This is a genomic window from Kitasatospora sp. NPDC048545, from assembly GCF_040651155.1.
GTDB lineage: Bacteria > Actinomycetota > Actinomycetes > Streptomycetales > Streptomycetaceae > Kitasatospora.
The window spans coordinates 1-56,991 of the sequence record NZ_JBEZIQ010000012.1 but is presented as its reverse complement, the minus strand read 5'-3'; the positions used below and the strand labels follow the sequence as shown (position 1 = coordinate 56,991).

52 protein-coding genes and 2 pseudogenes (1 of these 54 only partly in view) are annotated in these 56,991 nt (G+C 74.6%); 32 read left to right on the top strand and 22 right to left on the bottom strand.

Going from position 1 to position 56,991, the window contains the following annotated elements; genetic code table 11:
- The 12 genes from AB0D10_RS14145 to AB0D10_RS14090 form a co-directional block, all read left to right on the top strand.
- Positions 1-136 carry the end of a thioredoxin gene (locus AB0D10_RS14145; RefSeq protein WP_360255389.1) on the top strand. Its footprint begins 332 nt before the window's first position, so the window shows 136 of its 468 coding nt (coding positions 333-468); its start codon lies off the left edge, out of view; it ends in the stop codon at positions 134-136.
- On the top strand, positions 133-780 hold the full coding sequence (locus AB0D10_RS14140) for a DUF5947 family protein (RefSeq protein ID WP_360255386.1): 648 nt from the start codon (positions 133-135) through the stop codon (positions 778-780). The genes AB0D10_RS14145 and AB0D10_RS14140 overlap by 4 nt, the downstream gene beginning before the upstream one ends.
- Positions 777-1,421: a DUF6084 family protein gene (locus AB0D10_RS14135; protein WP_360255383.1), complete on the top strand. Its 645-nt coding sequence runs from the start codon at positions 777-779 to the stop codon at positions 1,419-1,421. The genes AB0D10_RS14140 and AB0D10_RS14135 overlap by 4 nt, the downstream gene beginning before the upstream one ends.
- On the top strand, positions 1,418-2,803 hold the full coding sequence (locus AB0D10_RS14130) for a hypothetical protein (protein WP_360255381.1): 1,386 nt from the start codon (positions 1,418-1,420) through the stop codon (positions 2,801-2,803). Before AB0D10_RS14135 ends, AB0D10_RS14130 begins: the two co-directional genes overlap by 4 nt.
- On the top strand, positions 2,800-3,306 hold the full coding sequence (locus AB0D10_RS14125) for a hydrogenase maturation protease (RefSeq protein ID WP_360255378.1): 507 nt from the start codon (positions 2,800-2,802) through the stop codon (positions 3,304-3,306). Before AB0D10_RS14130 ends, AB0D10_RS14125 begins: the two co-directional genes overlap by 4 nt.
- Positions 3,307-3,538: 232 nt before the next feature.
- Positions 3,539-3,916: a hydrogenase maturation nickel metallochaperone HypA gene (gene hypA / locus AB0D10_RS14120; RefSeq protein WP_360255376.1), complete on the top strand. Its 378-nt coding sequence runs from the start codon at positions 3,539-3,541 to the stop codon at positions 3,914-3,916.
- A 5-nt stretch (positions 3,917-3,921) separates the two neighbouring features.
- The gene (hypB, locus tag AB0D10_RS14115; protein ID WP_360255374.1) at positions 3,922-4,710 is read left to right on the top strand and encodes a hydrogenase nickel incorporation protein HypB; all 789 of its coding nucleotides are present in this window, start codon (positions 3,922-3,924) and stop codon (positions 4,708-4,710) included.
- Entirely contained in the window at positions 4,707-7,025 is a 2,319-nt protein-coding gene (gene hypF / locus AB0D10_RS14110) for a carbamoyltransferase HypF (protein ID WP_360255371.1), read from the top strand. The genes hypB and hypF overlap by 4 nt, the downstream gene beginning before the upstream one ends.
- Positions 7,026-7,031: 6 nt before the next feature.
- On the top strand, positions 7,032-7,376 hold the full coding sequence (locus AB0D10_RS14105) for a HypC/HybG/HupF family hydrogenase formation chaperone (protein WP_360255369.1): 345 nt from the start codon (positions 7,032-7,034) through the stop codon (positions 7,374-7,376).
- Positions 7,373-8,506, top strand: coding sequence for a hydrogenase formation protein HypD (gene hypD / locus AB0D10_RS14100; protein ID WP_360255366.1), 1,134 nt, complete (start codon positions 7,373-7,375; stop codon positions 8,504-8,506). The genes AB0D10_RS14105 and hypD overlap by 4 nt, the downstream gene beginning before the upstream one ends.
- Positions 8,507-8,606: 100 nt before the next feature.
- On the top strand, positions 8,607-9,596 hold the full coding sequence (gene hypE / locus AB0D10_RS14095) for a hydrogenase expression/formation protein HypE (protein WP_360255668.1): 990 nt from the start codon (positions 8,607-8,609) through the stop codon (positions 9,594-9,596).
- A gap of 583 nt (positions 9,597-10,179) precedes the next feature.
- On the top strand, positions 10,180-10,908 hold the full coding sequence (locus AB0D10_RS14090) for a hypothetical protein (protein ID WP_360255364.1): 729 nt from the start codon (positions 10,180-10,182) through the stop codon (positions 10,906-10,908).
- A 71-nt stretch (positions 10,909-10,979) separates the two neighbouring features.
- Here AB0D10_RS14090 and AB0D10_RS14085 read toward each other — a convergent pair whose 3' ends face one another.
- Positions 10,980-11,801, bottom strand: coding sequence for a hypothetical protein (locus AB0D10_RS14085; RefSeq protein WP_360255361.1), 822 nt, complete (start codon positions 11,799-11,801; stop codon positions 10,980-10,982).
- 84 nt (positions 11,802-11,885) lie between these two features.
- Positions 11,886-12,188, bottom strand: a complete 303-nt coding sequence (locus AB0D10_RS14080) for a hypothetical protein (protein ID WP_360255359.1) — start codon at positions 12,186-12,188, stop codon at positions 11,886-11,888.
- A gap of 288 nt (positions 12,189-12,476) precedes the next feature.
- On the opposite strand from AB0D10_RS14080, the gene AB0D10_RS14075 reads away from it, so the two are divergent.
- A complete protein-coding gene (locus AB0D10_RS14075) occupies positions 12,477-12,968 on the top strand; it encodes a signal peptide protein (RefSeq protein ID WP_360255357.1) in 492 nt (163 codons plus the stop codon).
- Positions 12,969-13,017: 49 nt separating this feature from the next.
- On the opposite strand, the gene AB0D10_RS14070 is transcribed toward AB0D10_RS14075, so the two are convergent.
- The 7 genes from AB0D10_RS14070 to AB0D10_RS14040 form a co-directional block, all read right to left on the bottom strand.
- Positions 13,018-14,112 (bottom strand): LLM class flavin-dependent oxidoreductase, encoded by a 1,095-nt coding sequence (locus AB0D10_RS14070; RefSeq protein WP_360255355.1) that lies wholly within the window; start codon positions 14,110-14,112, stop codon positions 13,018-13,020.
- Positions 14,113-14,187: 75 nt separating this feature from the next.
- Positions 14,188-15,213 (bottom strand): LLM class F420-dependent oxidoreductase, encoded by a 1,026-nt coding sequence (locus AB0D10_RS14065; RefSeq protein ID WP_360255353.1) that lies wholly within the window; start codon positions 15,211-15,213, stop codon positions 14,188-14,190.
- Positions 15,214-15,299: 86 nt separating this feature from the next.
- Positions 15,300-16,916: an ABC transporter substrate-binding protein gene (locus tag AB0D10_RS14060; protein ID WP_360255350.1), complete on the bottom strand. Its 1,617-nt coding sequence runs from the start codon at positions 16,914-16,916 to the stop codon at positions 15,300-15,302.
- Between the two features lie 80 nt (positions 16,917-16,996).
- Entirely contained in the window at positions 16,997-17,860 is an 864-nt protein-coding gene (locus tag AB0D10_RS14055) for an ABC transporter ATP-binding protein (RefSeq protein WP_360255347.1), read from the bottom strand.
- Positions 17,857-18,663, bottom strand: coding sequence for an ABC transporter ATP-binding protein (locus AB0D10_RS14050; RefSeq protein WP_360255344.1), 807 nt, complete (start codon positions 18,661-18,663; stop codon positions 17,857-17,859). Before AB0D10_RS14050 ends, AB0D10_RS14055 begins: the two co-directional genes overlap by 4 nt.
- Complete coding sequence (locus AB0D10_RS14045) at positions 18,660-19,544, bottom strand: ABC transporter permease (protein WP_360255342.1); 885 nt, start codon at positions 19,542-19,544, stop codon at positions 18,660-18,662. Before AB0D10_RS14045 ends, AB0D10_RS14050 begins: the two co-directional genes overlap by 4 nt.
- Position 19,545: 1 nt before the next feature.
- Entirely contained in the window at positions 19,546-20,475 is a 930-nt protein-coding gene (locus AB0D10_RS14040; protein ID WP_360255666.1) for an ABC transporter permease, read from the bottom strand.
- A gap of 773 nt (positions 20,476-21,248) precedes the next feature.
- On the opposite strand from AB0D10_RS14040, the gene AB0D10_RS14035 reads away from it, so the two are divergent.
- The 7 genes from AB0D10_RS14035 (at position 21,249) to AB0D10_RS14005 (ending at position 29,151) form a co-directional block, all read left to right on the top strand.
- Complete coding sequence (locus AB0D10_RS14035) at positions 21,249-22,166, top strand: response regulator transcription factor (protein ID WP_360255339.1); 918 nt, start codon at positions 21,249-21,251, stop codon at positions 22,164-22,166.
- A 277-nt stretch (positions 22,167-22,443) separates the two neighbouring features.
- On the top strand, positions 22,444-23,325 hold the full coding sequence (locus AB0D10_RS14030; protein ID WP_360255337.1) for a hypothetical protein: 882 nt from the start codon (positions 22,444-22,446) through the stop codon (positions 23,323-23,325).
- 1 nt (position 23,326) lies between these two features.
- Positions 23,327-25,162, top strand: coding sequence for an asparagine synthase (glutamine-hydrolyzing) (gene asnB / locus AB0D10_RS14025; RefSeq protein WP_360255335.1), 1,836 nt, complete (start codon positions 23,327-23,329; stop codon positions 25,160-25,162).
- A complete protein-coding gene (locus tag AB0D10_RS14020) occupies positions 25,159-25,791 on the top strand; it encodes a flavin reductase family protein (RefSeq protein ID WP_360255333.1) in 633 nt (210 codons plus the stop codon). Before asnB ends, AB0D10_RS14020 begins: the two co-directional genes overlap by 4 nt.
- Positions 25,788-27,287: a 4-hydroxyphenylacetate 3-hydroxylase N-terminal domain-containing protein gene (locus AB0D10_RS14015; RefSeq protein ID WP_360255331.1), complete on the top strand. Its 1,500-nt coding sequence runs from the start codon at positions 25,788-25,790 to the stop codon at positions 27,285-27,287. The genes AB0D10_RS14020 and AB0D10_RS14015 overlap by 4 nt, the downstream gene beginning before the upstream one ends.
- On the top strand, positions 27,284-28,126 hold the full coding sequence (locus tag AB0D10_RS14010; RefSeq protein WP_360255329.1) for a class I SAM-dependent methyltransferase: 843 nt from the start codon (positions 27,284-27,286) through the stop codon (positions 28,124-28,126). Before AB0D10_RS14015 ends, AB0D10_RS14010 begins: the two co-directional genes overlap by 4 nt.
- A 149-nt stretch (positions 28,127-28,275) precedes the next feature.
- Positions 28,276-29,151 (top strand): helix-turn-helix transcriptional regulator, encoded by an 876-nt coding sequence (locus tag AB0D10_RS14005; RefSeq protein ID WP_360255326.1) that lies wholly within the window; start codon positions 28,276-28,278, stop codon positions 29,149-29,151.
- 7 nt (positions 29,152-29,158) lie between these two features.
- Here the strand turns inward: AB0D10_RS14005 and AB0D10_RS14000 are convergent, their stop codons facing one another.
- Positions 29,159-30,448, bottom strand: a complete 1,290-nt coding sequence (locus tag AB0D10_RS14000; protein ID WP_360255323.1) for an MFS transporter — start codon at positions 30,446-30,448, stop codon at positions 29,159-29,161.
- Positions 30,449-30,873: 425 nt separating this feature from the next.
- On the opposite strand from AB0D10_RS14000, the gene AB0D10_RS13995 reads away from it, so the two are divergent.
- The 3 genes from AB0D10_RS13995 (at position 30,874) to AB0D10_RS13985 (ending at position 33,139) form a co-directional block, all read left to right on the top strand.
- Positions 30,874-31,473 carry a DNA starvation/stationary phase protection protein gene (locus AB0D10_RS13995; protein WP_360255321.1) on the top strand — a complete coding sequence of 200 codons (600 nt, stop codon included), beginning with the start codon at positions 30,874-30,876 and terminating at the stop codon, positions 31,471-31,473.
- Entirely contained in the window at positions 31,473-32,210 is a 738-nt protein-coding gene (locus AB0D10_RS13990) for a GPR1/FUN34/YaaH family transporter (RefSeq protein WP_360255318.1), read from the top strand. Before AB0D10_RS13995 ends, AB0D10_RS13990 begins: the two co-directional genes overlap by 1 nt.
- A gap of 203 nt (positions 32,211-32,413) precedes the next feature.
- Positions 32,414-33,139: an alpha/beta fold hydrolase gene (locus AB0D10_RS13985; RefSeq protein ID WP_360255316.1), complete on the top strand. Its 726-nt coding sequence runs from the start codon at positions 32,414-32,416 to the stop codon at positions 33,137-33,139.
- A gap of 116 nt (positions 33,140-33,255) precedes the next feature.
- Here the strand turns inward: AB0D10_RS13985 and AB0D10_RS13980 are convergent, their stop codons facing one another.
- Positions 33,256-34,200, bottom strand: coding sequence for a hypothetical protein (locus AB0D10_RS13980; protein WP_360255314.1), 945 nt, complete (start codon positions 34,198-34,200; stop codon positions 33,256-33,258).
- A 914-nt stretch (positions 34,201-35,114) separates the two neighbouring features.
- Here AB0D10_RS13980 and AB0D10_RS13975 point away from each other — a divergent pair.
- Positions 35,115-36,137 carry a LacI family DNA-binding transcriptional regulator gene (locus tag AB0D10_RS13975; protein ID WP_360255312.1) on the top strand — a complete coding sequence of 341 codons (1,023 nt, stop codon included), beginning with the start codon at positions 35,115-35,117 and terminating at the stop codon, positions 36,135-36,137.
- Between the two features lie 157 nt (positions 36,138-36,294).
- On the opposite strand, the gene AB0D10_RS13970 is transcribed toward AB0D10_RS13975, so the two are convergent.
- On the bottom strand, positions 36,295-37,602 hold the full coding sequence (locus AB0D10_RS13970; RefSeq protein ID WP_360255309.1) for an aldehyde dehydrogenase family protein: 1,308 nt from the start codon (positions 37,600-37,602) through the stop codon (positions 36,295-36,297).
- Between the two features lie 355 nt (positions 37,603-37,957).
- Here AB0D10_RS13970 and AB0D10_RS13965 point away from each other — a divergent pair, with 355 nt between their 5' ends.
- Entirely contained in the window at positions 37,958-38,605 is a 648-nt protein-coding gene (locus tag AB0D10_RS13965) for a DUF4360 domain-containing protein (protein WP_360255307.1), read from the top strand.
- Between the two features lie 89 nt (positions 38,606-38,694).
- Here AB0D10_RS13965 and dacB read toward each other — a convergent pair whose 3' ends face one another.
- Together dacB and AB0D10_RS13955 are read right to left on the bottom strand one after the other, a co-directional pair.
- A complete protein-coding gene (gene dacB / locus AB0D10_RS13960) occupies positions 38,695-40,308 on the bottom strand; it encodes a D-alanyl-D-alanine carboxypeptidase/D-alanyl-D-alanine-endopeptidase (RefSeq protein ID WP_360255305.1) in 1,614 nt (537 codons plus the stop codon).
- A gap of 571 nt (positions 40,309-40,879) precedes the next feature.
- Positions 40,880-41,311, bottom strand: coding sequence for an SRPBCC family protein (locus tag AB0D10_RS13955; protein WP_360255302.1), 432 nt, complete (start codon positions 41,309-41,311; stop codon positions 40,880-40,882).
- Positions 41,312-41,538: 227 nt separating this feature from the next.
- Between AB0D10_RS13955 and AB0D10_RS13950 the strand changes: the two genes are divergently transcribed.
- From AB0D10_RS13950 to AB0D10_RS13925, 6 genes are all read left to right on the top strand, one after another.
- Positions 41,539-42,780, top strand: a complete 1,242-nt coding sequence (locus tag AB0D10_RS13950; RefSeq protein ID WP_360255300.1) for an NAD(P)/FAD-dependent oxidoreductase — start codon at positions 41,539-41,541, stop codon at positions 42,778-42,780.
- 225 nt (positions 42,781-43,005) lie between these two features.
- The gene (locus AB0D10_RS13945; RefSeq protein WP_360255299.1) at positions 43,006-43,704 is read left to right on the top strand and encodes a sigma-70 family RNA polymerase sigma factor; all 699 of its coding nucleotides are present in this window, start codon (positions 43,006-43,008) and stop codon (positions 43,702-43,704) included.
- A gap of 141 nt (positions 43,705-43,845) precedes the next feature.
- Positions 43,846-45,174, top strand: coding sequence for an FAD-dependent oxidoreductase (locus tag AB0D10_RS13940; protein ID WP_360255664.1), 1,329 nt, complete (start codon positions 43,846-43,848; stop codon positions 45,172-45,174).
- On the top strand, positions 45,171-46,031 hold the full coding sequence (locus AB0D10_RS13935; RefSeq protein WP_360255296.1) for a DUF1365 domain-containing protein: 861 nt from the start codon (positions 45,171-45,173) through the stop codon (positions 46,029-46,031). Before AB0D10_RS13940 ends, AB0D10_RS13935 begins: the two co-directional genes overlap by 4 nt.
- A complete protein-coding gene (locus AB0D10_RS13930) occupies positions 46,028-47,314 on the top strand; it encodes a class I SAM-dependent methyltransferase (protein ID WP_360255294.1) in 1,287 nt (428 codons plus the stop codon). Before AB0D10_RS13935 ends, AB0D10_RS13930 begins: the two co-directional genes overlap by 4 nt.
- Positions 47,315-47,432: 118 nt before the next feature.
- The gene (locus AB0D10_RS13925; RefSeq protein WP_360255662.1) at positions 47,433-48,212 is read left to right on the top strand and encodes a DUF1295 domain-containing protein; all 780 of its coding nucleotides are present in this window, start codon (positions 47,433-47,435) and stop codon (positions 48,210-48,212) included.
- Positions 48,213-48,600: 388 nt separating this feature from the next.
- Here AB0D10_RS13925 and AB0D10_RS13920 read toward each other — a convergent pair whose 3' ends face one another.
- The 7 genes and pseudogenes from AB0D10_RS13920 to AB0D10_RS13890 form a co-directional block, all read right to left on the bottom strand.
- Entirely contained in the window at positions 48,601-49,455 is an 855-nt protein-coding gene (locus AB0D10_RS13920) for a hypothetical protein (RefSeq protein ID WP_360255291.1), read from the bottom strand.
- A gap of 8 nt (positions 49,456-49,463) precedes the next feature.
- On the bottom strand, positions 49,464-50,960 hold the full coding sequence (locus AB0D10_RS13915) for a DUF4157 domain-containing protein (protein ID WP_360255660.1): 1,497 nt from the start codon (positions 50,958-50,960) through the stop codon (positions 49,464-49,466).
- Between the two features lie 426 nt (positions 50,961-51,386).
- Positions 51,387-51,707, bottom strand: a pseudogene (locus AB0D10_RS13910) (DUF4872 domain-containing protein); the annotation flags it as partial.
- Between the two features lie 14 nt (positions 51,708-51,721).
- Positions 51,722-52,414: pseudogene (locus AB0D10_RS13905) on the bottom strand (MerR family transcriptional regulator); the annotation flags it as partial.
- A gap of 142 nt (positions 52,415-52,556) precedes the next feature.
- On the bottom strand, positions 52,557-53,870 hold the full coding sequence (locus AB0D10_RS13900) for a TIM44-like domain-containing protein (protein WP_360255289.1): 1,314 nt from the start codon (positions 53,868-53,870) through the stop codon (positions 52,557-52,559).
- Between the two features lie 327 nt (positions 53,871-54,197).
- Entirely contained in the window at positions 54,198-54,674 is a 477-nt protein-coding gene (locus tag AB0D10_RS13895; RefSeq protein WP_360255287.1) for a hypothetical protein, read from the bottom strand.
- A 20-nt stretch (positions 54,675-54,694) separates the two neighbouring features.
- Positions 54,695-55,141, bottom strand: a complete 447-nt coding sequence (locus AB0D10_RS13890) for a hypothetical protein (protein ID WP_360255285.1) — start codon at positions 55,139-55,141, stop codon at positions 54,695-54,697.
- A 326-nt stretch (positions 55,142-55,467) separates the two neighbouring features.
- On the opposite strand from AB0D10_RS13890, the gene AB0D10_RS13885 reads away from it, so the two are divergent.
- The gene (locus AB0D10_RS13885; RefSeq protein ID WP_360255282.1) at positions 55,468-55,764 is read left to right on the top strand and encodes an integrase core domain-containing protein; all 297 of its coding nucleotides are present in this window, start codon (positions 55,468-55,470) and stop codon (positions 55,762-55,764) included.
- Positions 55,765-56,038: 274 nt separating this feature from the next.
- Here AB0D10_RS13885 and AB0D10_RS13880 read toward each other — a convergent pair whose 3' ends face one another.
- Positions 56,039-56,899, bottom strand: a complete 861-nt coding sequence (locus tag AB0D10_RS13880; RefSeq protein WP_360255279.1) for an SDR family oxidoreductase — start codon at positions 56,897-56,899, stop codon at positions 56,039-56,041.
- Positions 56,900-56,991 lie beyond the last annotated feature (92 nt).

Genomic DNA, 56,991 nt, shown 5'->3' with positions numbered 1-56,991 from the left:
CTGCGGCTGCGCGGAGGGGGACGTCGAAGCCGTCCTCGCCTGCCACGCACCCGAGGTGACGGCCTTGGTGCTGGAGCGCTCCCCGCAGCTGCTGCAGATCGGCACCCACCCGCCGCAGACCGCGGAGGTGCGATGAACACCCGCCGGATCTCCCGCGACGGGACCGCCCTGCTGCGCCGGCTGCGCGAGCCCGCGCCACCGCGACCCGAGCAGTGCGGCTTCTGCGGCCGCGACCTGCCCGCCGGCCACCGCCACCTGGTGGACGTCGAGGAACGCGCCCTGGCCTGCACCTGCACCGCCTGCGGCCTGCTGTTCCAGCAGCCCGGCGCGGCCGGCGGCCGCTTCCGCACCGTGCCGGACCGCTACCTCGCCGACCCCGACGGCGGGCTGGACGAGCGGGCCTGGTCGGTGCTGGGCATCCCGGTCGGCACCGCGTTCCTGTTCCGCAACGCGCTGCTGGACCGGCTGCTCGCGTTCTACCCCGGGCCGGCCGGCGCCACCGAGAGCGAGGTGGACGAGGACGCCTGGGACCGCGTCCTCGGCGACAGCCGGCTGGCCGCCGCCCTGGAACCGGACGTGGAGGCGTTGCTGCTGCGCCGCACCGACGGGCAGGTCGCATGCTTCCTGGTGCCGATCGACGTCTGCTACGAGCTGGTCGGCCGACTGCGGCGGTGCTGGCACGGCTTCGACGGCGGCGCCGAGGCGCGGGCCGAACTCGACGCGTTCTTCGAGCGGTTGGCCGACCGGGCCCGCCCGCTGCCCGCGGCGGTGACGGCGTGACCGCACTCGCCTTCGCCTGCACCGGCGTGCGGTCCGACCCGTACGCGGCCGCGCCGACCCTGGTCTTCCGGCTGCGGATCACCGCGCCGGCCGGGACCCGGGTGCACGCCCTCGCCCTACGGTGCCAGCTGCGGATCGAACCTGGCCGCCGGTCCTACGCCGAGCCGGAGGGCGAGCGGCTGGCCGACCTGTTCGGCGAACGGGAGCGCTGGTCGAACACGCTCAACCCGATCCAGTTCGCCACCGTGCCGCTGCTGGTGCCCGGCTTCACCGGCGAGACCGAGACCGACCTGGTAGTGCCGTGCAGCTACGACCTGGAGGTCGCCTCCGCCCGCTACTTCCGGGCGCTCGACGGCGGGGACGTGCCGCTGCTGCTGCTCTTCTCCGGCACCGCCTTCGCCGGCCCCGGCGGCTTCCAGGTCACCCCGGTGCCCTGGGACAAGGAGGCCGCGGTGCGGATGCCGGTGCGGGTCTGGCGGGAGGCGATCGACCAGCACTTCCCCGGCTGCGGCTGGCTGCGCCTGCCCGACGACGTGATGGACGAGCTGCTGGCCTACCGCTCCCGGCGGGCCCTGCCCTCCTGGGAGGCGACGGTGCGTGAACTGCTCGCGGCGGTCGCGGTCGAGGAGGTGGCCCGGTGAGCGGCTTCCCGGCCGGGATCGAGCGCGGCTTCGCGGAGGCCCGGCAGATCGCCGACGCGGTGCTGCTGGAGGGCTACGTGCTCTACCCGTACCGCGCCTCGGCGGCCAAGAACCGGCTGCGCTGGCAGTTCGGCGTCCTGGTGCCGCCCGAGTACACCGCGCAGGGCGGCGAGCACTCGCACCAGCGCACCGAGTGCGTCATGGAGGCGCGCGGCGAGGACCGGCTGGCGGTCGAGCTGCGCTTCCTCCGAGTGCAGCGGCGCACCGTCGAACAGGCCACGCCCACCGGCGGGTTCGAGCCGGTGGAGCGGCTCGAACTCGCCGACCGGGTGCTCGTGGAATGGGACGAGGGCGTCGAGGAGCGGGTCGAGGTCCTGGTGTCCGTGGAGGAGCTGGCCGGCGCCGGGGTGCAGCGGGCGTTCCGGCTGCCGGGCGTCGGCGAGACCGAGCTGCTGCGGGAGCACGGCACCGCCGTCGGACGGCTGGTGCGGCGCCGCGAACAGGTCGACGGCCTGGTGCGGCTCATCGTCGAGGACCTGCCCGGCCCGTACCGGGCGCAGCGGCTCACGGCGGTGGTGGAGAACGTCTCCGCCTGGCTGCCGCCGCGGCGGGCGAGCCGGGAGGAGGCGCTGCCGCGCTCCCTGGTCTCCGCCCACCTGCTGCTCGGCCTGGAACACGGCCGGTTCGTCTCGGCCACCGACCCGCCCGAGTGGGCCCGCCCGGCCGTCGAGCGCTGCCGCAGTCGGCACACCTGGCCCGTGCTGGCCGGGCCGGAGGGCGAACGCGGAGTCGTGCTGTCCTCGCCGATCATCCTGGAGGACCACCCGAAGGTCGCCCCGGAGAGCCTCGGCACCCTGTACGACGCCACCGAGATCGACGAGATCCTGGCCCTGCGTACCGCGGCCCTGACCGAGGAGGAGAAGCGGGAGGCCCGGGGCACCGACGAGCGGGCCGCGGCCGTGATCGACCTCGCGGACTCCATGCCGCCCGAGGTGCTGGAACGCCTGCACGGCGCGATCCGCGGGCTGCGCGACCTCACCGGCGGCGCCGACGCGGACCAGCCCTGGTGGGACCCGGGCAACGACCCGGAGGTCGACCCCGAGCGGGACCGGGTCCTGGTCGGCGGCCACGCCGTCGGCGCCGGCAGCCGGGTCGTGCTGCGGCCCGGCCGGCGGCGCACCGACGCCCAGGACCTCTTCCTGGACGGACGCACCGGCGTGGTGGAGGCGGTGCTGCACGACGTCGACGGCTCGGTGCACCTGGCCGTCACGGTGGAGGACGACCCGGGCGCCGACCTGTGGCGGGCGCAGGGGCGGTTCCGCTACTTCCAGCCGGACGAGGTCACCCCGCTGGACGCCGACGACCGGGTGGAGGAGTCGTGAAGAGCGCATCGGTGCTGGTCGCCGGGGTGGGCAACATCTTCCTCGGCGACGACGGGTTCGGCGTGGAGACCGTGCGGCGGCTGGCGGCGCACCCGCTGCCGGACGGCGTCGAGGTGGTCGACGTCGGCGTGCGCGGCGTTGACCTGGCGTACCGGCTGCTCGACGGCCACCGGACCGCCGTCCTGGTGGACGCCACCTGCCGCGGCGGCGCGCCCGGCACCGTCTACCTCATCGAGGCGGACGGCGAGCAGCCGGAGGCTCCGCTGCTGGACGGCCACCGGATGGGGCCGGACGCCGTGCTCGCGCTGCTCGCCACGCTCGCGGCCGGAACCGGTGGCGAGCCGCCCGGACGGGTGCTGGTGGTCGGCTGCGAGCCGGCCTCGCTGGAGGAGGGCATCGGGCTGAGCGCCCCCGTCGCCGCCGCGGTCGAGGAGGCGGTCCAAGTGGTCCTGCGGGTCGTGGACGAGGCCACGCAACCGGAGAAGGAGACAACACCATGCTGAGGAAACTGTTCTGCACGGCCCTGCTGGTGGGGATCGGCGCACTGGTCTGGCAGAGCCTGCCGGACCTCAAGCGGTACCTGCGGATCTCGCGGATGTGAGCCGCGCATTGCTGCGAACGGTGCAGCCCAGGGCGCGGTGGCGGCGCGGCTTCGGGCCGTCGCCGCCACCGCGCCTTGTAATGGGGCGCGCCTCGCAACGCCACCCGTCGCCGACCGTCGTGGGAAGGGAACCGATGCACGAGATGTCGATCGCCGCCGCCGTCGTCGAACAGGTGGACGCGGCCGCGCGCGACCACGGCGCCCCCGGGGTGGCGCGGGTGCGCCTGCAGGTGGGCGAGCTGGCGGGCGTCGTCCCGCAGGCCCTCGACTTCTGCTTCGAACTGGCCTGCGCCGGAACGCTGGTGGAGGGTGCGGTGCTGCACACCGAGGCCGTCGAAGCCCGGGCCCGGTGCACGCCCTGCGACACCGAGTGGGCCGTCGGCATGCCGCCGGACCTCGGCTGCCCGAGCTGCTCCGGCGGCGGCGTGGAGCTGCTGTCCGGACGCGAGCTCCAGATCCTCGACGTCGAGTGGGCCGAGCGCCCGGACGTCCCGGCCGAACAGAAAGGCTGATGCCGATGTGCCGCACGGTCGACCTCCGGCAGGCGGTCCTCGCCCGCAACGACGACAGCGCCCGCGAGCTGCGGGCGGCCCTGGCCGCCCGGGGGACGGTCGCGGTCAACCTGCTCTCCAGCCCCGGCAGCGGCAAGACCGCCCTGCTGGAGGCCGAGTTGGGGCTGGCCCGGCAGCGCGGGGTGCCGGTCGCCGCGCTGACCGCCGACCTCGCCACCGAGAACGACGCGCTGCGGCTGGCCCGTTCGGGCGTGCCGGTCAAGCAGGTGCTCACCGACGGGCTCTGCCACCTGGAGGCGCGGATGCTCGCCGGGCACCTGGACGGCTGGCTGCCGCAGGACTGCCGGCTGCTCTTCGTGGAGAACGTCGGCAACCTGGTCTGCCCGGCCTCGTACGACCTCGGGGAGTCCCTGCGGGTCGTGCTGGCCTCGGTGACCGAGGGCGAGGACAAGCCGCTCAAGTACCCGACCGCGTTCGGGCTGGCGAACCTGGTGCTGGTGACCAAGACGGACCTCGCCGCGGCGGCCGAGTTCGACGAGGCCGCGTTCACCGCGAACGTCCGGCGGGTCAACCCCGGGGTTGAGGTGGTGCACACCTCCGCCCGCACCGGTGACGGCGTCGGGTCGCTGCTGGAGCGGGCGCTGGCCGTGCTGGACGGCGCCGAGCCGCACCGGCCGGTGATGGCCGCCACGGCGCCCGGGCACGGGCACGGGCACGGGCCCGGGCACGGGCCCGGGCACGACGGGAACGACGGCCACGACCACGGGCACGCGGTGGTCGGGGAGGCCCCGTGACGGTCGGGCGTCCCGAACCCGTCCGGGAACGACGGCGGGTCGCCGTCCGCGGCCTCGTCCAGGGCGTCGGCTTCCGGCCCTTCGTCTTCACCCTGGCCGACGAACTCGGCCTGGCCGGCAGCGTCACCAACACCGGCGAGGGCGTGCTGGCCGAGGTCGAGGGCAGCCGCGAGGCCGTAGAGGCGTTCTGCCGCCGGGTGGCCAGCGACGCGCCGCCGCTCGCCCAGGTGGCCTCCGTCGAGCACGCGCCGCTCGCCGCCACCGGCGCCACCGGCTTCGCCATCACCGCGTCCCGGACCGACGGACCCCGGGCCACCCTGATCCCGCCCGACGTCGCCGTCTGCGCCGACTGCCTCGCCGAACTCGCCGACCCGACCGACCGCCGCCACCGGCACCCGTTCATCAGCTGCACCAACTGCGGCCCCCGGCACACCATCGTCACCGGCCTGCCGTACGACCGCGCCAACACCACCATGGCCGGCTTCCCGATGTGCGCGGACTGCGCCCGGGAGTACACCGACCCGCGCGACCGCCGCTTCCACGCCCAGCCGGTCGCCTGCCACGCCTGCGGGCCGCGGCTCGCGCTGACCGTGCCCGGGCGCACCCGCCTCGCCGACGAGGCCCCACTCACCGGAGCCCGCCGACTGCTCGCCGCCGGCGCGGTCCTCGCCGTCAAGGGCATCGGCGGCTACCACCTGGCCTGCGACGCCCGCGACAGCGGAGCCGTCGCCCTGCTGCGCCGCCGCAAGCGGCGCGGGGACAAGCCGTTCGCATTGATGGCCCGTGACCTCGCCACGGTCGAGGCGCTGCTGCCGCTCGGCCCGGTCGAACGGGAACTGCTCACCGGACCGGTCCGGCCGATCGTCCTGCTGCGCCGCACGGGTACGCCCTCGCCCGCGTTCGCGGCGGTCGCCCCGCGCAGCCCCGACCTCGGGGTGATGCTCCCGTACACACCGCTGCACCACCTGCTGCTCGCCGCGCCCGGGCCCGACCTGCTGGTGATGACCAGCGCCAACCTCTCCGGCGAACCGATCGTCACCGACGACCGGGAGGCGCTGGACACGCTCGCCCCGCTGGTCGACGGCTGGCTCACCCACGACCGGCCGATCCACGTGCCTTGCGAGGACTCGGTGGTGCGGGTGGTGGACGGCGAGCAGTTGCCGCTGCGCCGCTCGCGCGGGTACGCCCCGCTGCCGCTTCCCCTGCCGGTGCCCGTCCGCCCGGTGCTGGCGGTCGGCGGCGACCTGAAGAACACCTTCGCACTGGCCCGCGACGGCTACGCCTGGCTGTCCGGCCACATCGGGGACATGGACGACCTGGCCACGCTGCGCGCCTTCGACCGGGCGGTGGACCAGCTCGGCACGGTCAGCGGGGTGCGGCCCGAACTGCTGGTCACGGACCGGCACCCCGGCTACCGCTCGGTCCGGCACGCCGAGCGCGCCGCCGCCGGCCGGCCGGTGTGCCGGGTGCAGCACCACCACGCGCACATCGCCGCGGTGATGGCCGAGCACGGCCTCGACGGCGGCCGGCCGGTGCTCGGCCTGGCCTTCGACGGGACCGGCTACGGCGAGGACGGCGCGATCTGGGGCAGCGAGGTGCTGCTGGCGGACTACGACGGGTTCCGCCGGCTCGCCCACCTCGCCTACGTCCCGCTGCCCGGCGGGGACGCGGCGGTCGAGCGCCCGTACCGGACGGCGCTGGCGCACCTGCGCGCCGCCGGTCTGCCCTGGACCGCCGGACTGCCGCCGGTCCAGGCTTGCCCGGCGGATGAACTCCGACTGCTGGAACGGCAGTTGGAGCGCAGTCTGAACACCGTGCCGACCTCCAGCATGGGCCGCCTCTTCGACGCCGTCTCCTCGCTCGCCGGGATCTGCCAGCGGGCCGGGTACGAGGCCCAGGCGGCGATCGAACTGGAGGCGGCCGCAGTCGGGTCGCGGGCGGCGGAGGGCTACCGGTTCGGGCTGCTGGTGCGCGACGGCGGCTGGATCGCCGACCCGGCGCCGGTGCTCGCGGCGGTGGTCGCCGACGTGACCGCGGGCACGCCCGTCGGACTGGTCGCCGCACGCTTCCACACCGCGGTGGCCGAGCTGGTCCGGCGGGTCTGCGCGGCCGTCCGGGAGCGGTACGGCACCACCGCGGTGGCGCTCAGCGGCGGAGTCTTCGCCAACGCCCTGCTCTCCTCGGCCTGTGCGCGCGGCCTCGGGGAGGACGGCTTCACCGTGCTGCGGCACCGCCGGGTGCCGCCCAACGACGGAGGGCTGGCACTCGGCCAGCTGATGGTGGCCGCCCGTGCGGCGGCCGCCCGGGAGGAGTGAGAGCGGATGTGCCTGGCGGTGCCCGGCAGGGTAACGGAGATCGGGGAGCGCGACGGGACCCGGATGGCGGTCATGGACTTCGGCGGGGTGGTCAAGGACGTGTGCCTGGAGTACCTGCCCGACCTGGCGGTGGGCGACTACGCCATCGTCCACGTCGGCTTCGCGCTGCAACGGCTGGACGAGGAGTCGGCCCGGCGCACCCTCGCCCTGTTCGAGGAACTCGGACTGCTGCAGGAGGAGTTCGGCGACCCGTGGGAAGCGGCGGGGGAATGGCGGGACCCGGGGGAGCGGGACCGGGAGGCGTCGGGGGAACCAGGCGCGGGGCGAGCGGCTGAGGAGGCCGGACGGTGAAGTACCTGGAGGAGTTCCGCAACCCGGAGCTGGCGGAGGGCCTGCTCGCCGACATCAGGGCCACGGTCACCCGGCCGTGGGCGCTGATGGAGGTGTGCGGCGGCCAGACGCACAGCATCATCCGGCACGCCATCGACCAACTCCTGCCGGAGGAAGTCGAGTTGATCCACGGCCCGGGGTGCCCGGTGTGCGTCACCCCGCTGGAGATGATCGACCGCGCGCTGGCGATCGCCGCCCGGCCCGGCGTGATCTTCTGCTCCTTCGGGGACATGCTGCGGGTGCCCGGCACCGACCGGGACCTGTTCCGGGTCCGCAGTGAGGGCGGCGACGTCCGGGTGGTCTACTCGCCGCTCGACGCGCTGCGGATCGCGCGCGAGAACCCGGACCGGGAGGTCGTCTTCTTCGGTATCGGCTTCGAGACCACCGCGCCGCCGAACGCGATGGCCGTCCACCTGGCCCGCAAGGAGGGCCTGCGGAACTTCAGCATGCTGGTCTCGCACGTCCGGGTGCCGCCGGCGATCGACGCGATCATGGAGTCACCGGACTGCCGGGTCCAGGGCTTCCTCGCCGCCGGGCACGTGTGCAGCGTGATGGGCACCGACGAGTACCCGGCGCTCGCCGACCGCCACCGGGTGCCGATCGTGGTCACCGGCTTCGAACCGCTGGACATCCTGGAGGGGATCCGGCGCACCGTACGGCAGTTGGAGCGCGGCGAGCACACCGTCGACAACGCCTACCCGCGGGCCGTCCGGCCCGAAGGCAACCCGGCGGCCCGCGCCATGCTGGAGGACGTCTTCGAGGTGGCCGACCGCGCCTGGCGCGGCATCGGCGTCATCCCGCTCAGCGGCTGGCGGCTCGCGCCGCACTACCGGGACCACGACGCCGAACACCGCTTCGACGTCGCCGGGATCACCACCCGCGAACCCGCCGCCTGCCGGGCCGGCGAGGTGCTGCAGGGCCTGCTCAAGCCCCACCAGTGCGAGGCCTTCGGCACCGCGTGCACCCCGCGCACCCCGCTCGGGGCCACCATGGTCTCCAGCGAGGGGGCCTGCGCCGCCTACTACCTCTACCGGCGGCTGGGCGCGCCGGCCGCATCCGCCCCGGCCCAGGAGGCGACCCCCGTTGGCTGACACCGAGATCCTCACCGGGACGGCTCCCGACGCCCCGGCCGTCCCCGACTTCTCCGGCTGGAGCTGCCCGCTGCCGCTGCGCGACCACCCCCGGGTGGTGATGGGGCACGGCGGCGGCGGGGCGCTGTCCGCGGAACTGGTGGAGAACCTCTTCGCGCCGGCCTTCGGCGGACCGGCCCTCGCCGGGCTCGGCGACTCCGCCGTCCTGCGGCTCGGCGGGGCCAGGCTCGCCTTCTCCACCGACTCCTACGTCGTACGGCCACTGTTCTTCCCGGGCGGCTGCATCGGGGACCTCGCCGTCAACGGCACGGTCAACGACCTCGCGATGAGCGGGGCGCGGGCGGCGTACCTGTCCTGCGGGTTCATCCTGGAGGAGGGTGTGGAGATGGCCGTGGTGGACCGGGTGGCGCGTGCGCTCGGCGCCGCCGCCCGGACCGCCGGGGTCGAGGTGGTCACCGGGGACACCAAGGTGGTCGAGGCCGGGCGCGGGGACGGGATCTACCTGAACACCGCCGGCATCGGACTCGTCCCCGCCGGGGTCGACATTCGGCCCCAGCGGGCCGTCCCCGGCGACGTGGTGATCGTCAGCGGGCCCATCGGGCTGCACGGGATCGCGATCATGAGCGTCCGGGAGGGCCTGGAGTTCGGGGTCGAGGTGCGCAGCGACTGCGCGGCGCTCGGCGGCCTGGTCGAGACGATGCTGGCCGTCACCCCCGACCTGCACGTCCTGCGCGACCCCACCCGGGGCGGGCTGGCCGCGGCGCTCAACGAGATCGCCACGGCGGCCGGGGTCGGCGTGACGCTGGACGAGCGGGCCGTCCCCGTCCCCGACGCGGTGGCCAACGCCTGCGCCCTGCTGGGCCTGGACCCGATGTACGTCGCCAACGAGGGCAAGCTGGTGGCCTTCGTGCCGCGTGGCGAGGCGGACGCGGTCCTCGCCGCCATGCGCGCCCACCCGCTGGGCGTGGAGGCGATGGTGATCGGCGAGTGCGTCGAGGACCATCCCGGGATGGTCGTCGCGCGCACCGGCTTCGGCGGCACCCGGGTGGTGGACCTGCCGATGGGCGAGCAGCTGCCGCGGATCTGCTGACGACACGGCGCACGGCCGCACGGCCGCCTCGGGAGGCCGCTTCCGGGGCGGCCGTGCGGGTCCGGGAGCGGCCGGAGCCGTGCGGCGTCAGCGGCGGCCGAAGAGCCTGGCGAGCCAGCCCCCGCCCGTCCGCTCCTGCGCGGTGCAGGCGCACCGGGCCGACGTGGGCACGCCCGCCAGGACCTGCTCCACGTGCATCCCGCATCCGGCGTGGGTCGGCTTCCCGCAGCGTCGACAGGCGACTCGTCGGCACATGCCGCTCTCCTTCGTTCTGGCTCCCCGGGTGGGAACGCCCTGCCCAATATACCCCAGGGGGTAATTTTCCCGCAGTGCCCGCCCGCCCGCGGGCTCGCCCGTGTGCCCCCGCGTGCCCGCCCGAGCGGCCGCCGCGGCCCGAGCCCGGCCGGGTCCGCCGAATCCCGATACGCTGAGCGAGGAGGCCCGGCGCGTCCGAGACCGGCGACCGGGCCGTCGCGGCATGGTGCGGAGGTGCGAGGTGCCGGAAGGCGACAGGGGGCGACGGCGCTGGGTCCGGCGCTCCGGAGCGGCTGCCGCGCACGGCGGCTGACGGGACGGCGCGACCGTGAGCTCCGCGGACCCCACGATCGAGGTGAACCTCACCGTGCCCAACCACGGCATCGGCCTGTGGATGGTCGGCGCGTTCGTCCTCACCTTCGTGGGCACCCGCGTGATCACCCGACTGATCCGGGCCGGCCGCGGCCCCTTCCGCAACGTCGAGGTCGGCGGCACCCACGTCCACCACCAGGTGTACGGCATCCTCGCCATGCTGATCGCCGGCGCCATGGAGTTCGCCTACCGGCCGGACACACCCGGCGCGCAGATCCTGGCCGCGCTGTTCGGCGCCGGTGCCGCGCTCACGCTCGACGAGTACGCGCTCTGGCTGCACCTGGAGGACGTCTACTGGACGCACGAGGGGCGCAAGTCCGTCGACGCCGCCTTCCTGGCGGTGGGGGTCGGCCTGCTGCTGGTGGCCGGGTTCAACCCGTTCTCCGACGTCGGCCACGGCGCCGCCGCCCACCTGGCCTTCGCGGTCGTGCTGCTGGTCGACCTGGTCTTCTCCGTCGGGGCGATCCTCAAGGGCAAGACGGCGCTCGGGGTGATCGGGCTGCTGGTGCCCCTGGTCGCGCCGGTCGCCTGCCTGCGCCTGGCCAAGCCCGACTCGCCGTGGGCCCGCTGGCGCTACCGGCCGGGCTCGCGCCGGGCCGAACGGGCGCTGCGCCGCTACCCGGCCGGGCGGCGGACCCGGATGGACGCCCTGAAGGACTTCGTCGGGGGCGTCCCCCGGCAGTGAGGTCCCGGCAGTGAGGGACCGCCGGTGAGGGACCGGCGGTTCGGAACCGGCGAGGTCCCGGCGGTGCGGGGTCAGCCCAGGAACCGGCGCAGCGAATCCGCCAGGGACCGTACGAAGCGCTCCCGGACCTGCTCGGGGACCAGGTCGAGCGACAGGTAGGGGTTGAGGTCCTCCAGCTCGACGAGGAGCAGCCGCCCGTCCGGCGCCCGGCAGGCGTCCACCCGCTGGATCCCGTGGTCGAGCGTGTTCCACGCGACGAAGCGCCGCGCGAAGTCGAGGTCCGCCGCGGTCGGCTCGTACGGCTCCAGCACCCAGCGCCGGTCGGGGTCGGGTGCGTGGAGGGCGTACTGGAACTCGTCGTCCACGAAGTAGAAGGAGACCTCGTAGGCGAAGTCGATCCGCGGCTGGACCAGCAGGCCGCCCCACTCGACGCCGCCCAGCTCGGCGCGGGTGAGGAAGCGCAGACCTATGCTGTCGGCGCCCTCCTCGGGCTTGACCGCGTAGTGGTCGACGACGGGCAGCAGGGGGAGGTCCTGCGGGCGGTCGATGGTCGGGATGACCGGGTGACCGGCCGCGGTGAGGTCCAGGAGGTACCGCTTCCCGGCCATGTCGCCCCGCCCGGTCAACGGGTTGTAGACCCGCACGCCGCCGGACAGGGCCTCGGCGCGGAACCGGTCGTACTCCTCCCGGTGGTGCAGCACCGGCCCGCTGTTGCGCACCACGACCGCGTCGAAGCGCGCCATCAGGGCCCGCGCGTCGAGCGGGTGGCACAGCGCGAGGTCGAACCACCCCCGCAGCCGGGAGGTCAGGAACACGTCCTCGTCGCCGTAGCGCCGCCCGGCGGCCGGGTAGGCGAGGTCGGTCACGTACAGCAGGCTGGGCCGGTCGGGCACGGGGAACTCCGTCGGTCGGTGGCGGGGGAGCGAATCTACCGACCGGCCGGGACGGTCACCGTACCGGCCCGCTATGCCGGGGCCTCAGCCCTCGAAGGACCGCTCCTCCAGCACGTCGAGGTTGCGGAACGACGGCGGGCCCTCGCACAGCGCCGCGACCTGTGAAGCGAACTCGGCGGTCTCCGGCCGGGCGGAGTTCTCCATCGCCACCTCGTGCGAGGGGAACTCCACGATGTTCAGGTACACGTCCTCGCCGTCGCGGTCACGGGTCTGCAGGGCCCGCGTCGCCAGACGGTGGCCCGCGTTCTTCTCGACCCAGCTGTCGAGCAGGGCGTTGAACTCGTCGATGCGACGGGTCCGGTACTCGATGATCTGGATGAACCTCACGGCTCGACCTCCTCGGCCTGGCACGGGACTTCGGCTGCCCCCTCCAGCGTCGCCCCGCAGCGCGGGCGCTGCCACCGAGACCGGGGCCGGCCGGGACCCCCACCGGTCCGGCGAGGGCGCTCGGTTCCGCCACCCGGACACTGTGGGCCGGGCACTGCGGGGCGGGCCGCACGGCGGGGCGGTGGGCCGGCGCGGATGCGCGTTGCGCCGTCGGAGTGCAGGGTGGACGGGTACGCCGCGGCCTCCGGTGGACTCCGGGGCAGCCGAGAACGATCGAAAGAGGCCCCCATGCCGACCACGAAGCTCCTCGGCCGGGCTCTGGCCCTGACCGCCCTCGCCGTCCTGCCGGCCGCCGCGTTCACGCTGCCCTCGTCGGCGGCCGCGGCGGTGGTCTCCGCCCCGCAGGCGCCGGCCGTCGCGGTGCCGGTCTCCTTTGTCGACCTGCCCGGCAGCCCGCTGCCGACCGACCACGCCGCGCACCGGATCACCGTCACCTACCGCAACGGCACCGGGGCGGACCAGACCGTCGCCCCGCAGATCCTGGTCGAGTCGCCGGACCGGGGGCCCTTCCTCAGCCCGTCGGACGTCCGGCTGGAGGTCCTGAGCGGCGGCCACTGGAGGACCGTGCCGCTGGCCAGCCAGACCGGGACCCTGTACACCGGCCTCACCTCGGCGAAGTTGGTCCTCCACAGCCACCACACCCTCACCCAGCAGTACCGGCTCACCGTGCTCCGGACCTCGCCGGGCACGGTCCAGCCCCGGGTGGCGCTGTACGCCTGACGGGCGACGGACCGCGCACTCACGGACCGCGCACTCACGGACCGCGCACTCACCAGCCGCGGCGGTCGGCCGGGGTGCCGTGGCCGGCCCGCAGGTGACGGACGAGGGTGCGGCGCAGCTCCCGGTCGTGGTCGGTCTCCACCGGGAGGTCGAGCTGGACGATGTCCACGCCCGCCGAGCGGAGGAGCCCGATGCGGGCGGCGACCGTGGCCGGGGAGCCGGTGTAGGCGGCGGTGAGGGAGCGGCGCACGTAGGCGGCGACCTGTTCGTCGCCGTGGGCCGGGTCGGAGCGGCCCCGCTCGCGGTCCCGGTCGAGTTGGACGGCCTCCCGCCAGCGACCGCCGGCGCCGCCGGAGGTGAGGCGCAGGGCGTCCCGGCGCAGGCGGCGGACGCGGTCGCGGGCCTCCTCGTCGGTGTCGGCGAGGACGACGGTGATGTGCCGCCAGATCCGCAGGGACCGGCCGTGGGCGGCGGCCGCCGCGCGGGCCTCGGCGATCCGCCGCCGGGTGTCGGGCAGCGGCAGGGGGCTGACGGCGTACACCTGCGCGTAGCGGGCCGCGAGGTCGAGGCCCTGCGGTGAGGACCCGCCGAAGGAGAGCAGCTCGCCGCCCGGCCGCGGGTGCAGGCCGGGGCGGGCATCGGCCACGGTGTAGAACTCGCCCTTGTGGTCGATGTCCCGGTCGGCGGCGAGGTAGCGGGTGAACAGGTCGAGGTACTCCTCGGCGCGGCGGTAGCGCTCGGCCTTGTCGAGGAGGTCGCCGTCGCGGGCCGTGTCGCGGTCGCTGGAGCCGATGACGACGTGCGCCGCCGCCCGTCCGCCGGACAGGCGGTCCAGGGTCGCCAGGGAGCGGGCCGCCACGGTCGGCGCGGTGGTACCGGCCCGGTGGGCGACAACGACGCGCAGCCGGGTGGTGGCGGCCAGCGCCCAGGAGGCCACCAGCCAGGGGTCGGGCCACGAGCTGGACTGCACCACCAGGGCGCTGTCCAGCCCGTCCTCCTCGTTCTCGCGTGCGGTGCGGGTGACGTACGCGGGGTCGGCGGTGCGGTCGCGGCCGTCGGGGGCCCAGCGCAGGGCCTGGCGCTCCTGCGGGGTGCTGCCGGGCACGGGGGCGGCGCGGACCCCGCCGCGGATCTCCAGGGGCACGGACTCTCCTCGGATGGGAATCGGGACGCAACGGCGGCGGGGCGGGTGGTGGTGATGGGGTGGGGCGGTGGTGGGTCAGCGGGCGGCGGGGCCGAGCCGGGCCAGGGTGTCGAGCAGCTTCGCCCGGCTGACGAACACCTCCGGCGGCAGCGACACGTACAGCTGGATGGTGGTGACGCCCGGACGGTGGTAGGCCAGGATGCGCTCGCGGCACTCCTCCGGGGAGCCGCTGACGAACAGCCCGTCGACCACCTCGTCCGGCAGGGCCTTCTGGGCGCCCTCCGGGTCCCCCGAGGTCCACAGGCGGTGCATCTCGGCGAGCAACTCGCCGTGGCCCAGCCACTCGTGGAACTTCCGGTACGGCTCGCGGTTGAGGATCCAGGCCAGGAAGGGCCGGGTGGCGCGGTGCGCGTAGTCGGTGTCCTCGGTGGGGCAGACGAAGACCTTCACCACCAGCTCCTTGCCGGGCGGCTGCGGGCCGACGGTCTCCAGGATCTTCGGCACGTCGTGAGGGAACAGCAGGTTGGTGATGGCGCCGTCCCCCTCGGTGAAGCCGAGCCGGAGCATGTTGGGCCGCAGGGCGCCCAGGATCACCTTGACCGGCTCGGCCGGCGGGTGCGGCAGCCGGTAGCCGGTGATGTCGAAGGTGTCGAACCCGCCGGTGACGTACTCGCCGCGCAGCGCCCGGGTGACGAAGCGCAGCACGTCCCGGGTGCGCTTGAACGGTTCGTCGAACGGAATGCCGTTGATGTCGGTGACGTGGGCGGGGACCGAGGCGCCGATGCCCAGCAGGAGCCGGCCGGGGGCGAGTTGGGCGAGCGTCGCGGCGGTCTGGGCGAGCACCGCCGGGCCGCGGGTGTGCACCGGGACGATGCCGGTGGCGATCCGCAGCGACGGGGACCACGCCGCCGTGGCGGCCAGCGGGGTGAAGGCATCGGTGCCGCCACCCTCTGCGCTCCACACGTCGGTGTAGCCGAGGTCGGGCAGCCGCTCTACCAGGAAGCGGTGCCGGTCGATGGTCAGTCCCGGCAGGGGCAGCGTGATGCCCCACTTGGGTGGCTCGGCCTCGGGGTGGTGGTGTGGCGGGTACGGGGTGGTCATCGGACGGGTGTCCTTCCTGGGCGCTCTGTGCTTCGGTGCTTCGGTGTGGGGGTGGGGGCGGGGTGGGATTTCTTGCGGGGCGGGGCTCAGCCGACCCAGACCGTGGTGAGGTCGAGGAACCAGGACTGCGGCTGCACCAGCCCGTGGACCTTCGGCGAAAGGGCCCGCGGGTTGCGGTCGTTGACGACGAACAGCCAGGGCGCGTCCTGGGTGACCAGCGTGAGGGCCTTGCGGTACCCGGCCTGCCGGGCGGCCTGGTCGGCGTCGGCGGCCGAGGCCGCCAGCAACCCGTCGACCTGCGGGTTCGCGTAGTGGCCCGTCCAGAACGGGCTCCCGGAACCGATGAACAGCGGCAGCAGCGCCTCGGACTGGAACAGCGTGGTGGACTGGGCGACGGCATCGGAGCCGAGTGCCACCTGGCCCTTGGCCTCGGCGCCGATCAGGGTGGTCCAGTCGGTGGTGCGCAGTTCGACCCTGATGCCGACGGCGGCGAGGTCCCGCTGGAGGGCCTCGGCGATCGGCACCGGCAGCAGGTTGCCGCTGCCGCCGGTGGGCACGGTGACGGAGGTGGCGAAGCCGTTCGGGACGCCGGCCTCGACGAGCAACTGCCGGGCCTTGGCGGGGTCGTAGGAGTAGGCGTCGCCGGCGGGGTCGTAGGCGGCGGTGGCCCGCGGCGCGGCCTGGTAGGCGGGGTCGGCGGTGCCGTGCAGCAGCTTGTCGGCGATGGCCTTGCGGTCGATCGCGTAGTTGGCGGCCCGGCGCACCAGCGGGTTGTTCCAAGGCTCCTTGGACGTGTCCAGGATCCAGTACCAGAGGTGGTCGTAGCTGTTGGTGGCGATCGTGACGCCGTCCGATTCCAGGCTCTCGATGTCGTCCGGGTTCGGGTACTCGATCCAGTTGGCGCCGCCGGAGCGCAGCGCCGCGGTGCGGGCGGCGGCGTCCGGCAGCGCCTTGATCACCAGCCGGTCGAGCCTGGGGGCGCCACGCCAGTAGTCCTTGTTGGCGGCGAGCTCGATCTGCTGGCCCTCGGTCTGTGAGACGAAGCTGAACGGGCCGGTGCCGACCGGGTGTTGGGCGAAGTTCGCCGAGCCGGACCTGCGGACGGCGGTGGGGCTGGCGATCAGGACGTGCGCGAGGTCCTCGGGGAAGTGGCCGTTGGGCTCCTTGGTGACCAGTTCGACGTGCTCGGCGTCGGTCTTGCGGTAGGAGGCGATGTCGCCCGCGTACTCCGCGGCGGCGGCGCCCAGGGCGTCGGTGTACTCGGGGCTGCCCTTGTCGAGGTAGCGCGCCAGGTTGAAGACCACGGCGTCGGCGTCGAAGGGGGTGCCGTCCTGGAACTTCACGTCCTTGCGGAGGGTGAACGTCCAGGTCCTGCGGTCGGCCGCGACCTGCCAGTCGGTGGCGAGGGCGCCGGTGACCACCGGCGGCTTGTCGGTGCCCTTGAGCAACTCGTAGCGGGTCAGGCCCTCGTAGAGCTGGAAGGAGACCAGACGCTTGCCCTCGAAACCCGCGCCGCCGATCACGGTGTCGGTGTTGGGCAGCTTGCCGGTGGCGCCGATGACCAGTGTCCCGCCGCGGCCGTCACCGCCGCCCGCCCCGGTCGCGCCGCCGTCGGACCCGGAGCAGCCGGCGGCCGCGGCGAGCAGGGCGACGGCGGCCGGCAGGGCGACGGCTCCGGAGCGGATGCGAGCGGTGCGGTTCATGGTGATTCCTCGTCGGTTCGGTGGTGCGTCTGCGGTTCGGCTGTGGTTCGTCGGGGAGGGCGGTCGCGTGGGCGTGGGCGTCAGGGCGCGGACGGGGCGGCGCCGGTGGCGGCTTCCAGCAGGGCCCGGGTGTACGGGTGCGCGGGGGAGTCCCAGAGACGGTCGGCGGGGCCCTCCTCCACCACCCGGCCCGCCCGCAGCACCAGCACCCGGTGGGCGAGATGACGGACGACGGCGAGGTCGTGGGAGATGAACAGGTAGGCCAGGCCGGTGCGTTCGCGCAGACCGGTGAGCAGGTCGAGCAGCCGGGCCTGCACGCTGCGGTCCAGGGCGGACGTGGGCTCGTCGCAGACCAGCAGCTCCGGCCCGGTGGCCAGCGCCCGGGCGACGGCCACCCGCTGCAGCTGCCCGCCGGACAGCTCCCGCGGGTAGCGGGCGGCGAGTGCGGGCTCCAGACCGACCTGGGCGAAGAGCCGGGCGACTTCCGCGGCACGCTCGGCGCGCGGCGTGCCGTGCAGCCGCAGGGCGAAGGCGACCGCCTCCCCGGCCCGCAGGCTCGGGTTGAGCGAGCCGCGCGGGTGCTGCGGGACGAACTGCAGCCGGCCCCGCAGCGCGCGGTCGGCGCGCCCGCGCAGCCGGTACGGGTCGCGGCCCGCGAAGCGGACGCTGCCGGAGTCGGGGGAGAGCAGGCCGAGGGCGAGGCGGGCCAGGGTGGACTTCCCGGAGCCGGACTCGCCGACCAGGCCGACGGTCTCGCCGGGGGCGACGCGGAGGCTGACCCCTGCCAGGGCCGTCCGGTCGCCGAAGTGCTTGCCGACGGCGTCGAGGGCGAGCAGGGGGGCTGCGGTGGGTGCGGGCCGGTGGTCGGTCGCGGTGTGAGGGCCGGTCGCGCGCTGGTCGGTCGCGGCGTGCCGGCCGGCGGCGGTGCGGGGGTCGGTGCTCATCGGCGGGCTCCCGGTTCGGCGGCCACCAGGGCGGCGGTGAAGGCGTGGTCGGGCTCGCGGAGCACCCGCTCGGCCGGGCCGAGTTCGACGACCCGCCCGGCCCGCATGACCGCCACCGTGCCGCCGATCCGCCGGGCCACTGCGAGGTCGTGGGTGACCAGCAGCAGCGCGATGCCGCAGTCGGCGCGCAGGGTGGTGAACAGGTCCAGGATCCGGCCGCGGACCAGGGCGTCCAGCGCGGTGGTCGGCTCGTCGGCGATCAGCAGCTCCGGCCCGCAGCAGATCGCGAGGGCGATCGCGGCGCGCTGGCGCAGGCCGCCGGAGAGTTCGTGCGGGTACGCCCGGGCGACCCGCTCCGGATCCGGGACGCCGGCGGTGGCGAGCAGCCCGGGGACGGCGGCACGGGCGGCCCGGCGGCCGTCGGCGACCCCGTGCCGGCGCAGCACCTCGGCGAGCTGCGGGCCGATCCGGCGCAGCGGGTCGAGCGAGGAGCTCGGGTCCTGCGGCACGTAGCCGATGCGCCGGCCGCGGACGTCGGAGAGCGCGCGTTCGTCGAGCGTCCGCAGGTCCGTCCCGGCGAGGCGGACGGCGCCGCTCACGGCAGCGCCGCGCCCGGGCAGGCCCAGCACCGTCCGGGCGACGGTGGTCTTGCCGCTGCCGGACTCGCCGAGCAGCACCACGGCGCCGCCGGCCCGCAGCGCGAGGGACACCCCGTCGACAGCCCGGACGCCGCCGGGGTACGCGACGCCCAGACCGTCGATCTCCAGCAGTGCGCCCATCCGGCCACCCTTTTCGTGGCTCATCGGGTCACCTGCTTCGCGGCTCGCCGGGCCGCGGCCGGGGTGGCCCGCGGCAGGTGGGCGGCGGCGTCGCCGATGCGGGTGCGCAGCGCCTCGCCGAGGGTGTTGAACACGACCGAGACCGCGAGGATGACGAGGGCCGGCAGCACCGCCACCCAGGGATGGGTGAGCAGGGCGGGCCGCAGCTCGTCCAGCATCGCGCCCCACTCGGCGGTGGGCGGGGCGACACCGAGCCCGAGGAAGGACAGCCCCGCGGCGTACACGACGGCGAGCCCCACCAGCGACGAGGCGTACACGAGCACCACCGGCGCCACCACGGGGACGACCTGACGGAGCACCAGCGCGCCCCAGCCGGCGCCGCTGACCCGGGCCGCCTCCAGGTACTCGGAGCTGCGGATCCGCCGGGTCTCGGTGAACGCGACCCGGGCGACCGCGGGGGTGAGCACCACGGACAGCGCCAGCACCGTCGCGCCCAGGCCGGGGGTGAGCAGCGAGGCGACGGCGATCGCCAGCAGCACCCCGGGGAACGCGTAGAGCACGTCCAGCGTGCGCAGCAGGGCCTGCTCGGTGAGGCGGCCGCCGAGCCCCGCCGCGATGCCGAGCAGCGTCCCGGCGACGGTGGCGACCGTGACCGGCACGAGCCCGCCGGTGAGCGAGGCGCGCCCGCCCCAGACCAGGCGGCTCAGCAGGTCGCGGCCCTGGCCGTCGGTGCCGAGGAGGTGGCCCGGGCTGCCGGGGTCGAGCAAGCGGTCCGCGAGCCGTCCGGCGGCCGGGTCGTACGGCGCGACCAGCGGTGCGGCGAGGGCGAGCAGGAGCAGCAGTACGGCGAGCGCACCGGAGACGACCAGGCCCGCGTTCCGCCCGGTCCACCGGGTCGGTGTCATGTCAGACCCTCACCCTCGGGTCGATCGCCGCGTGCGCCGCGTCCACCAGGAGGTTGACGCCGACGAACGCGACCGCCACCACCAGCACCCCGCCCTGCACCAGGGGCAGGTCGCGGGCGGTGAGCGCGTCGTACAGCAGCCGGCCGATGCCGGGCCAGGCGAACAGGGTCTCCACGAAGACCACCCCCTCCAGCAGGTAGGCGAGTTGCAGGCCGCCGATGGTCAGCAGCGCGGGCGAGGCGTTGTGCACGCAGTGCCGCAGCACGGCGGCCGGGCGCAGACCGCGGGCGCGCAGCGAGTCGGCCAGCTCGCCGGCCAGGACGGTGCCCAGCGCGGCCCGGAACACCCGGGCGGTGAGGCCGAGCGGCACGAGCGCGGCCGCGACGGCGGGCAGCACCAGGTGCCTGGCCAGGTCGGCCGGGCCGCCGGAACCGAACACGTCGTGCGTGCCGCCGGCCGGCAGCCAGCGCAGCCCGACCGCGAAGACGGCGATCAGCAGCAGCGCCACCGAGTACTGCGGCGCGGACACCGCGAGGGTGGACAACGCGCCGGAGATCCGCCCGCCGGGGCCGCGCGGGCGCACCGCGCCCACCGCGCCGAGCGCCACCCCGCCCGCCAGTACCAGCAGCAAGGCGGCCCCGGTCAGGGTGAGGGTCCGGCCGAGCGCGGGGAGCAGGAGGTCGGCGACCGGGCGCTGTCCGGAGACGGACGTACCGAGGTCGCCGGTGAGCGCGTGGCCGAGCCAGTCGACGTAGCGGACGGGCAACGGCTGGTCCAGGCCCAGCCGTTCGGTGAGTTCCCGCCGCGCGCCGGGCGGCGCGCCCGGGCCGAGGAAGGCGGCGACCGGGTCGCCGGGGACGAGCGCGACGGTCGCGAAGACGACGGCGGTGACGCCGAGCAGCGTGGGGACGGCCAGCAGGAGCCGGCGCAGCAGGAACCGGGTCAGCCGTCGGCCCTCCGGGGCGGGGCGCCGGACGGGCCGGCGGCGGGCCGGTGGGGCGGTGCGGGCATGGTCCTGCTGCTCCTTCGGGAGTCGGGTGTGTCGGGAGTCGGGCGCGTGTCAGGGATCGGGTGTGCCAGGGGTCGGGTGTGCGGAGGGGAGAGGGCCGAGGGTCGGGTGTGCGGGCGGTCCGGTGTGCCGGGCCGTCGGTTCGGCCCCGGGGCGGGGGCGGTCGGCGCCTGTCCGGGGTCGTCAGCGGAACTCGGGGGCCGTCAGCGGGAGTCGGAGCACCGCCGCGGCGGCCGTGGTCGCTTGGAGGAGCGTCGCGGATGCACGGCCCGGACAGCCAGTCAGTTCCTGGTGCTGTTACTTCCGGTCACAGGATCCGTGGGTGGCGGGAGTGCCGCTGCCCGGGCCGCCGGGGCCCGGTCCTGTCCTTGACCTGCACAAGGAACCGGACCTAGGGTTCCCCGCATGGCTATTCGGCGGACCGGCTTCACCTTGGTCGGGATCGGCGGCTCGTGGCACCGAAGGTGTTTCGACGAGTCCTGTCGATCGCGCTCCACGCGCTGACCGCCCCGGTCCACACCCGCCGCGGTCGGCGCCCCCTCCTCACCCGGAATCCATGCCCGACGCCCGTCCGCGTCGCCGGCGGAGCCCTGTCGCAGCACACCGCGTCCACGGGGCCGACCAGCCACCAGCTAGGGGGACCGCATCGCCATGCCACACCACAGACGTCCGACCTCCGTCCCCGGAGGTGCCCGATGGCAGCAGTGAGCACCTTCGCCGCCCCGGCCGGCCCTCGGGGCCGCCGGCTTCCCGCCCGCCGCGGCGCCTGCGGCGGCCCCGGCCCGGGGGACGCCCCCGGTACCGGGCCGGCCCGGCCGCGGGCCGAGATCGACAACCCGCTGGACCTGATCGCCGGTCACCAGCTGCTGGCCGAACCGGCACCGCCCGCCCCCGGCCGGGCCGACGCCGGCTGCGGTTGCGGCCACCCGATGTGCGTGGACGAGGACCGCGACCGCACCGCCCTCGCCCGGGTGTTCCTGGTCGAGCGGCACTCGGTGGCCAGCGCCGGGCTGCGCAGCGTGCTGGCCACCGCACCCGGACTGGCGGTGGTCGGCTCCACCGGTGACCCGCTGCGCGCCGTGGCGGCCGTGCACCGCATCGCCCCCGACGTCGTCCTGCTCGGCCGGGGCGCGAGCCTGGAGGAGGATTTGGCGGCCGTGGTGGCGCTGCGCGGACCCGACGGGGCACCCGACGCCCGGGTCCTGCTGCTGCGCCGGGCCGAGTCGACCGCCGAGGCGAGCCGGATGCTGCTGGCCGGAGCCAGCGGGTGCTTCCCGCTCGACCTCGCGGGGGAACGGATCATCGGCGCGGTCCAACTCGTCGCGGCCGGCGGGTCGGTGTTCATGCCGGCGCCGCCGCCCGCCCGGACCCACGCGGCGGCACCCGCCCGGCACCTCGGCGAACTGCCGCCGCAGCAGGCCGGGCTGACCGAGCGCGAGCGCGAGGTGCTCGTCGAGCTCGGGCACGGGCTGAGCAATGCCGAGATCGGGCGTGAACTCGCCCTGGCCGAGGCCACCGTGAAGAAGCACCTCACCCAGGCCATGCGCAAGATCGGGCAGCCCGACCGGCTGCGCGCCGCGCTCTATGCCCACCGCCACGGGCTCGCCGGATAGGTCCGGCTCCCACGCACGCACCGCCCGAGGGCGGGTCCCGCCGGTACGCGGGGCCCGCCCTTCGTGGTGTCCGGCTTCGGCCGTGCCGCCGTTCGCCGTGCCCGGGCTCCCGGAGGGCGGGGCGCCGGGCGACCTTCGGAGCATCCGCACGGCGACGATCGGCGCCCTGACCGGCGCCGTTCGGGGCTACCGGGCCGGTCGGGCCGCTTCGTAGCGTGGCGGGAACGACGACGACACGACGGTCCGAAGGATCGTTCAGCCGAAGGGAGATGGCCCGATGGGGGGTGTGTCCGACGGGACGGGCGGTGCGACCGGCTCCGGTGGCCGGGCGGGCGGCGAGGCCGGGCCGCGCACGGCGGTCCTGGCCGCCGGCGCGGGCCGACGGCGCCCCGGCGCGGAGCAGCCGAGGTCGCCGTACCGCGCGATGCCGGACGCCGAGCGGTCCGCGCTCTGGCGGCAGCGGCTGCACGAGGCCGAGGCCGGGTTGACGCGGTACCTGGTGTCCCACGGGGACGAACTGCACCTCACCGACTGGTTCGTCCTGCAGTCCGAGCTCTTCGCGGACCTGCCCGAGCGGGACGCGCCGGCCGTCGAGTGGCAGCGGGTGTTCTTCCGCGACCAGGCACTGATGGAACGTTTCCTCGTCCTCCGCTACGGCGAGGCGGTGCTCGGCGACTGGGCCCGCTCCAACGCCGAGGTGCACCGCGACGTCGAGCCCGACCACGGCCGGGGCGCCGCCGACCCGATCCACCGGATCGCCCGGCAGGCCGAACTGTACGGCTCGGACTACGAGTTCGACGATGACGCGGAGCCCGGCCCCGAGCACGCCGCGCTCACCATCACGCACTGCGCGATCTGGGACTACCGCGAGAAGGCCCGCCGCTCGGGCGTCCGACTGACCCTCGCCTCGCCCTGCACCTACTGCACCGAGGCGCTGTCCGCCAACATCCGCGCCAAGGGCTACCGGCCCGCGCACCGGCTGACGCACGGTCCGACCGGCCACGGCTGCCGCTGGGAGTGCACCGCCGCGAGCGCGGACGGCTCGTCGGCCGCGGACGTCCAGCCCGCGGGAGCCGCCCGGCCCGCGGAGCCCGCCGCGCCCGCTCCGCCTTCCGGCCCCGCCGGACCCACCGTCACCGACGAACCCGGGGAGTCCTGACATGTGCGGAATCACCGGCTGGATCGACTGGGACACCGACCTGCTCCACCAGGCCCGGGCGCTCCGGGAGATGACCGCCACCCTCGCCTGCCGGGGCCCGGACGCCGACGGCGTCTGGCTCTCCCGGCACGCGGCCCTCGGCCACCGGCGGCTGTCCGTGATCGACCTCGACGGTGGCGTCCAGCCGCTCGCCGACCGACCCGGACCGGACACCGCGGCCGTCCTCTCCTACAACGGCGAGCTCTACAACCACCGCGAACTGCGCACCGAACTGGAGGCCCTCGGGCACGCCTTCCGGACCCGCTCGGACACCGAGGTGGTCCTGCGCGCCCACCTCCAGTGGGGCCGGTCCGCGCCGACCCGGTTCAACGGCATCTTCGCCTACGCCCTGTGGGACGCCCGGCAGGAGGAACTGCTGCTGGTCCGCGACCACCTGGGCATCAAACCGCTCTTCTGGCACGCCCACCGCAGCGGCGTGCTGTTCGGCTCCGAGCCGAAGGCGGTGCTCGCCAACCCGCTGTTCCGCGCCGAGCTGGACGCGGAGGGCATCGCCGAACTGTTCGCGCTGCCCGCCGCACCGAGCGCCGGCCACGGACTCTTCCGCGGCCTCCACGAGGTCCGGCCCGGCCACCTGGTGGCCGTCACGCGCGCCGCCACCCGCGAGGTCCGCTACTGGCGGCTGGAGTCCGCCGAGCACCGGGACGACGCCGCGACCACCCGGGCGACCGTCCGCGGCCTGCTCGCCGACGCCGTCGGACGGCAGCTGATCAGCGACGTCCCGCTGTGCACCCTGCTCTCCGGCGGCGTCGACTCCAGCGCCGTCACCGCGCTGGCCGCCGCGGCCCGCGAGCGGGCCGGCCAGGGCAAGATCACCAGCTTCTCCGTCGACTTCCCCGGCAGCGCCGACCGCACCCCCGACGCCTGGCGGACCACCCTCGACGCCCCCTACGTGGAGGCCGCCGCCGAGCACATCGGTACCCTGCACACCACCGTCCTGGTGCCCGACGACGACCTGCTGGACGCCCGCGACGCCGTCCTGCGCGCCCGCGACCGCCCCGGGTGGGGCGAGATGGACGCCTCCCTGCACCTGCTCTTCCGCGAGGTGCGGCGGCGCTCCACCGTCGCGCTCTCCGGCGAGGCCGCGGACGAGATCTTCGGCGGCTACCCCTACTTCCACGACGCCGCCGCGGTCGCCGCCCCGACCTTCCCGTGGCTGCACGGCAGGGCCACCCCGGCGGACCTGCTGCGCGCGGACGTCCGGGACGAGGTGCGCCCCGAGGAGTACACCGCCGCCGCCTACCGCCGCTCGCTCGGCGAAGTACCGCGCCTGGACGGGGAGCCGGCCTGTGACGCGCGGATCCGCGAGGTCTTCCACCTCGCGCTGACCCGCTGGCTGCCCCCGCTGCTGGACCGGGTCGACCGGGTGTCGATGTCGGTGGGCCTGGAGGTCCGGGTGCCGTTCTGCGACCACCGCCTGGTGGAGTACCTGTGGAACGTCCCGTGGGCGCTCAAGGCGCCGGACGGGCGGGCCAAGGGCCTGCTCCGGGACGCCGTCCGGGACCTCCTCCCGCCGCAGGTCACCGACCGGCCCAAGAGCGGGTACCCGTCCACGCCCGCCGTCCGCTACACCGAGGTGCTCACGGCCCGGGCGCAGGACCTGCTGGCCGACCCGAACGCGCCGGTGTTCGAGCTGGTGGACCGCGAGCTGGTCCGCCGGCTGCTCGCTGCGGGCCGGCCGCTGCCCAGCCCGCGCACAGCGCCGAACCCGGTCGGCGGCCTCGACCACCTCGTCCAGGTCGACGAGTGGCTGCGCGCCTACCGGGTGGGGCTGCGATGAGCGGCGCCGCCCCGACGGCCGCCCCGACCGCCGCCTCCGACCTGCGGGCGGCCGTCGACGGCCCCGAAGTGCGGGCGGCCGTCGAGGAACCGGACGTACGGACGGCCGCCGAGGACTTCCGGGCCGCCTCCCGCGGCTGGACCAGCGGGGTCGCGGTGATCACCACCCGCACCGGCGAGGAGGTCTTCGCCAAGACGGTCTCCTCCTTCAGCACCCTCTCCCTCGACCCGCTGCTGGTCACCGTCGCGATCGGCCGGCACAGCCCGCTGGTGGCCGCCGTCCGGGCCTCCGGACACTTCGGACTGTCAATCCTGACGCATCGTCAGATGTCCGTCGCCCGGCGGTTCGCCACCCCCGGGGCCGGCCGCGCGCGCGGCGCCTTCACCGCCGTCGGTGCCCATGCCGCCGTACCGATGCGGACGGCCGCCACCGGCGCGCCGCTCGTCGAGGACGCCCTGGCCCGGTTCGACTGCCGGCTGCACGCGGACCTCCCCGGCGGCGACCACACCATCCTGGTCGGCCGGGTCGCCGCCGCTGCCCGCGACGACGGCACACCCCTCCTCTACCACGACGGCCAGTACCGCGTACTGGCCCCGAATCCCCTCACCACCAACGGAGTCGGCGCATGACACTGCTGGACACCCGCACCGGTCGCGGCGCGCCCGCCACCGCCCGAGGCCTCCTCACCGGCGACCGCTACCGGGCCGAACTCGACGACGGCCGTGAGCTCTACCTCGACGGCCGACGGATCGCCAACCCCGCCGAGCACCCCGCGTTCCGCCCGGCCGTGGACGAACTGGCCCGCCTGCTCGACCTCCAGCACGACCCCGACCACCGCGACCTGCTCACCTGGCAGGACCCCGACAGCGGCCTGCGGCTGGCCCGCGCCTACCAGCTCCCGCGCACCCTCGACGACCTCCGGCTCCAGCGCCGCAGCGCCGAGTTCTGGCACGCCGAAGCGCTCGGACAGCAGGGCCGCTCGCCCGCCTTCATGGCCTCCATCGCCGTCGGCGTCCACGACTTCCGGCACCGGCTCGCCGAGGCCGACCCCCGCTTCGGCGCCAACGCCGAAGCCTGGTACCGCCACTGCGCCACCAACGACCTCGTCCTCTCGCACGCCCTCGGCGACCCGCAGATCGACCGCTCCGCCTCCCCGGTCGACGACCCCGACCTCGCCCTGCGCGTCATCGAGGAGAACGACCAGGGCATCGTGGTGCGCGGCGCCAAGCAGCTCACCACCCTCGCCCCGCTCGCCCACGAAGTACTGGTCTACCTCTCGGCCTCCTTCACCGAGGGCCGCGGCGAGCAGTTCGTGAGCTGGTTCGCCCTGCCGCTCGACACCCCCGGCCTGATCACCCTCGCCCGCGAACCGCTCGGCACCGCCGCCTGGGGCCACGCCCACCCGCTCGGCGCGCGGTACGACGAGCAGGACGCGATGCTCTTCTTCGACGACGTCCTGGTGCCCTGGGAGCGCGTCTTCCTGTTGCGCGACCCCACCCTGGCCCGGCTCGGCCTCGCCCGGATCAACGCCTGGAGCGCCTACATCGGCCACGTCCGCTACCGCGAGCGGCTGCGCACCCTGCTCGCCACCGCCACCCTCGTCGCCGAGTCGATCGGCGTGGACGGCTTCCGCAACATCCAGGAGGACCTCGGACGCCTCGCCGGGTACGCCGAGCTGACCGAGTACTTCCTGGACGCCGCCGAAGCCCGCGGCGGCCCCACCGACAGCGGCCTCTTCGCCCCCGGTGACACCGCCGCCTCCCGGGTCTGGTCCGCCGAGGTCGCCGGCAGCGCCGTCGAGATCGTCCGCCGGATCGGCGCCTCGGGACTGCTCATCCAGCCCACCGCCGCCGACCTCGCCCACCCCCGGCTGCGCCCGCACCTGGACCGCTACATGCGCGGGCGCGACATCGACGCCGAGCGCAAGTCCCGGCTGTTCCGGATCGCCTGGGAGCTCACCGGCGACGGCTTCGGCCAGCGCCAGGACCTCTACGAGTACGTGCACCGGGGCGACCTCGCGCGCAACCGGATCAACATCTTCAAGCGGTACGACCAGAGCGGGGCCCGTGAGCGGCTGCTGCAGCTGGTCGACCGGCCCGCCGACGCCGAGGAGAACCAGAAGTGACCGCGTCCGCCATCGAGATCCAGGCCCGCACCCTCGCCGGGTACGCCGACGCCAGCCGACTGCGCCAGGTCCAGGACCGCGACTGGGTGCTCGACCAGGTCACCGGCGCCCCCGAGACCCTGATCGACCTCGGCAGCGGGATCGGCCAACTGCTGCAGGCCGCCCTCGAACGGTTTCCCGCCCTGCGGCGCGCCGTCGGCCTGGAACGCTCCCCGCACCGCATCGCCGAGGCTGCCGAGCGGCTCCGGCCGTACGGCGAGCGGGTCGCCCTGCACCGGGCTGACCTCACCGCGCCCGAGCCGCTGCCCTTCCGGGCCGAGGTGATCACCCAGACCTCGGTGCTGCACTGGCTCCACCCGGACGAGGAACGGATCTTCGCCTGGGCCGGCGCCCACCTCGCCCCCGGCGGCACGTTCCTGCTCACCACCTACCACCCCGCCCGGGACGAACACGGGCTCGGCGGCGAGGACGAACTCGTCCGGGACGCCCTGGTCGCCCTCGGCACCCCGTACGACGAGGTGCCCGGCGCCTTCGCCCGCGGCGGCGTCCTGCCCATCGCCACCCGCACCAGGACCGTCGAGGACCTCGCAGCGCTGATCGGCCCGCACCTGCGGGTGGCCGGCCACCTGGAGCGCGACGCCGTCGTCACCGTCGACGGCGCCGCGCAGTACGAGCACTTCCACGCCGCCACCTTCGGCGACTACTACAGCGGCCTCGTGCCGGAGGACCGGCGGGCTGAGTTCTTCCGCGCCGTCGGCGAGAGCGCCTGGCGCCGGCAGCGGGAGCGCGGACACGTCAGCCACATGGCCGTCCGGCTCTGGGCGTTGACGTCCCGTTGACAGTGTGTGCGGTCGTTAACAGTGTGTGCGGTCGTTAACAGTGTGTGTAGGCCGCCGCTCACCCCTGGGAGGAGCGGCGGGCTCCACCTACGCTGGGGCCGAACCCCGGAACCCCCGACGTCCGCAGCAAGTGTCCGAGGAGCCCACCCGTGTCAACTCCCCCCGCCGGACGGGAACTCGGCGCCTTCCTGCGCGCCCACCGCGAACTCCTCAAGCCCGCCGACGTCGGCCTCACCGCCACCACCCGCCGCCGCACCCCCGGCCTGCGCCGCGAAGAGGTCGCCTCCCTCTCCGGCGTCGGCCTCGCCTGGTACACCTGGGTCGAACAGGGGAGGGTCGCCGCCTCCCGGCAGGTGCTGGAGGCGATCGCCCGCGTGCTGCGGCTGGACGACGCGGGCCTGCGGCACGCCCTGCGCCTGGCCGGCTACCACGAGCCCGCCCCGACCGCCGGGCCCGAGGGCACCGGCCGCGTCGCCGAGGCCATCCAGCCCGTCCTCGACTCCTGGCCCACCAGCCCGGCCGTCCTGCTCGACCGCCACTTCGACCTGCGCGGCTGGAACGCCGCGTGGGCGGCGCTGTGGGGCCCGCCCGAGTTCGTGCCCGCCGACCGGCGCAACCTCATGTGGGTGATGGCCGCGCACCCGAGGGTGCGCGCGGTGCTGCCCGACTGGGAACCGCTCGCGATGAACGTCTTCCAGCACTTCCGCGCGCAGGCGGGCCCCGCCCTCGCCGACCCCCGCACCCGCGAGGTCTACCGGCACCTGGACGAGGACGCGCCGGAGCTCCGCCACTGGTGGGGGTGCCACTCGGTGGCGGAGCTGACCGTGCGCACCGTCACCGTCGCGCCGGCCGGCCTCGGCCCGGTCCGGCTGACCCTGTCGTCCTTCCACCCGGTGGACGACCCGTCCGCGACGGTGCTGCTGTTCACCCCGACCGCCGCCGCCGACCGGGCGCGGATGACCGAACTGGTCGAGCATCCGTTGCGCGCGGTCGGCGGCGGCGAGGGGGAGCGCCGGGTCGGCTGAGCCGGTCTCAGGCCTCCGGCGCGGTGGCGGCCGCGGTGGCGGTGGTGGCGGTGATGGCGTTGTGGCGCAGCCCCGCACTGACCGCCAGCCCGCCGAGCGCGGCCAGCAGCGCCAGCCCGGCGCCGACCAGCAGGGTGCCCTGCGCGACGTCGCCGAACGTCCCCACCGCCCAGGCGCCGACGCCGGTGCCCGCGTACATGGTCGAGGTCAGCCAGGCGCTGGAGGTCGCCCGCAGCTCCGGGGCGATGGTGCCCGCCAGCGTCTGCTGGTCCGTCACGAAGCCCCCCGAGGCGAGGAACCACACCGTCACCCCGGCCAGGGCGAGGACCAGGCCCGGCCCCTCGGCCGTCACCGCGATCCCCACCGCCAGCAGGACGCCCCACAGCGGCAGCAGCGGAAGGTCCGAACGCCCGGCGGTCCTGGCCCGGTCGCCGAGCCGCCCGCCCACCAGCGAACCGGCCATGCTGCCCGCGCCGACCAGTACGCCCACCAGACCGAGCGCCTGCACCGACAGGTCGAAGCGCTGCACCAGCAGCGCGCCGAGGAAGGTGTAGGCGCCCAGGTTGGCCGTGTTGAACACGGTGTTGACCAGCAGGGCGCGGCGCAGTGTCGGGTCGGCCCAGCCCGCCAGGATCGCCCGGACCGCGCCCACCCGTGGCGTGGGCGCCCCGGCCGGTCCGCCCCCGACCTGACGCAGCAGCAGCGGCACCGCGGCGGCCGTGCCGACCGCCAGCGCCCAGAACGCCGAGCGCCAGCCGGCCAGCCCGGCCAGGAACCCGCCGAGCGGCACACCGATCACCTGGCCGCAGGAGAACAGCGCCATGGCGAGGCCCAGTGCCCGCCCGCGCACCGCCTCCGGCGCGGTCTCGGCGATGTGGGCCCAGATCGCCGGCCCGGCCGCGGCCGCCGCCAGCCCCGCCACCGCGCGGGAGACGACCAGCAGGGTCAGCCCGGTGGACAGGGCCGCCGCCGCGTTGGACAGGACGAACAGCAGGGTGCCCACGAGGAGGGTGCGCCGGCGGCCGAACCGGTCGCTCGACAGCCCGAGGAAGGGCGCCGCGACGGCGTACACCAGTACGTACGCCGTGACGCTGGACGCGGCGGCCGCCTCGCTGGTGCGGACCGAGTCCGCGATGGTCGGCAGCAGTGGCGACACCAGGAACGTCTCCGTGCCGAACAGGAACAGCAGGAGGAACACCCCTGCGTAGCGCCACCGGTCGAAGCCCGGTGCCGGTGCGTCCAGCGGCGGGACCTCCTCGGCCCGGTCGGGCAGGGGCGGGTCGGAGATGCTGCTCACGACGGGGTACCACCTTCTGGTACGGGGCGCGGCCGGCCCTCGGACGGCGGGCGGAAGCGGCCGCGCGACGGCTGACAGGACGTCCGATGCGGCCATCCTGCGGACCGGCCCGGCACCCAGCCAGACAGGCGGTGATCCTGTGACCACGGCTCACAGGCTCGGTGCGGCGTCGTGCGGCGTCGTGCGTTGTCATGCGTCGTCGTGCGCTGTGGTGCGCTGTGGTGCCAACTCCGGGGCACGGGGCGCACAGCCGCCCGGCCGGGCCGGCCGTAGCTTCGAGGAGTGCCGAGCCGCCGACCGCGGACTCCGCAGACCGGGCCCGACCGCGCGCACCCCCGACCGGGCGACCGGACCCACTGGACGTCCTTCCGCCCACCGGACCCCTTGCCACCCCCCAGTCCCCCTTCCCCGAACAGGAGCACCCGATGGAAACCGTGCACCGGACCGCTGACGAGACCGCGCACCCGACCGGCGGTGGCCAGCCGCTGCTGCACCAGAAGGGCGCCGAGACCCAGGCGTTCGGCACGCTCAAGCAGCTGCCGATCGGCCTCGGCCACGACACCCGCATGTACGGCTGCCAGCGGCTGAACCGCGTCCTCGCCGACACCCAGATCCTCTACTCGCTCTACAAGAAGCACCACTGGCTCATGCGCGGGGCGACCTTCTACTCGCTCCACCTGATGCTGGACAAGCACGCCGACGCCCAACTGGCCATCGTGGACGCCTTGGCCGAGCGGGTGCAGAGCCTCGGCGGCGTCGCCGTCGGAGACCCGCGTCACGTCGCGGAGCTGACGTCCGTCCCCCGGCCGCCGGACGGCGTCGAGAAGGTCCCCGTCATGCTGTCGCGACTGCTCGACGCGCACGAGCGGATCCTGATCGACGCCCGGGACGCCGCCGCCAGGCTCTCCGCGGAGGGCGACGAGGGCAGCGCCGACCTGCTCGTCTCGGAGGTCGTCCGCACCGGCGAGGCCCAGGTGTGGTTCCTGGCCGAGCACCTGGTCGACACCCCGCTGGTGCGCGGCTGATGGCGGACCCGCACGACGTCGCGGCGGCCGCCGCCGGCCCGGCCGAGCAGCCGGACGCCCGGGCGGAACGCCGCTTCGAACCGGACCTCCGGTCGATGACCCGCATCAACCTGCGGCCCATCGCCTCACCCATGCCGCTGGGCTTCTTCACGGTGGCGATCGCCTCCGTGATGACGGGCTGCCTGCAGCTCGGGCTCCTCGGGCCCCAGGCCCGCGGCGCCGTCGCGCTGTGCGTGCTGCCCGCCTTCGTCCTGCAACTCCTGGTGAGCGGCCTGGCGTTCGGCGCCCGCGACGTGATCGCGGCGACGCTCATGGGCGTGTTCTCCGGCAGCTGGCTGGCCTACGCGCTCGTCATGTTCAGCGGCGCGGCGGACGGCCTGCCGGTGCTGGGCGTGTTCAACCTGGCGTTCCTCTGCTTCGGCGCGCTGATGGCCTCCGTGACCAGGCCCAAGCGCGCGCTCTGGTTCGTGCTGCTGGCCTCCCTGCCCCGCTGGGCGGCCACCGGCCTGTCGGGGCTCACCGGCGCCGAGTGGCTGACGCGCACGTCCGGGGCCCTCGGCCTCCTGGTGGCGCTCGTCGCGATGTACGCGGCCTTCGCGCTGATGCTGGAGGACATGCGCAGCGAGGAGGTCCTGCCCGTCGGCCGCAGCGGCCCGGCCCACACCGCCCTGGAGGGCGACCTCACCGTCCAGCTCCGCAACCTGGAACGCCAGGCGGGCGTGCGCCGCACGCTCTGACGGCCGGGCGGGCCCGCCGCGCGCCCGAACTCCCCGTACGCCGTGCCCGCCCGGTGAGCCGCCACGAATCCGACGCCCGCACCCCGGTCACGCACCCCGGCCTCTTGCCCCGGTCTCTCGACCCGGTCACGCACGCCGGTCTCTCGCCCCGGTTTCGCACCGCGGCAGCCACGAACCCCAGTCACCCACCGAGGAGTCCTCCTGTGTCCCGATCCGCCCGCCCCACCGTCGTCCTGGTCCACGGTGCTTTCGCCGACGCCTCCAGCTACGCCCGCGTCGTTCCGGAGCTGACCGCCGCCGGCCTGGCCGTGGTCGCTCCGGCGGTGCCCAACCGCGGTCTGGTCGACGACGCCGCCTACATCGCCTCGGTGGTCCGTGCCGTCGACGGGCCCGTGATCCTGGTCGGGCACTCCTACGGCGGCGCCGTCATCACCCTCGCCGGCGTGGAGGACAACGTCCGGGCACTCGTCTACCTCGCCGGGTACGCCCTGGAGCAGGGCGAGAGCCTGGGCGAGCTGCAGGGACGCTTCCCCGACTCGGGTCTCGCCGAGGCGCTGGTCCTGACCCCCTTTCCGGTGGCCGGTTCCACCGAGACCGGCACCGACGTCACCGTGGCGGTCGACCGGTTCCCCGCCCTGTTCGCGGCGGACGTCGACCCCGCGCTCGCGGCGGTGCTCGCCGTCTCCCAGCGCCCCCTGGCCGCACGGGCCTTCACGGAGACGGCCCCGGTCGCGGCGTGGAGGAGCAAGCCGTCCTGGGGCCTGATCGCCACCGAGGACCGGACCATCAACCCCGAGGTGGAGCGCTACGGCTACCGGCGCGCCGGCATGACCACCGTCGAGGTCGACTCCTCGCACCTGGTCATGCTCGCCAGGCCCGACGCCGTGGTGGAGCTGATCCGGGAGGCGGTCCGGTCCACGGCCGGCTGACCAGCCTGCCTGGTGGCGCACGGCCGGTCGTCGACGGTCGTGCGCCGCTCCGGGTGTCGGAGCGCGAAGGAGGCGTCGTGCGCCTCGGTGTCGGCGGTCCGGGGCGCGGGCCGGTGTCAGCCCGAGGTGCGCGCCTGCCAGTAGGTGAACTGCTGGAGCGGGTCGCCGAGGAGGTTCCACGGCCAGGCGGTGACGGAGTTGTCGATCAGACGGAAGGTGTCACCGACCTCGTTCGTGCGGCCCGCCTGGATCAGGGCGAAGGCCAGCACGTTGAGGTCGGCGGCGGCCGCCGCGTGGCCGAGTCCGCCGAGCCGGGGCCATCCGTGCAGGGCGGTGTCGAGCGCGGTGACCGCCCGGTTGTGGGTCCATTGGCGACGGACCAGCAGTGCCTCGACGCCGCCGGCGGCGGACGTGCGGGCGTGTTCGTCCACGAGCGCCGTGAGTTCCACCGCGGCGGTCGGCGCGGTCGGCGGCGCGGAGGCCCGGACCGTGTCGACGAAGTTGAGCTGGGCGCTGCGCGACCCGCACTCCTCCGGCGACAGGTACCGCAGCATCTGCAGGTGGGCCTCGCGGTTCCACGGGTCCCGTTCGGCGACCTCGTGCCAGACGGCGACCACGTCGCGCGATTCTGCGCGCATCAGGCGCAGGATCCCGAGCAGGACGACCCAGGGGGTCGGATCCTCGGGCGAGATCTCGGCCGCGCGGTAGCAGGTGTCGGCCGCCGCGCGGGCGTCCTCCATGCGTCCCGCGTGCCGGCCGCGGACGAGTTGGACCCACCCCGCGAACGTCAGCGCGTCCGCGCTCTGGGCGCGGCGCAGCACCCAGTTGTGCGCGAGGGAGGACGGTGCGGCCGCTTCGGCGAGGACGCCGAAACGGTGCCCGCGGCGGTCCCAGTCCGTGCCGGTCTCCCGGAGCAGCCGTTCGACCTGGTCGATCTGGATGGCGCTCTGGCCGGGCAGGCCCGGGGACTTGAGCTGGCGCCGGACGCGGCCGAGTTCGACGTCGTCGAGCTCGGGGCGCACGCTGGGGCTGGAGGCGCGAATTCTTCGGAAGAGCGACACGCGCCGCAGCCTAGGCCCATGGGCGATTTTCGGACAGCCCCCGGAATGACACATTCATGTCTCGGTGAATGCGGTGACGCTACCGCTCCGTACGGCGATCGCCCGCTCCGTACGGCCCGGGCGGGTGCCGGCCATGATTCTCCCGGGGGAGTCGTGAAATTCCGGACCGTGCGACACTGCCCCCCCTGATCATCGTGATCGGGGAGAGCCGATGCCCCCCCGGCCGGCGGTGTCGAGGGTCGACCGACACGGCCGATTTCCGGCCTTCCTTCACGCTGCGTACGGCCCTCCGGGACGGGCGACGCCGCCGGTGCGTTCGCGCGGTACGAGAAGCGCGTCCACGACATGGCCACCCTCGGCCAGGAGCTGGCCGTGCGCTCGAAGGACTGGTTCACCTTCCCGGAAGCGGCCGCGGACCACCGGATCGGCCAGGCCGAGGAGCGGCGGGTGCACGCACTGTGCGAGGAGGTCGTCAGCGCCGTGCCGCCGGCCAGCGACACCTCGATGGCCGCGGCCGCCAGCGAGTGCTTCATCCGGGCTGCGCGCATGGCTGCACACCTCCTTCCACTTCCACGGACGAACGATCAGGGGACGGAAGGCGGCAGGGCCGACCGGACGCCGGGCCGGCGAAACCGGGCCCACAGCGGGGAACCGGTGCGGGGGAGTCCTGCCGTCAGGGGAGCGACTCCGAGTCCGGTGCCGGGGGCGGGGACTCCGTCGCCTTCCTGCCCTTGATTCGCCGCCGGCGGAGTGCCCGGATTGCCCGGTCCGGGCACGTACCTGCGTGGGAGCCGCCGGTCGCCGCCGGCCCTTCCCGGACCTGCACGACCCGTGGCGGGGCCGCGCCGGGTGATCTAGCATGCGCTGCCAGGCGGGCGCGAGGCCGGTGGGCGGCGACGGAAGGCGCGTGGGCAGTGAGCGGACGGCAGACCGGAAGGCCGACCCTGGAGACGGTCGCGGCCCGGGCCGGGGTGGGGCGCGGCACGGTGTCCCAGGCGATCAACGGCTCGCACCGGGTGAGCGACCGGACGAGGGAGGCGGCCGGCCGGGCCATCGCGGAGCTCGGCTACGCACCCGACCGGGCGGCCCGGTCGCCGGCCGGCCGCCCGACGGACGCGATCGCGCTGGTCGTGCCCGAGACCGAGGCGCGGCTGTGGGCGGAGCCGTACTTCCTGGACATCATCCGTGGGGTGAGTTCCGAACTCGGCGCGGCGGACAAGCAGTTGCTGCTCACACTGGTCCGCACCGAGCAGGAGCGGCGCCGCTTCGAGCAGTACCTGGCCGCGCAGCGGGTGGACGGCGTGCTGCTGGTCTCCGTCCACCGGGACGACCCGCTGCCGGACCGGGTGCGCGCGCTCGGCCTGCCGGCCGTGCTGAACGGCCGCCGGTCGCCGCAGGAGCCGACGGCGTACGTCGACACCGACAACGTGAGGGCCGCCCGCTCGGCCGTGGAGCACCTGGCCGGGCGGGGGCGGTGCCGCATCGCCACCATCACCGGCCCGCTGGACATGGACGCCGCGTACGGCCGGCTGGTCGGCTACCGCCACGCGCTGGCTGCGGCCGGCCTGCCCGCGGACGAACGCCTCGTCGCCGGAGGGGACTTCACGGAGGACGGCGGCCGCCGGGCGATGCGCGAACTGCTGGGGCGCTGCCCCGATCTGGACGCGGTGTTCGCCGCCTCGGACGTGATGGCGGTCGGGGCCCTCGCCGTCCTGCGGGCCCGGGGCCTGGACGTGCCGGGCGACATCGCGCTGGTCGGCGTCGACGACTCACCGGTGGCCCGGCTCCTCGATCCGCCGCTGACCACCGTCCGCCAGCCCGTCGAGGAGATGGGCCGCGCGATGGCCGGGCTTCTGCTGCGGCAGATCGCCGGCGAGGACGTGGCGCCCTCCCGGCTGGTGCTGCCGACGGAGCTGGTGGTACGGCGGTCGTCCTGAGGGCCGGCCGTACCCGACCCCGGGCGCACCGGACCCCGGGCGCCACGAACCCCGGGCACCGGACCGCGGGCGCCGCGCACCAACCCCCGTCGGCCGTTCGGACGGTCGGCCGGGGCCCGGGGTCACGGGGCGTCGGGAACCCGCGGACTCGCAGGGGTCAGGCGAGGGGCTTGTCGACGACGGCCTTGGTGTGGCTGAACGTGTCGATCGAGTACTCGCCGTGGTAGCGGCCCATGCCGCTCTCGCCGACGCCGCCGAACGGCAGCGCGGGCATCGCCAGGTGCGAGACGGGCAGGCCGAAGCTGAGCGCGCCGGAGGAGGTCTCCTCGGTCAGCCGTCGCTTGGTGTCCTCGGATTCGGTGAAGGCGTACAGGGCGAGCGGCTTGTCGCGCTCGTTGATGAACGCGATCGCCGCGTCGAGGTCGGGGACGCCGAGGACGGGCAGGATCGGGCCGAAGATCTCGGCCCGCATCACCGCGGCGGTCGCCGGGACGTCGGCGAGGACGGTCGGGGCGAGGTAGCGCGCGGCGCGGTCGTGCTCGCCGCCGGTGACGGTGCGGCCGTCGGCCAGCAGGGCGGTGAGCCGGTCGAAGTGGCGCTCGTTGACGATCCGTCCGTAGTCCGGGCTCTCGGCCGGGTCCGCGCCGAACAACTCCTGCACCGCGTCGGCCAGTTCGGCCTCCAGGGCGGTCGCGGTCCCGCCGATCGCGAGGACGTAGTCGGGGGCGACGCAGGTCTGGCCGGCGTTGAGGAACTTGCCGCGGGCGATCCGCCGGGCGGTGACGGCGAGGTCGGCGCCGGGTTCGACCACGACCGGGCTCTTGCCGCCGAGCTCCAGGGTGACCGGGGTCAGGTGCTTGGCGGCGGCGGCCATGACGATCCGTCCGACCGCGCCGTTGCCGGTGTAGAAGATGTGGTCGAAGCGCTGTTCCAGCAGGGCGGTGGTCTCGGGCACGGCGCCCTCGACGACCGCGACGGCCTCCTCGCCGAGGTGGCGCGGCAGCAGCTCGGCGATGGCCGCGGAGGTCGCGGGGGCGAGCTCGCTGGGCTTGACGAGGGCGGTGTTCCCGGCGGCCAGGGCGCCGACCAGCGGGGCCAGGGCGAGCTGGAGCGGGTAGTTCCAGGGCGCGATGATCAGCACCACGCCCAGCGGGTCGCGGACGACCCGGGCTTCGGCGGGGCGGAAGATCTCGGGGACGTCCGCCGGCTCGGGCCGCAGCCACTGCGCCAGGTGCGCCGTGGTGTGGTCGATCTCCCTGATCGTGAAGCCGATCTCGGTGCGGTACGCCTCGGCGGCGCTCTTGCCGAGGTCGGCGTGCAGGGCCTCCTGGAAGACCTCGGCCCGGTCGGTGAGCAGGGTGCGCAGGGCGGCCAGCTTGTCCAGCCGCCAGGCGAGCGGCCTGGTCCGGCCGGTGGTGAATTCGGCCCGCAGGCGGGCGACCACAGAAGGGATGCTGTCGTGCATGAGGATCTCGCGGTCTTGAGGCGTCGGTGGCGCTTGACACATGGAACTTTCAGCATGTGAAGCAATGGCGACTCTAGGGATGAAAGGTTGAGTTTGTCAAGCATCTGTCGGTCCCGGGTCGCCGGCGTCACCCGCTTGCCTCCGGTGAACTCGCCCTCCTGGGGGTGGAGTTCGCCCGCGGGGCGGCCGGGGCCGGATTGGCTCTTCTTTCGACTCCACCCCCTGGGCAGCGGCCCGCGCATGTGCTGACATATGCATGTCAAACCGAGGTGGTGCCGAAGCGCGCCGAACCGCGCCGCACCGCGCAGAACCGCGCCGCACCGCCTCCGACTCCGACTCTGCTCGATCGAAGGGGATGCCCATGCTGCTCCGCGCGCTGGCCGCCGCGACCGCCGTCGCCGCATCGCTGTCCGGCCCGTCGGCCTTCGGCGTCGACTCGCTCCCGACCCCGCCCGACCGGATCGTCATCGACGTCGCGACGGTCAACGGCTCCGGCTGTCCGGCGGGAACGGCCGCCGTGGCCGTCTCCCCGGACAACACCGCGTTCACCGTCACCTACAGCGACTACCTCGCTCAGGTGGGGCTCGGCTCGAAGCCGACCGACTTCCGGAAGAACTGCCAGCTCGACCTGCGCGTGCACGTCCCCCAGGGCTTCACCTACGCGATCGCCTCCGCTGACTACCGCGGCTTCGCCCACCTGGAGAAGGGCGCGAACGGGACCGAACGGGCCAACTACTACTTCCAGGGCCAGGCCCAGACCGCGTACCAGTCCCACCGCTTCTCCGGCCCGCAGGACGACAGCTGGCAGGCGACCGACACCGTCGACGTCGCCGCCCTGGTCTGGGCGCCCTGCGGCGAGGAGCGCAACTTCAACATCAACACCGAACTGCGGGTCGCGGCCGGCACCTCGGACCCGACCAAGAGCACCAGCTTCATGACGATGGACTCGACGGACGGCAACATCAACACCGTCTACCACCTCGCCTGGAAGCACTGCCCCTGACCCCGCCCCCGGCCCCCGGGCCGGGGACAGGCCGGGAGGCGCGCGGTCGATGCCGACCGCGCGCCTCCCGGACGCCGTGACCCCCAGGATCAGGAGGCGGCCCCGTGCTCCGGGGCGCGGTGCCCGGCCGAAGCCTGCTCCTGGAGCAGCGCGGCGATCTGGCTGACGTCGTCGAAGATGCGGATGACGTCGTTGATGTCGGTGGCCGAGGCGCCGTTCACGCCGATGAAGAACAGGTGCAGACAGCCGTCGTCCGTCTCCAGGTAGCCGGCCAGGTCCTGGGCGTTGTACGCGATCCGCTGGTTGAGGTCGTCCGCGCCGACGATGGTCCCCGGCTTGGCGAAGACCTTGCCCCGGGCCGGGCAGTCGGTGGTGCAGGAGATCGCCAGCGAGCCGTCCACGCCGAGGATCGGCAGGGCGTGGCGGAAGGCGTCCGCGTCGGGGGTGCGCAGCCAGTAGGCGAGCACCTGGTCGAGGCCGATGGGCGTGGCGCGGTCCTGGAAGACGCCGCCGCGTCCGTCGGCGAGCTGGAACTGGGTCGGGTCGACGTGCGCCACGTCGGTGAGGAAGTCGCGCTCGACGCCGAAACCGTCGAAGCAGTCCTTGCTCCCGCGCGTCACGGCCATGTTGCACAGGGCCAGGTTGGCGCCGAGGTTGTGGCTGACCTTCAGGATCAGCTTGGCGTACTGGCTGTACGGCGGGGAGACGTACGCGGCCACCTGCGGGTCGCCGTCGTACGAGGTCGGCAGCTTGCCGTCCGGGTTCGGGCCGGTCGGGTCGGCGGAGACGGTCACGCCCGCGCGCGCCAGCGCCTCGATCAGCGCGGTGCGGCCGAAGGCGTTCGGGTCCTGGACGTTCGAGATGCGCAGCACGGGCTGCGCGTCGGCGGCGATGGTGCCGCTCAGCGTGATCCGCGTGCCGTCGGGGGAGGCCGAGACCCGGATGTCCGTCGTGCCGCCCGCCGCCACCGTCTGCACGGTGGAGGTGACCTGGTAGGGCGCGACCTGCGGGCGCCACATGAGCTGCGCGGTCTCGCCGGGGGCGCTGGGGGTGGTCAGCAGGTCGATCACGTTGTCGTTGATGATGAGCGGGGTCGGCTGCGGGTCCAGCGCCGGGGGCGCGAACAGCCGCGGGTCCACCACGACGTCACCGTCGACCCGCGTGATCCCCGTGGCCCGCACCTGGTGGGCGATCATGTCCAGGCCGGCGAGCGGGTTCTCGGGGGTGAGGGTGGCGCCGGGCAGGTCGTTGGCGCTGGTGTGGTCGATCGAGGTGTAGTCGACCGTCCCGTCGGGCCTGGTCCGGCCGCCCATCGTGAGGTCGCCCTGGGCGACCATCGCCAGGTTGCCGGTGAGGGTCGAGCCGGTGCGCGAGCCGGTGGCGAAGACCGGGGTCGAGAAGCGGTGGTCGGGGCCCAGCGCGTGCCAGGCGCCCGAGATGGTGACGAGCTTCGCGGTCGAGCCGGGGACGAAGAACTGGTTCGCGTACCGGGAGTGGAACACCTGGCCGGTCGCCGGATCGGTCTCCAGCACGCCCCACTGCGCGTGCTCGTAACCGGGCTTGTGCATGATCGCCTCGATGGCGGGCCCGAGGTCGTCGTCGTGCGCCGCCGCCGGGGGCGCGGCGGTCGCGCCCGCCACGGCGGCCAGTGTCGCGCCGGCGGCGGCCCAGGCCAGCAGGCGGCCGCGGATCGTTCGTCTCATGTGTGCGTCCCGTCGTCTCTGGGGTTCGGCAGACCCGTCGCAGGCTGGTGCGGACCGGCTGCTCATGGGGCGGATCGTAGGAACCCGGGCGGCGTACTTCTCGGTAGCCGCTGGCGTGCTGACGGTGTGTGGCGGCAAAGTCCACCGGTCAGCCGATCGGAGGCGGTCGTGGTGGCACCGGGACCGGCGGCGGTGCCGGCCGTGAACGCCGAGGTGGCCGCGGTGCCGCCTGCGGATGCCGCGCCGGTTCGGCCGCCTGTCCGGTCGGGGCGCGGGCCGGGGCCGCGCCGCCCGGCGGCAGGGCGGCGGCCGTCGACCGGCGGGAGAGCGCCTGACGTGGACCACCGTGCGATTCCTCCTCAGGCTCCGGAGCGGTAGGCCTGAGAGCCTGGCAGCCCGTCGCCCCCGTGGCCAGACGGCAACTCCCGTGCGGGTGGGCCGGATTCGGTCACGGCACGCATCGCTCCGGCAAGCCCAGCAAGCCCAGCAGGCCCAGCTAGCCCCGCGTACCTCGCAGCCCCGCGTACCTCGCAAGCCCCGCCTGTCGCGGAGGCATGCCACCGTCCGTCGGTCACCGCTCCGCCAGCACCCGGGGCAGCCGATCCGCGACCGCGTCCGCGAGGCGTTCGAACTCGGCCCGGAGGAGGGGCGCGGCGAGGCGCGCGAGGCCGTTGAACCGCAGGGAGGCGCGGTAGACCAGGAGCGTGCGTCCCCGGGAGGCGCGGACCGTGATGTCGTCGGTGGCCCGGACGGTGCGGTTGTGCCCGACGAACACCAGCCGGTCGGGCCGGTACTGCTCCAAGCGGTAGACGAGTTCGGTGCGCCGCCCCCTGAAGCGCGAGGTGGTGCGCCACTGCGCCCCTTCGGCCACCGGCCCGGTGTCCAGGCGGACGCAGCTCTCGGTGCCCGGGTCCCACCCGGGCGTGTTCCCGAAGTCCGCCAGGTAGCGCAGGACCTCCTCGGCCGGCCGGTCGACCACCATGGCGCGTTCCACGTTGATCATCGGGACTCCTCTCGGCTGCGGCCCGCCGGGGGCGCGGGCCGTCACGCCCCTTCTTCGTCGCGGACGCGTCCGTGGATGCGTCCGCGGATACCGCGATGCGCGGCCGCTGCCCCGGGTGTTGCGCCCCGGATCCAATCCGTTCCACCGCCGGTCTCCGAATCGCACCTGGCCGGTCCGGGACGACCGCCCGGGCCGGGACCGGCGCCGAGCTGAACGAGGAGGCCGCGATGTCACGGCAGACGGCAGTGGAGGTGATCGTGGTGGGGGCGGGGCCGGCCGGGCTGGCCTGCGCGCTGGACCTCACCGCGGCGGGCCGGGAGGTGCTGGTCCTGGAGGCCTCCGACGACGTGGGCGGGCGGATGCGCACCGACGTGGTGGAGGGGTTCCGCCTCGACCGCGGCTTCCAGGTGTTCAACACCTCCTATCCGCAGGTCAGACGCCGGGTGGATCTCGGCGCGCTGCGACTGCGCCCGTTCACGCCCGGCTTCCTGCTCGCCGACGGGCGGCGCTCCCGCCGGCTGCTGGACCCGACCCGTCGCCCGGCCCAGGCGCTGGGCCTGCTGCCCGACGGGCCGCTGCCGCTGCGCGACCTGGCGACCGTCGGCCTGCTGGGGCTGTGCGACGCGGCGCTGCCCGCCGCCGTGCTCAAACGGGCGCCGGAGACGACCACCGCACGGGCGCTGCGGCGGGCCGGCGTGTCGCGGCGCACCGTCGACGGCGTGCTGCGCCCGTTCCTGGCCGGGGTGTTCCTGGAGGACGGGCTGGAGACGTCGAGCCGGATGTTCCACCTGGTGTGGCGCAGCATGGTGCGCGGGAGCCTGTGTCTGCCGGGGGAGGGGATCGGGGCCGTGCCGCGGCAGCTGGCCGCGCGGTTGCCGGAGGGGCGGCTGGTGTGCCGAGCGCCGGTGGAGCGGCTGACGGCCGACGGGGTGGTGCTCGCCGACGGCGCTGCGCTGCGCGGGCGCGCCGTGGTGGTGGCCACCGGGATGGCGGCGGCGGCCCGGTTGCTGCCCGGCCTGGAGGTGCCGGCGGCGCGGGCGGTGACGACCTTCTACCACGTGGCGTCGGTCAGCCCGCTGCGCGAGCCGGTGCTCGTGGTGGACGCGCAGCGGCGGGTGCTGAACACGGTGGTGCTGTCGGAGGTCGTACCGGGCTGCGCGCCGGACGGCCGGGCACTGGTGTCGACCTCGGTGCTGGGTGCGGAGGCGGACGAGCGGGCGGCCCGGCGGCGGGCCGGTGAGCTGTACGGCGTGGACTCCTCGGCGTGGCGCCCGCTGGCCGACTACCGGATCGCCGAGGCGCTGCCGGCCGGGCCGGCGCCGCTGCCGCTCAGCCGCAGTACGCGGTTCGCGCCGGGCCGGTACGTGTGCGGGGACCACCGGGCGACGGCCTCGGTGCAGGGAGCGCTGGCCTCGGGTGCGCGGGCGGCCCGGGAGGTGTCGGCGGATCTGGCGGGCTCCCGGCGGTGACCGTACGGATCGGGCGCGCGGCGCGCGGCCCGGTGCACGGCCCGCCGCCGGGTTCGGCGCGGCGCGGCGCGCGCGCCGCTGCGGGGACCGGCGTGCGATCCGCTGCGCGGCCCGCGTTCGCGATCCGTTGCGGGGACCGGCCTGCGGCCCGGCGTCGCCTGCGAGAGAAACGGTGCACAAACGTTGCGAGTGGGCCCCTCGGGGCGGACGCCGCACGGTGGGTCTGTGGCTTCGCGAACACGGACACGGGCTCGTCGTGCTGCCGACGCCTCCGGGCGGCCCGGGGCGGCGGCCGACGACCTGCGTGCCCTCCTGGCCCGCTCGGCGAGCGGCGACGACGCGGCGTTCGAGCTGCTCTACCGCGCGGTGGCCGGGCCCGTGTACGGGGTCGCGCTCCGGATCCTGCGCAGCCCGGTCCACGCGGAGGAGGTGGCGCAGGAGGTCCTGCTGGAGGTGTGGCGCATCGCCGCGGCCTACCGGCCCGAGCGCGGAACGGTGACCACCTGGGTGCTGACCATCGCCCACCACCGGGCCGTGGACCGCGTGCGTTCCGCCCGGGCGGCCGCCGACCGGGAGCAGCGGACCGCCCTCCCGGAGGCGGTGGGGTCCGATCCGCCGGACGAGCAGGTGGTCCGCTCGCTGGACCGCCTGCGGGTGCGGTCCGCACTCGCTGACCTGAGCGGAGCACAGCGCGAGGCCGTGGTGCTGGCCTACTACGGCGGCTACTCGCAGCGCGAGATCGCGCATCTGCTGGACCTTCCGCTCGGCACGGTCAAGACGCGGATCCGGGACGGCCTGGGCCGGCTCCGAACCGCGTTCGCGTCCGCCCCCGCCCGGCCGTCCGGCCCTGCCGGACCGAGCGCTGCGAGGACGGCCGCGGCAGCGGGCCCCGGCGCCGGCCGAGCGGCGAGGGCGGCACGGTGAGGGACGGGGCCACCGCCCCCGGGGAGCCCGGCCGGTGCCGGCCGGAGGTCGGGCCAATCCGTAGCCCTGGCGGTTCCGAATGTTCGGTGCAACGACAGAACGGGCCGCGGGTGCGGCCCCGTCAGGAGGGCTCCTGTGACGATGTCCGGCACCGTCTCCACCACGCAGGTCGTCCCGTCCGCCAGCGGCGGTGCGCGGGTGCGCAGGGTCGCGGTCGTGGGCTCCGGCGTGGCCGGTCTCACCGCGGCCTACGAGCTGTCCCGGGCGGGGACGGAGGTCGAGCTGTTCGAGGCGGACGCCCGGCTCGGCGGCCACGCCCACACCCAGGAGGCCACCGGGCCGGACGGCCGGGCCCTGGCCCTGGACACCGGGTTCCTGGTCCACAACGAGCGGACCTACCCGCACCTGGTCCGGCTGTTCGAGGAACTCGGCGTCCGCACCCGGGACAGCGAGATGAGCCTGTCGGTGGGGTGCGACGGGTGCGGTCTGGAGTACGCGGGCGCCCGTGGGCCGGCCGGTCTGTTCGCCAAGCCCGGCGCCCTGGCGCGCGGCCGGTACCTGCGGATGCTCGCCGAGGTGCCCCGCTTCCACCGGCTCGCCCGCCGCCTCCTCGCCGCCCCCGCGGCGGGTGACCCCAGCCTGCGCGACTTCCTCGCAGCCGAGGGCTTCTCGCCGTACTTCGTCAGCCACTTCGTGACCCCGGTGGTCGCCGCCGTGTGGTCCTGCGCCCCCGACCTGGCGGGCGACTACCCGGCGCGCTACCTGTTCGCGTTCCTCGACAACCACGGCATGCTCTCCGTGACCGGCTCGCCGACCTGGCGCACCGTCGTCGGCGGCTCGCGCACGTACGTCGAGAAGATCGCCGAGCGGCTCACCGCCGTCCACCGGTCCGCCCCCGTGCGGGCGGTGCGCCGCCACCCGGACGGCGTCACCGTGGTCTCCGGGGACGGCCGCCGCACCGTGGCCGACGCCGTGGTGATCGCCACCCACGCCGACCAGGCGCTGCACCTGCTCGTCGACCCGACCGACGCCGAACTGGAGGTGCTCGGCGCCTTCGCCTACTCGCGAAACCCGACCGTGCTGCACCGCGATCCCTCCGTCCTGCCCGCCGCGCGGTGGGCCCGCGGTTCCTGGAACTACCGGATGCCCCACTGCGACGCGCCCTCGGATCGGGTGCGGGTCAGCTACCACCTCAACCGGCTGCTGCGCCTGGACACCGCCGAGGACTACCTGGTCACCCTCAACGAGGACCGGCAGCGTCCCGTCCCCGAGGACCTGGTCGTCTCGCGGACCGTGTACGAGCACCCGATCTACACCGCGCACACGGTCGCCGCGCAGCGCCGGCTGCCCGAACTCACCACCGCGCGAACGGCGTTCGCCGGCGCCTACCACGGCTGGGGCTTCCACGAGGACGGCTGCCGCTCCGGCATCGAGGCCGCACGGTCCCTGCTGGGGGTGGGCGCGCCGTGACCACCCTCCCGGGCCCGTGGGGCGCGGTCCTCTACGACACCACCACCACGCATGTGCGCACCGCACCCCGACGTCCCGCCTTCCGGCACCGCGGCTGCCTGTGGCTGGTGGACCTCGACCACCTCCCGCCGGTGCCCCGGCCGCTGCGGCCACTGGCCGGGTTCCGGCCGCAGGACCACGCCCTGGAGCCCACCGGAGAAGGATTGACGATCCGTCAGGAGCTGGAGCGCTACCTCGCCGGGCACGACGTCCGGCTCGGCGACGGCCGGGTGCTGATGCTGACCCAGGCCCGCTCGCTGGGGTACGTGTTCAACCCGTTGACCGTGTACTGGTGCCGCGACGGCGCCGGTCGCCCGCTGTGCACGGTCGCCGAGGTCCACAACACGTACGGCGGGCGGCACCGCTACCTGCTGCCGCCCGACCCCGAAGGGCAGGGCGAGACCCCCAAGGACTTCCCCGTCTCGCCGTTCTTCCCCGTCGACGGCCACTACCGGATGGTGCTGCCCGAGCCGGGCGAGCGCCTGCGCCTGACCGTCCACCTGGAACGCGACGGCGGCCGCGCCTTCACCGCCACCGTCCACGGCACCGCGCGACCGGCCGGCCCCGCCGCCCTGCTGCGTGCCGCGCTGACCCACCCGTTCGCGACCTGGGCGGTCAGCCTGCACATCCGCTACCGGGGGATCCGGCTGTGGCTCAGCGGCCTGCCCGTCCACCCGCGCCCGCCTGTTCACCCGCGCCCGCCCGACCGCCCGCCCGGGCGCCCGCCCGGTCGCGCCGACAGTGCCCCGTCCACGCCCACGCCCACGCCCGCGCTCACGTCCACGCCCACGCCCACGGAAGAGGTGCCCACCCCATGACCACCACGGTCCCCCCGGCGGCACGGCCGGTGCCCGTCGTCGACCCCGCCCGCTGGCCGGACGTCGCCCGGGTGCCGCACGCGCCGCTGCGCGCCGCCGTGGCCGGGCGGCTGCTGCACCGGGTGGCGGCACAGCGCGGCGTGCGCGTCGAACTCCCCGACGGCCGGACCCTGCGGCGGGCCCCGGCCGGGGCGCCGGTCCTGCGGCTGCACCGCCCCGAGGACTTCCTGCACCGGGTCGGCGAGAGCGGCCTGATCGGATTCGGCGAGGCCTACCAGGCCGGCGACTGGGACAGCCCCGACCTGGTCGCGCTGCTCACCCGGCTGGCCGCCGCCCCCGAGACACTGGTGCCGACCGGGGCGCAGTGGCTGCGCCGGCTCTGCGTCAAGCGTCCGCCGGCCGAGGAACTCGCCACCACCACGAACGCGCGGCGCAACATCCACCGCCACTACGACCTGTCCAACGACCTGTTCGCCCTGTTCCTCGACCCGACGATGACCTACTCCTCGGCGCTCTTCCCGGCCGCTCCCGGCCCGCTGCCCGCCGCGACCCGGGAGGACCTGCCCGCCGCCCAGCACCGCAAGATCGACCGCCTGCTCGACCTGGCCGGCGTCGGCACCGGGACCCGGCTGCTGGAGATCGGCACCGGCTGGGGTGAACTCGCCGTGCGCGCCGCCGCCCGCGGGGCCCGCGTGGTCAGCCTCACCCTCTCCGAGGAGCAACTCCTCCTCGCCCGCCGCCGGATCGCCGACGCGGGGCAGGACGGCCGGGCCGAGGTCCGGCTGTGCGACTACCGTGCCGCCGAAGGCACGTACGACGCCGTGGTCAGCGTGGAGATGATCGAGGCCGTCGGACGGCCGTTCTGGCCGGAGTACTTCGCCATCCTGGACCGGGTCCTGGCCCCGGGCGGCCGGGTCGCCCTGCAGGCGATCACCATGCCCCACGACCGGATGCTCGCCGCCAGCCGCACCTACACCTGGATCCTCAAGTACGTCTTCCCCGGCGGCCTCATCCCCTCCCTGCAGGCGATCACCGAGACCGCCGCCCACCGCACCGGCCTGCGCGTCACCGGCGTCGACTCCTACGGGCCGCACTACGCGGAGACGCTGCGCCTGTGGCGCGAACGCTTCACCGAGCGGTCGGAGCAGGTCGCGGCCCTCGGGTTCGACGAGGTGTTCCGGCGAACGTGGGAGCTGTACCTCGCCTACTCGGAGGCGGGCTTCCGCACCGGCTACCTGGACGTCCGGCAGGTGGTGCTGACCCGTGAGGAGGTGACGGCATGAGCGCGGCGGGCCCGCTCTGCGCGCCCGCCGTCCCGCCCGGCGGATCCGGGGCGCGGCCGTGAGCGCCACGGCCTTCGCCCTCGACCTCGCGGTCACCGCCGCCGTCGCCCTCGCCGTCATGCTCGCCGCCTTCGCCGTCGGGGTGCGCACCGGGCGCCACCGCGGCGTGGACGTCGCCTGGGGACTGGCGTTCACCGCCGTGGCGCTGACCGGCTACGCGCTCTCCGACGGCTCCGGGGACCCGGGACGCCGGCTGCTGGCCACGGTGCTCGTCACGGTCTGGGGCCTGCGGCTGTCCGCGCACATCTGGTGGCGCGCCCGGGGCGCGCCCGAGGACCCGCGCTACGCCCGCATGCTCGCCCGAGCCCCCGATGGCCCGCCCCGTACCCGGTACGCGCTGCGGATCGTCTACCTGCTCCAGGCGGCCCTCGTCTGGTTCGTCTCCCTCCCCGTCCAGGCCGCCCAGTACGTTCCGCACCCGCCTGGTGCGCTCGCCTGGACGGGCACCGCACTGTGGGCGGTCGGCCTCTTCTTCGAGGCTGTGGGGGACCGCCAGCTCGCCCGGTTCAAGGCCGACCCGGCCAACCGGGGCCGGGTCATGGACCGCGGCCTCTGGCGCTACACCCGTCACCCCAACTACTTCGGCGACGCCTGCGTGTGGTGGGGTCTGTTCCTGCTCGCCGCGGACATCCCCGTCGGCTGGGCCTTCGTCCCGAGCCCGCTCCTGATGACCTGGCTGCTCGCATTCGGTAGCGGAAAGCCCATGCTGGAGCGGCAGTTGGGAGCTCAGCGGCCCGGCTGGGCCGACTACGCCGCCCGCACCAGCGGCTTCGTACCGCTGCCACCGCGCCGGGTCCGGAGAAGCCCGTCCGCACCGCCGGCGGGGCCCGGTCCGTGACCGAGGCCGGTCGGCACGCGGCCGGAGGAGCCACTGCGGGGCTCCTCCGGCCGGGTTCGGGCACTCATGCGGTCATGCGGCTGTGGCGCGGGCGCTACTTGCCGTGCGGATGCGGTTGAGGCTCGGGGTGCTCCGGGTCGCACGGGTCCGGCGGGCAGGGGTCGGGCGGGCACGGCTCCGGGGGGCACGTCGGGCTGTCCTGGACCGTGATCTCCACGCACGGGCAGTCCTTCGTCAACTCGACCGTGGACACGGCGGATTGCGGCAGGTCGTAGCCGTCGGGCGCGGCGGTGGGTCGGTGTGGCGATGCGGCGGTGGGTCGGTGCGGTGTCACGGCGGGGAGCGGGGCGGGTGTTCGCGGCGGCTCCCCGCCCGTCGAGGGGCCGGGTCAGTGGTCGCGGGTGAGCCGGTAGTGCCGAGGGTCGGCGATGCCGTGCAGGTCCTCGGCGGTGAGGGTGCGGCCGTCGACGTCCAGGATCCGGAGGTGCCGTCGTTCGCGGAGCGGGCGCAGCCCGAAGGAGGACGACAGCTCCAGGTCGAGCCGGCCCTCCTCCGGGGCGAACCACCAGCGGCCGGTGACCTCGCCCCGCAGGCCCGCCCGGTGGTGGGTGCCCGTCAGGTGGCCGCCCTCGACGGAGTCGTCCGGCACGGCCGCGTCCGCCGAGGCGGTGAGGTCGACGTCCAGGGACTCCCCGGACGGGTCGTCACTCTCGATCGTCCAGTGGCCGGGCTCCACCGCCCCGGAGCCCGCCGGGCCCGCCCCGGGCGCGTCGGCGGGCGGGGCGTCGGAGGGCTGGGCGCCGAGCAGCCGGTGGACCGCGGCGTCCACTGCCCGGTCGTCACTGCCGGCCGGCAGCCGCTCGACCCGGCCCTCCCCGGGCGGCAGGGCCGTCGCGTCGAGCGGCCAGACCAGGCAGGGCTTGTCGAACGAGGCCGCGTACCGGCGCTGTTCCAGGACGTGGGGGTCGTCGGCCGCGGCCCGGGACCAGACGAGCAGGAACAGCCCGCAGGCGCCCAGATCCTGCAGGACCGGTTCGGCCGGCAGCTCGTCGGAGAGGTCGCGGGACTCGTCCAGGGCGGTCCGGAGGCCGCCGGCGCGCAGCCGGCCGTCCAGGGCGGCGGCCCGGTCGGCGTCCGCGGGCGCGTGGGCGAGGAAGACCCCGGGGCGTGCCGTCCGGCCGGGGCCGTCGTGCTCGCCGCCGGGTCGGTCGTCGTGCTGGTCGTCGTGCTGGTCGTCGCGCATGGGCTACCTCAGACCTCCGCGTCGTACGTGTCCAGGTCGTGGCCGTGGTACCAGGGTGCCTGCGGGTTGTAGGAGGCGAGGTAGTAGTCGGCCTCGCAGGTGTACGTCGCGGGGAACAGCTGGTGCGCGCGCAGCTTCAGGAGGTTGATGGCCGCGATCTCGTTGGCCAGTGCCTGCTGGTCCTGCTGGTTCACCGGCTTGAGCTGCTCGTCGTCCACGAGCTGCTGGGCCGCCGCGAGGTTGTCCTTCAGGAACTGGGGCCACTGTGCCGGATCGTTGCTGTACGTGTAGTGCGGTGTCACCCGGTAGTGGATCATCTTGGGCCACCTGGCGTTGGGGTTCTTGATGGGGGCGGCCGGGTCCATGACGTGGGTGACGGTCGGGTGCGACTGCTGGTAGGGCGCCAGGGCCGTCGCGCTCGACTGGGTGCCCTGGACGGTCTGCCCCGGGGCGGCGAAGCCGATCTTGCCGTCGCCGAGGTCGATCGGCTGGTTGGCGGCGATCCACTGCTCGTAGCCCGCGGCGAGTCCGTGAGTGCCGCTCTGCATCGAGGCGCGGATGGGCCGTTCGACCTTGTTGAAGTGCTCCTGGGTATTGGACTTGGCCGAGCCCATGAAGATGTTCGTGGCGGTGTCGTTGGCGCCGGCGGTGAAGTCGCCGTTGATCGCGTGCATCGCGGTGGCCGCGTTCTGCTGCCCGTTGGCGCGCACCAGGCCGCTGTCGACGGTCCTGATGGCGGTGATGTCCGCGGGCTCTCCGGGCGACGATCCGCCCCCGGTGTTGCTGAGCATCCGTTCCAGGTGGACCCAGTTGCCGAGGGTTCCGCCGCCCGGGTAGACGAGGCCGGCCCCGCCCAGTACGTCGGTCTGGATGCCGCCGATCGGCGTGTTGCCGGCCGTCATGTTGCTGAACGGCTGGAAGGCGGCCGCCCGTTGCAGGACGGGTTCCCCGGCCAGGGGGCCCGCGCCGTGGCCGGCGCAGTGCTCGTCCTCGTGCGCGTGCACTCCGGCCCGCTCCCCGGCGGCCGGGTCGGCCGCGACGGGCTCGGTCAGCGCCTTCCGCATCACCCGGACGGCGTTGGCCTCGGCCTCGCGCTCGAAGCGGTCGGACGGGTCGGAGACCTTGAGCCCGGAGCCGTTGTCGCTACCCGCGACGGGGCCCCGGCGCTGCTGGAGGACGTGGGTGAGCTCGTGGGCCAGGGTGTGCCGGTCGCCGCCGCCCGCCCCGATGACGACGTGGTTGCCGGAGGTGTAGGCGCGGGCGCCGACCTCGGCGGCGGACGCCTGGGCGGCGCTGTCGTCGTGGATGCGGACGGCGGAGAAGTCGGCGCCCATCCGGCCCTCCATCTCGGAGCGGACGGTGGCCTCCAGCGGCCGGCCGGGTGTGCTCAGGACGTCGTGGACGGCGGAGCGCTGCACCGCTGCGCCGGTCCGCCCGGCCGGGCCGGCCGCCTGACGGAGCATCTGGACGACGGCCCGGTTCCCGGCGCTCGCCTGCAGCGCCATCAGGTCCGGCCCCGGTGCCCGGCCGCCCGCGCGCGGCGTTCGGACCGGCGTTCCGGTGCGTCCGGAGGTCTGGGCCCTGGTGTGTCGGGTGTGCAAGGGGGCATGCAAGGGGGGCCTCTTCCCGCGGTGGAACAGCAACCCTTCCTGCATAACGCGCGCGGTGGCCGGGGCGCCAGGGACCGAAGGGCAGACCCGGGGCCCCTTCGGGTACCCGTACGGGCAACCGCCGACGGGTCGGCGGTTGCGGAGCCGGCGGACCGGCGGACCAGGCGGACCAGACGGCCAGGTGGACCCGACGGGTCGGCGGTTGCGGCCGCGGGGCTTCAGCGGTGTGCCAGGGGGTTCGGGGCGGGAGGCGGTCGCCGAGGTGGCTCCGGACCTTTCCCGAAGCCGGTCAGGGCTGGTCCAGGCCCGGGTCCCACTCCGCAGGCGGCTCAGCGCCTGCATGGCCTCGCGTTCCACGCGTGAGAGGTCGCGGAGGACCGATCCGGCCTGGACGGGGTACTGCGCGTCGCCCGATTCGCCGGCCTTCTTGATCATTGCTGCTGCGTCCGTCCACAGGACCGCCGCCTCGGTGTACAGCGTGTGGCCGGTGCGCAGGTGGGGGCTGTCGAGCAGGTCGGTGCATTCGGCGAGGAAGTCGCGGTAGAGGTTGCGGAACAGGGCGCCGCCGGTGCCGGCCTTCTCCATCGACAGAGCGGCCTGCGGCAGGTCCGACTGGGGGTCGTCGGTGCGCCGGAGCCAGCTTGCGGGCGCAGCCCGCGCTCGTGGATGGCGGCGAACAGCGCGTGGTGGGCCGGCGGCAGTTGCGTGTAGGGCCCGATGTGCGTGGTCTCGGCAACAAGGCCGCCGGGCAGCACCCGGACTTCCAGGCCGGACACGTCCTTCCCCCGCGGGGTCTGCGCTCCGACGGCGATCTCCATCCGCTCATCCAGGTCCAGCGGGTACAAGCCCCACAGTGGGGGCTCCCACGCGATTCCCGTCCCGCCGAGCACGAGCAGCAGCCGAACTGCGCACTCCTCGACCCCGGCTCCGATCTCCGTGGGGCTGCAGACCGTTCGCACCAGCGCCAGTCGTCGCTCCGGCTCCTCGCCCAGGGTCACCTCGTAGCCCGGCAGGCCGTGCTCTGCCAGCCGTCCCGGCATCTCCAGCCTGGCCTGGTCCCTGCTGATCCGCTCGGCCAGCCGGTCCCACTCGCTGCGCAGGATCCCCGCCCTGCGCTCGGGCCCGGCAGCCAGTGCCTGGGCGATCACGGCCAGGGGAAGATCCATCTCGCGCAGCAGGGCGATGGTCAGGGCGTCACGTGCCTGCTCGGACGCGTAGTGGCGGTAGCCGGTGCCGGTGTCCACACGGACGGGAGCCGGCAGCCCCACGTCGTCGTAGTGCCGTAGCTGCTTCACGCTCAGGCGGCACAGACGGGCGAAGCGCCCGATGGTGAGAAGTTCGTTGCGCACGCCATCATGGTGGACTCTCCTACGGTGGGAGGGTCCGGTGCCGGGCTCACCGGTATCCACCGGGCGAAGCGCGAGAACCCCTGGGGCCGGAGCAGGGCCGGGCGCGACCGCACGTACGGCGCGGCCCCGGCGCGGGCTCCGGCTACTCCACGGCGGTGGCGATCACGGTCCACGCCTCGGTCGACGTGTCGTCCAGCCGGAGATCGAACGCGAAGGTGATCGGCCTGCGCTTGTGTGCGTCGCCACGGAGCACCTGCTCGGTGCGCCGGTCGACCTCGTAGTAGACGCCCTCCGCGTCGACCGCGACACGGAGGACGATCGGGTCGCGTGAGACCAGCGAGCGCACCGTGACGGACCTGACGACGGCGTTACGCATGACGGTCCGGTCGACCGTGCGCACGGACGTGAAGTCCAGGCTGCCGTCGTTCATGACCCACTCTTCGAGGAACCGCTCGACGGCGACCTCGAAAACCGCCTTGTCGAACCGGCCGTCGAGCACGCTCAGATCGCCGACGGCGGTGTCGGCATCCGTGCTCCACGAGATGTTGGTGAGCGACAGGATGTCACTCGCACCCTTGACCGCGGTCTTCCCGGCCACCTCCAGCACCGCCTCGCGAGCGACCTCCTTCTGGTCCCAGCCGTCCGTCTCGATGGCGCTGGTCAGGTGGTGCGCACCCTCGGCCGCCTGCTCCACCGACGACACGATCCACTCTCCGGCCCGGCTCTTGCGCAGCGTCCAGTACTCGACCGGGCGCGTCGAGCCGTCCTTGCGCACGGCATCCTGGCCGTGGCTGCGGCGTACGTAGTCCTTGAGCGTCGCGGTGATCCGGAAGGTGACGGTGTCGTTCACCTCGCCCGCGCGGTTCGCGACGTCGACCAGCTCGACCACCGGGCCGGAGACGATCTCCACGACGTTGACCTCGCCGCGTGACTCGTAGTCGCGCAGCTCGTCGGCCCACTTGCCGTAGAGCACCGGGGACAGGATCTGCTGCAACGTGGCGTGATCGTGGTGGGTCCAGGCATGTTGGGCGGTCACGTACAGCCAGACGGCCCGGCGCTCGATCGTGGTGCGATCGAAGGTCGCATCCGTGTCGGCGATGGCGTCGACCCGGGCCCCGACCCGGGCGGCGCGCTCGCGCGCCTGCGCGTCCGCGCGGTGCGCCGTACGGTCCGACACCGTGTTCAGACCGACCGCCTGCGCCGCCTTCCGGCGCCGGTGCGCGAACCACAGGATCAGGAGGACCACGGCCACGATCACCAACAGGGCGACGAGCCCACCGCCACCGGCTCCGACACCGGAGCCGAAGCCGAAGCCGAAGCCGCCGCCGGTCGACCCGTGGGAGCCACCACCATGGCTGCCCCCGCCGCCCCCGCCGCCACTGAACCCGTGGCCGCCGCCCCCGCCGCGGGCGTACGCGACCGTCGGGCCGCTCAGCGCGACGACTCCAGCGACCACAGTTGTCCACCGACGGGCGCGCACCGGGCTCCCCCTTCAAGAATTCAGAGCTGTTCCACGAGAGCCTACAAGCCGGGTCGCCCGGGAGACATGGGGGGCAGCGAGCAGCCCGGGGGCGGGGACGGCGGGCTGACCAGGGGAGGGATCCCGGGCTCGCACGACATCGAGGCCCCCGCGCGGGGCGGTCGCCCTTGACGAAGGGCTTGGACCTCCCGCCCTCGTACGCGTCCAGCAGGTAGGCCTCGGCCTCGAACCCGGTGCGCGGCGAAACCCAGCCCGGCTCGGCGACGACCTGACCCCGTTCGACCTCCTCGCGCTCGACGCCGCTCACCAGCACGCCGATGTGCTCGCTGGCCCGTCCCTCGTCGAGGACGGTACGGCCCGCCTCGATGCCCGTGCAGGTGAGCTTCCGGGTTTCCTGATGCCGACGAGCTCGACCTCGTCACCGACCCGGATGACGCCGCGCCCGCACCGGCCGGTGATCGCGGTGCCGCGATCGGGGATCGCGTAGACCTCCTCGACGGCCGGCAGGAACGGCCTGTCGACCGCCCGAACGGGCTCGGGGACGGCATCGAGCGCCTCGGCCAGTTCGGCGATCTTCGCTTCCCAGTCCGGGTCGCCCTCCACCGCCTTGTCGGCGGAGCCCCGGACGACCGGGATGCCGTCGCCCAGCAGGCCGTGCGCGGACAGCAGCGCGCGTACCTCGGTCTCGACCCGGTCGAGCCGTTCGCCGTCGTTGACCAGGTCGCACGCGTCGAGGAAGACCACGAAGCGGTGCACGCCGATCCGCCGGGTGAGCCGCACCTGTTCACGGGCCTGGGACGTCAGGCCGTCGGTCGCGGACCGATCGTGCCGACGTGCACGCGCAGCGATGATCGGTTGGCCTTCCCTTCCCCCATTTGGCAGTTGGAGCCGATGGGGAGTTCCGTGTCGGCGTTCCCGTCGTAGTGCGGATCGGCCGTGAGGTCGTGGGCGCCCTGCTGCGGGACGGACTGGGCGAACTCGGCCGCGGTGGCGTAGCTGCCGCCCGCCCAGCTGTAGATCGGCCCGTTGGCAAAGGGGTCGGCCAGGTTGTAGTCGGCGACGGTGCCCGGTACCGAGCCGGTGGAGACGGAGAGCTTGGCCGTGCTCTGCTCCGGGGCGCAGGCAGGGGCCCCTTGCCGGTGTCGAAGCCGGTGGCGAGGACGTTGTTCTCGACCACGGCCCTGGACGAGTCGCCCAGCAGGCTGATGGCCGATCGCCGGCTGGCGCTGGCTTCGGAGACAGCTCACGAAGCTGCGCACGGAACTCGATCGCACCGACCGAGAGGCTGGCGACCGAATCCTGGCCCGAGGGAGCGGTATGTAGACGTCATGTCACACACGTCGTCACAGGAAAGCGCGGCGCTGCTGCTTGGGTGGCGTCCCGTGGCTCGGGCACCCGATGCCGAGCCCGCCGGTGATCCACGGTCAGCGGCACACTCTGCGGCCGGCTCCACCGACATCCAGGGCAGCGTCCTGGCGGCGTTCAACAAGGACTTCACGGAATTCCGCTACCTGCACTTCCCGGACGCCGCCAAGGGGGGGCCGCGGCTGGCTCTCCGCGATCCTCAACACCGTTGCAACGACCCCTTGAACCCGGTCAGTACACAAGCCGTGAATTCGCCCAACTGGCAGGAGGGTTCGACATCCGGCTCTCGGTCGGCCGGTCCGGCCGGTACTGGGACAACGCCCTCGCCGAGTCCTTCTTCGCAACGCTGAAAAGGGAGTTGATCGGTTCCCGGGCATGGTCGAACCGGGCGGAAGCCCGCACCGCGATCTTTGAGTGGGCCGAAGGCTGGTACAACATGCGCAGGCTGCACAGCAGCCTCGGCTACCGCAGTCCCGCCGAGTACAAAACCGTTCTGGCGGCCTGACCACCACACCGACGGTGTCCGTCAAAGCGGAGCAAGCTCAGTGGGCGATGGGTCTGCCGGCGCGGACTCGTTCGATGAGGAGCCGTCTGCTGTGGATGGTCAGCCGGGCATGGGGGTGGCGCACGGGGAGCCTCCGGGATGGTGTGGAATCCGGTGCGGAGCCTGGGGTCTGTGCCCGAGGCCGCCGATCTGGCGATCGACGGCCTCGGGTGACGGAGAACGAGCCTTCGTGGGCGGCGAGTCAGGCCGGGCCGTCTGTGCGCCCCCGCTGGATCTATTCGGCCCAGGCATGTTCCAGCTGGGTGCGGAAGGTGGCGGGTTCCCGTCCGATCAGCTCGGCCAGCGTCGAGTCGACCGTGGTGAACTCGCCGTTCCGCGCTGCGCCGAAGATGCCCAGCAGCAGGTCGGCGATCGCGGCCGGGGCGCCGTGTGCCAGGACCTGCTCGCGGAAGGCGTCGTCGGGGACGACGGTGCGGGTGAAGGGCCGCCCGGTGGTCTGCGACGCGATCTCGGCGACGGTGTCGAAGTCGAGCGCCGCCGGGCCGGTGAGCGGCGGGGTGGGCCCGTCGAAGCGGCCCTCATCGAGGATGATCGCCGCGGTGGCCTCGGCGAGGTCGTCGTGGCCGGTCCAGGCGACAGGGCCGTCGGCGGGAAGGGCGATGTCGCCGGTGTGGCGGGCGGACTCCAGGAACTGCAGGGCGCTGGCCGCGTAGAAGCCGTTGCGCAGCGCGGTCCAGGGCAGGCCGGTGGCACGCAGCAGGTCCTCGGTCCTGGCGTGGTCCCGGCAGGCCTGGAAGCGGGAGTCGTGGGCGGCGCCCGTCTGGCTGGTGTAGAGGATGCGGCCGACCTCGGCCTTCACGGCGGCGTCGATGGCGGCACGGTGGCCGCTGACGCACTTCTCGCCCGTGCGGTCGAGGGAGACGAGGAGCAGCTGCTCGGCTCCCTCGAAGGCGTGCACGAGCGTGTCGGGGTCGTCGAAACTGCCCTGCCGGACACGAACGCCGCGGTCGGCGAGGTCCTGGGCCTTGCGGGGGTCGCGGACGCTGACGCCGACGCGGTCGGCGGGGATGCGCTCCAGGAGGCGCTCGACGGTGCGGCGGCCGAGCTTTCCGGTGGCTCCGGTAACGATGATCATGAGGTTCTCCGTAAGGTGTTGTTCGGCCCGGGAGGGCCGGATGTGGCTGATGAGGTCTTGCCTTCAGTGGCTTGCCAGGAGTGGCCGTCCGG

Excerpts from the sequence above, each read along its gene's own strand:
- AB0D10_RS14140 (WP_360255386.1), top strand. The coding sequence starts at position 133 with ATGAACACCCGCCGGATCTCCCGCGACGGGACCGCCCTGCTGCGCCGG.
- hypA (WP_360255376.1), top strand. The coding sequence starts at position 3,539 with ATGCACGAGATGTCGATCGCCGCCGCCGTCGTCGAACAGGTGGACGCG.
- hypB (WP_360255374.1), top strand. The coding sequence starts at position 3,922 with ATGTGCCGCACGGTCGACCTCCGGCAGGCGGTCCTCGCCCGCAACGAC.
- AB0D10_RS14105 (WP_360255369.1), top strand. The coding sequence starts at position 7,032 with ATGTGCCTGGCGGTGCCCGGCAGGGTAACGGAGATCGGGGAGCGCGAC.
- hypE (WP_360255668.1), top strand. The coding sequence starts at position 8,607 with ATGGGGCACGGCGGCGGCGGGGCGCTGTCCGCGGAACTGGTGGAGAAC.
- AB0D10_RS14075 (WP_360255357.1), top strand. The coding sequence starts at position 12,477 with ATGCCGACCACGAAGCTCCTCGGCCGGGCTCTGGCCCTGACCGCCCTC.
- AB0D10_RS14065 (WP_360255353.1), bottom strand. The coding sequence starts at position 15,213 with ATGACCACCCCGTACCCGCCACACCACCACCCCGAGGCCGAGCCACCC.
- AB0D10_RS14060 (WP_360255350.1), bottom strand. The coding sequence starts at position 16,916 with ATGAACCGCACCGCTCGCATCCGCTCCGGAGCCGTCGCCCTGCCGGCC.
- AB0D10_RS14055 (WP_360255347.1), bottom strand. The coding sequence starts at position 17,860 with ATGAGCACCGACCCCCGCACCGCCGCCGGCCGGCACGCCGCGACCGAC.
- AB0D10_RS14050 (WP_360255344.1), bottom strand. The coding sequence starts at position 18,663 with ATGAGCCACGAAAAGGGTGGCCGGATGGGCGCACTGCTGGAGATCGAC.
- AB0D10_RS14045 (WP_360255342.1), bottom strand. The coding sequence starts at position 19,544 with ATGACACCGACCCGGTGGACCGGGCGGAACGCGGGCCTGGTCGTCTCC.
- AB0D10_RS14035 (WP_360255339.1), top strand. The coding sequence starts at position 21,249 with ATGGCAGCAGTGAGCACCTTCGCCGCCCCGGCCGGCCCTCGGGGCCGC.
- AB0D10_RS14030 (WP_360255337.1), top strand. The coding sequence starts at position 22,444 with ATGGGGGGTGTGTCCGACGGGACGGGCGGTGCGACCGGCTCCGGTGGC.
- asnB (WP_360255335.1), top strand. The coding sequence starts at position 23,327 with ATGTGCGGAATCACCGGCTGGATCGACTGGGACACCGACCTGCTCCAC.
- AB0D10_RS14020 (WP_360255333.1), top strand. The coding sequence starts at position 25,159 with ATGAGCGGCGCCGCCCCGACGGCCGCCCCGACCGCCGCCTCCGACCTG.
- AB0D10_RS14015 (WP_360255331.1), top strand. The coding sequence starts at position 25,788 with ATGACACTGCTGGACACCCGCACCGGTCGCGGCGCGCCCGCCACCGCC.
- AB0D10_RS13995 (WP_360255321.1), top strand. The coding sequence starts at position 30,874 with ATGGAAACCGTGCACCGGACCGCTGACGAGACCGCGCACCCGACCGGC.
- AB0D10_RS13990 (WP_360255318.1), top strand. The coding sequence starts at position 31,473 with ATGGCGGACCCGCACGACGTCGCGGCGGCCGCCGCCGGCCCGGCCGAG.
- AB0D10_RS13970 (WP_360255309.1), bottom strand. The coding sequence starts at position 37,602 with ATGCACGACAGCATCCCTTCTGTGGTCGCCCGCCTGCGGGCCGAATTC.
- AB0D10_RS13965 (WP_360255307.1), top strand. The coding sequence starts at position 37,958 with ATGCCCATGCTGCTCCGCGCGCTGGCCGCCGCGACCGCCGTCGCCGCA.
- dacB (WP_360255305.1), bottom strand. The coding sequence starts at position 40,308 with ATGAGACGAACGATCCGCGGCCGCCTGCTGGCCTGGGCCGCCGCCGGC.
- AB0D10_RS13955 (WP_360255302.1), bottom strand. The coding sequence starts at position 41,311 with ATGATCAACGTGGAACGCGCCATGGTGGTCGACCGGCCGGCCGAGGAG.
- AB0D10_RS13950 (WP_360255300.1), top strand. The coding sequence starts at position 41,539 with ATGTCACGGCAGACGGCAGTGGAGGTGATCGTGGTGGGGGCGGGGCCG.
- AB0D10_RS13940 (WP_360255664.1), top strand. The coding sequence starts at position 43,846 with ATGTCCGGCACCGTCTCCACCACGCAGGTCGTCCCGTCCGCCAGCGGC.
- AB0D10_RS13930 (WP_360255294.1), top strand. The coding sequence starts at position 46,028 with ATGACCACCACGGTCCCCCCGGCGGCACGGCCGGTGCCCGTCGTCGAC.
- AB0D10_RS13925 (WP_360255662.1), top strand. The coding sequence starts at position 47,433 with ATGCTCGCCGCCTTCGCCGTCGGGGTGCGCACCGGGCGCCACCGCGGC.
- AB0D10_RS13920 (WP_360255291.1), bottom strand. The coding sequence starts at position 49,455 with ATGCGCGACGACCAGCACGACGACCAGCACGACGACCGACCCGGCGGC.
- AB0D10_RS13915 (WP_360255660.1), bottom strand. The coding sequence starts at position 50,960 with ATGGCGCTGCAGGCGAGCGCCGGGAACCGGGCCGTCGTCCAGATGCTC.
- AB0D10_RS13880 (WP_360255279.1), bottom strand. The coding sequence starts at position 56,899 with ATGATCATCGTTACCGGAGCCACCGGAAAGCTCGGCCGCCGCACCGTC.